The 57671-nt window shown below is 67.3% G+C and carries 49 protein-coding genes (2 of these 49 only partly in view); 28 read left to right on the forward strand and 21 right to left on the reverse strand.

The genetic code is table 11. The annotated features are described in order from the left end of the window. The 6 genes in view from EV283_RS17435 to pcaF are tightly spaced (at most 21 nt apart) and all read left to right on the forward strand, a layout consistent with a single transcriptional unit that may run on beyond the window. Window positions 1–278, forward strand: the 3' end of a protein-coding gene (locus EV283_RS17435; protein WP_278044241.1) for a 3-oxoacid CoA-transferase subunit B. Its footprint begins 418 nt before the window's first position; only the last 278 of its 696 coding nucleotides appear in the window; its start codon lies beyond the left edge, outside the window; it ends in the stop codon at window positions 276–278. Next, window positions 275–1003, forward strand: a complete 729-nt coding sequence (pcaH, locus tag EV283_RS17440; RefSeq protein WP_130327573.1) for a protocatechuate 3,4-dioxygenase subunit beta — start codon at window positions 275–277, stop codon at window positions 1001–1003. Before EV283_RS17435 ends, pcaH begins: the two co-directional genes overlap by 4 nt. Next, the gene (pcaG, locus tag EV283_RS17445; RefSeq protein ID WP_130327575.1) at window positions 993–1694 is read left to right on the forward strand and encodes a protocatechuate 3,4-dioxygenase subunit alpha; all 702 of its coding nucleotides are present in this window, start codon (window positions 993–995) and stop codon (window positions 1692–1694) included. The genes pcaH and pcaG overlap by 11 nt, the downstream gene beginning before the upstream one ends. Window positions 1695–1715: 21 nt before the next feature. Further along, window positions 1716–2873 carry a lyase family protein gene (locus EV283_RS17450; protein WP_242616053.1) on the forward strand — a complete coding sequence of 386 codons (1158 nt, stop codon included), beginning with the start codon at window positions 1716–1718 and terminating at the stop codon, window positions 2871–2873. A 4-nt stretch (window positions 2874–2877) separates the two neighbouring features. Beyond that, window positions 2878–4068 carry a 3-oxoadipate enol-lactonase gene (gene pcaD, locus EV283_RS17455; protein ID WP_130327577.1) on the forward strand — a complete coding sequence of 397 codons (1191 nt, stop codon included), beginning with the start codon at window positions 2878–2880 and terminating at the stop codon, window positions 4066–4068. 4 nt (window positions 4069–4072) lie between these two features. Continuing rightward, the gene (gene pcaF, locus EV283_RS17460; RefSeq protein ID WP_130327579.1) at window positions 4073–5278 is read left to right on the forward strand and encodes a 3-oxoadipyl-CoA thiolase; all 1206 of its coding nucleotides are present in this window, start codon (window positions 4073–4075) and stop codon (window positions 5276–5278) included. 17 nt (window positions 5279–5295) lie between these two features. On the opposite strand, the gene uxuA is transcribed toward pcaF, so the two are convergent. The 5 genes from uxuA to EV283_RS17485 all read right to left on the reverse strand — a co-directional run bounded on the left by uxuA (window position 5296) and on the right by EV283_RS17485 (window position 12324). After that, the gene (gene uxuA / locus EV283_RS17465; RefSeq protein WP_130327581.1) at window positions 5296–6474 is read right to left on the reverse strand and encodes a mannonate dehydratase; all 1179 of its coding nucleotides are present in this window, start codon (window positions 6472–6474) and stop codon (window positions 5296–5298) included. 110 nt (window positions 6475–6584) lie between these two features. Further along, a complete protein-coding gene (locus EV283_RS17470) occupies window positions 6585–7382 on the reverse strand; it encodes an FCD domain-containing protein (RefSeq protein WP_130327583.1) in 798 nt (265 codons plus the stop codon). 170 nt (window positions 7383–7552) lie between these two features. After that, window positions 7553–10813 (reverse strand): TonB-dependent receptor, encoded by a 3261-nt coding sequence (locus tag EV283_RS17475; protein WP_242616054.1) that lies wholly within the window; start codon window positions 10811–10813, stop codon window positions 7553–7555. A gap of 390 nt (window positions 10814–11203) precedes the next feature. After that, window positions 11204–11614, reverse strand: coding sequence for a response regulator (locus EV283_RS17480; RefSeq protein WP_130327587.1), 411 nt, complete (start codon window positions 11612–11614; stop codon window positions 11204–11206). Window positions 11615–11667: 53 nt separating this feature from the next. Beyond that, window positions 11668–12324, reverse strand: a complete 657-nt coding sequence (locus EV283_RS17485; protein WP_130327589.1) for a Crp/Fnr family transcriptional regulator — start codon at window positions 12322–12324, stop codon at window positions 11668–11670. A 355-nt stretch (window positions 12325–12679) separates the two neighbouring features. Between EV283_RS17485 and EV283_RS17490 the strand changes: the two genes are divergently transcribed. Then, a complete protein-coding gene (locus tag EV283_RS17490; protein WP_165391831.1) occupies window positions 12680–13450 on the forward strand; it encodes a Crp/Fnr family transcriptional regulator in 771 nt (256 codons plus the stop codon). A gap of 167 nt (window positions 13451–13617) precedes the next feature. Beyond that, a complete protein-coding gene (locus tag EV283_RS17495; RefSeq protein WP_130327593.1) occupies window positions 13618–16095 on the forward strand; it encodes a PAS domain S-box protein in 2478 nt (825 codons plus the stop codon). Between the two features lie 31 nt (window positions 16096–16126). Here the strand turns inward: EV283_RS17495 and EV283_RS17500 are convergent, their stop codons facing one another. The 4 genes from EV283_RS17500 to EV283_RS17515 are packed head-to-tail and all read right to left on the reverse strand — an operon-like array spanning window position 16127 to window position 20454. Further along, complete coding sequence (locus EV283_RS17500; protein WP_207223179.1) at window positions 16127–18349, reverse strand: molybdopterin cofactor-binding domain-containing protein; 2223 nt, start codon at window positions 18347–18349, stop codon at window positions 16127–16129. Then, window positions 18346–18837: a (2Fe-2S)-binding protein gene (locus EV283_RS17505; RefSeq protein ID WP_130327595.1), complete on the reverse strand. Its 492-nt coding sequence runs from the start codon at window positions 18835–18837 to the stop codon at window positions 18346–18348. The genes EV283_RS17500 and EV283_RS17505 overlap by 4 nt, the downstream gene beginning before the upstream one ends. Beyond that, entirely contained in the window at window positions 18834–20090 is a 1257-nt protein-coding gene (locus EV283_RS17510) for a cytochrome c (RefSeq protein WP_207223181.1), read from the reverse strand. The genes EV283_RS17505 and EV283_RS17510 overlap by 4 nt, the downstream gene beginning before the upstream one ends. 52 nt (window positions 20091–20142) lie before the next feature. Further along, window positions 20143–20454: a hypothetical protein gene (locus EV283_RS17515; protein ID WP_130327599.1), complete on the reverse strand. Its 312-nt coding sequence runs from the start codon at window positions 20452–20454 to the stop codon at window positions 20143–20145. A gap of 92 nt (window positions 20455–20546) precedes the next feature. Here EV283_RS17515 and EV283_RS17520 point away from each other — a divergent pair, with 92 nt between their 5' ends. Next, window positions 20547–21209 (forward strand): Fe2+-dependent dioxygenase, encoded by a 663-nt coding sequence (locus EV283_RS17520; RefSeq protein ID WP_130327601.1) that lies wholly within the window; start codon window positions 20547–20549, stop codon window positions 21207–21209. 87 nt (window positions 21210–21296) lie between these two features. Further along, window positions 21297–23102 (forward strand): DUF885 family protein, encoded by a 1806-nt coding sequence (locus EV283_RS17525; RefSeq protein WP_130327603.1) that lies wholly within the window; start codon window positions 21297–21299, stop codon window positions 23100–23102. A gap of 31 nt (window positions 23103–23133) precedes the next feature. On the opposite strand, the gene EV283_RS17530 is transcribed toward EV283_RS17525, so the two are convergent. From EV283_RS17530 to EV283_RS17545, 4 genes are read right to left on the reverse strand one after another with little or no spacing between them, the layout of a single operon-like run. Continuing rightward, window positions 23134–24243 carry an ABC transporter permease gene (locus EV283_RS17530; RefSeq protein WP_130327605.1) on the reverse strand — a complete coding sequence of 370 codons (1110 nt, stop codon included), beginning with the start codon at window positions 24241–24243 and terminating at the stop codon, window positions 23134–23136. Further along, the gene (locus EV283_RS17535) at window positions 24240–25376 is read right to left on the reverse strand and encodes an ABC transporter permease (RefSeq protein WP_130327607.1); all 1137 of its coding nucleotides are present in this window, start codon (window positions 25374–25376) and stop codon (window positions 24240–24242) included. The genes EV283_RS17530 and EV283_RS17535 overlap by 4 nt, the downstream gene beginning before the upstream one ends. Then, window positions 25373–26374 (reverse strand): efflux RND transporter periplasmic adaptor subunit, encoded by a 1002-nt coding sequence (locus EV283_RS17540; RefSeq protein ID WP_130327609.1) that lies wholly within the window; start codon window positions 26372–26374, stop codon window positions 25373–25375. Before EV283_RS17540 ends, EV283_RS17535 begins: the two co-directional genes overlap by 4 nt. Further along, complete coding sequence (locus tag EV283_RS17545; RefSeq protein ID WP_130327611.1) at window positions 26371–27873, reverse strand: TolC family protein; 1503 nt, start codon at window positions 27871–27873, stop codon at window positions 26371–26373. The genes EV283_RS17540 and EV283_RS17545 overlap by 4 nt, the downstream gene beginning before the upstream one ends. Window positions 27874–28339: 466 nt before the next feature. On the opposite strand from EV283_RS17545, the gene EV283_RS17550 reads away from it, so the two are divergent. Genes EV283_RS17550 through EV283_RS17565 form a run of 4 tightly spaced genes read left to right on the forward strand, consistent with a single transcriptional unit; the run spans window position 28340 to window position 31888 of the window. Continuing rightward, entirely contained in the window at window positions 28340–28921 is a 582-nt protein-coding gene (locus tag EV283_RS17550; RefSeq protein ID WP_130327613.1) for an SRPBCC family protein, read from the forward strand. After that, window positions 28921–30099, forward strand: coding sequence for a zinc-dependent alcohol dehydrogenase (locus EV283_RS17555; RefSeq protein ID WP_130327615.1), 1179 nt, complete (start codon window positions 28921–28923; stop codon window positions 30097–30099). The genes EV283_RS17550 and EV283_RS17555 overlap by 1 nt, the downstream gene beginning before the upstream one ends. A gap of 14 nt (window positions 30100–30113) precedes the next feature. Continuing rightward, a complete protein-coding gene (locus EV283_RS17560; protein ID WP_130327617.1) occupies window positions 30114–30899 on the forward strand; it encodes an SDR family NAD(P)-dependent oxidoreductase in 786 nt (261 codons plus the stop codon). After that, window positions 30896–31888, forward strand: coding sequence for an SDR family oxidoreductase (locus tag EV283_RS17565; protein ID WP_130327619.1), 993 nt, complete (start codon window positions 30896–30898; stop codon window positions 31886–31888). The genes EV283_RS17560 and EV283_RS17565 overlap by 4 nt, the downstream gene beginning before the upstream one ends. 62 nt (window positions 31889–31950) lie before the next feature. Here the strand turns inward: EV283_RS17565 and EV283_RS17570 are convergent, their stop codons facing one another. Next, window positions 31951–33045 carry a serine hydrolase gene (locus EV283_RS17570; RefSeq protein ID WP_242616055.1) on the reverse strand — a complete coding sequence of 365 codons (1095 nt, stop codon included), beginning with the start codon at window positions 33043–33045 and terminating at the stop codon, window positions 31951–31953. Window positions 33046–33284: 239 nt separating this feature from the next. On the opposite strand from EV283_RS17570, the gene EV283_RS17575 reads away from it, so the two are divergent. Further along, entirely contained in the window at window positions 33285–35036 is a 1752-nt protein-coding gene (locus EV283_RS17575; RefSeq protein ID WP_242616056.1) for a chloride channel protein, read from the forward strand. Window positions 35037–35061: 25 nt separating this feature from the next. Here EV283_RS17575 and EV283_RS17580 read toward each other — a convergent pair whose 3' ends face one another. From EV283_RS17580 to EV283_RS17590, 3 genes are all read right to left on the reverse strand, one after another. Next, entirely contained in the window at window positions 35062–35793 is a 732-nt protein-coding gene (locus EV283_RS17580) for a TorF family putative porin (RefSeq protein WP_242616057.1), read from the reverse strand. Between the two features lie 8 nt (window positions 35794–35801). Beyond that, window positions 35802–36251: a hypothetical protein gene (locus EV283_RS17585; protein ID WP_130327623.1), complete on the reverse strand. Its 450-nt coding sequence runs from the start codon at window positions 36249–36251 to the stop codon at window positions 35802–35804. 94 nt (window positions 36252–36345) lie between these two features. Then, window positions 36346–36519 (reverse strand): DUF465 domain-containing protein, encoded by a 174-nt coding sequence (locus EV283_RS17590; protein WP_130327625.1) that lies wholly within the window; start codon window positions 36517–36519, stop codon window positions 36346–36348. Window positions 36520–36925: 406 nt separating this feature from the next. Between EV283_RS17590 and EV283_RS17595 the strand changes: the two genes are divergently transcribed. Next, window positions 36926–37210, forward strand: coding sequence for a hypothetical protein (locus EV283_RS17595; RefSeq protein WP_130327627.1), 285 nt, complete (start codon window positions 36926–36928; stop codon window positions 37208–37210). Between the two features lie 185 nt (window positions 37211–37395). Further along, window positions 37396–38040 (forward strand): OmpW family outer membrane protein, encoded by a 645-nt coding sequence (locus tag EV283_RS17600; protein ID WP_242616061.1) that lies wholly within the window; start codon window positions 37396–37398, stop codon window positions 38038–38040. 100 nt (window positions 38041–38140) lie between these two features. Here the strand turns inward: EV283_RS17600 and EV283_RS17605 are convergent, their stop codons facing one another. Further along, window positions 38141–39790, reverse strand: a complete 1650-nt coding sequence (locus tag EV283_RS17605) for an ATP-binding cassette domain-containing protein (protein ID WP_130327629.1) — start codon at window positions 39788–39790, stop codon at window positions 38141–38143. Beyond that, window positions 39787–41448, reverse strand: coding sequence for a thiol reductant ABC exporter subunit CydD (cydD, locus tag EV283_RS17610; RefSeq protein WP_207223182.1), 1662 nt, complete (start codon window positions 41446–41448; stop codon window positions 39787–39789). The genes EV283_RS17605 and cydD overlap by 4 nt, the downstream gene beginning before the upstream one ends. 120 nt (window positions 41449–41568) lie before the next feature. On the opposite strand from cydD, the gene EV283_RS17615 reads away from it, so the two are divergent. Genes EV283_RS17615 through EV283_RS17630 form a run of 4 tightly spaced genes read left to right on the forward strand, consistent with a single transcriptional unit; the run spans window position 41569 to window position 45222 of the window. After that, window positions 41569–43155 carry a cytochrome ubiquinol oxidase subunit I gene (locus EV283_RS17615; protein WP_130327633.1) on the forward strand — a complete coding sequence of 529 codons (1587 nt, stop codon included), beginning with the start codon at window positions 41569–41571 and terminating at the stop codon, window positions 43153–43155. 8 nt (window positions 43156–43163) lie between these two features. Further along, the gene (cydB, locus tag EV283_RS17620) at window positions 43164–44309 is read left to right on the forward strand and encodes a cytochrome d ubiquinol oxidase subunit II (RefSeq protein ID WP_207223183.1); all 1146 of its coding nucleotides are present in this window, start codon (window positions 43164–43166) and stop codon (window positions 44307–44309) included. Between the two features lie 25 nt (window positions 44310–44334). Beyond that, a complete protein-coding gene (gene cydX / locus EV283_RS17625; protein ID WP_130327635.1) occupies window positions 44335–44457 on the forward strand; it encodes a cytochrome bd-I oxidase subunit CydX in 123 nt (40 codons plus the stop codon). A gap of 54 nt (window positions 44458–44511) precedes the next feature. Then, complete coding sequence (locus EV283_RS17630) at window positions 44512–45222, forward strand: Crp/Fnr family transcriptional regulator (protein ID WP_130327637.1); 711 nt, start codon at window positions 44512–44514, stop codon at window positions 45220–45222. Here the strand turns inward: EV283_RS17630 and EV283_RS17635 are convergent. Then, window positions 45219–45440 (reverse strand): hypothetical protein, encoded by a 222-nt coding sequence (locus tag EV283_RS17635; protein WP_130327639.1) that lies wholly within the window; start codon window positions 45438–45440, stop codon window positions 45219–45221. The two genes, EV283_RS17630 and EV283_RS17635, sit on opposite strands and share 4 nt — an antisense overlap. On the opposite strand from EV283_RS17635, the gene EV283_RS17640 reads away from it, so the two are divergent. Next, window positions 45439–45738: a hypothetical protein gene (locus EV283_RS17640; protein ID WP_130327641.1), complete on the forward strand. Its 300-nt coding sequence runs from the start codon at window positions 45439–45441 to the stop codon at window positions 45736–45738. The genes EV283_RS17635 and EV283_RS17640 overlap by 2 nt on opposite strands. Window positions 45739–45904: 166 nt before the next feature. On the opposite strand, the gene EV283_RS17645 is transcribed toward EV283_RS17640, so the two are convergent. Further along, window positions 45905–49360, reverse strand: a complete 3456-nt coding sequence (locus EV283_RS17645; RefSeq protein WP_207223185.1) for a DUF3857 domain-containing transglutaminase family protein — start codon at window positions 49358–49360, stop codon at window positions 45905–45907. Window positions 49361–49712: 352 nt separating this feature from the next. Here EV283_RS17645 and EV283_RS17650 point away from each other — a divergent pair, with 352 nt between their 5' ends. The 6 genes from EV283_RS17650 to EV283_RS17675 all read left to right on the forward strand — a co-directional run. Continuing rightward, window positions 49713–50291: an ANTAR domain-containing protein gene (locus tag EV283_RS17650; RefSeq protein ID WP_130327645.1), complete on the forward strand. Its 579-nt coding sequence runs from the start codon at window positions 49713–49715 to the stop codon at window positions 50289–50291. Then, window positions 50291–51505 (forward strand): CmpA/NrtA family ABC transporter substrate-binding protein, encoded by a 1215-nt coding sequence (locus EV283_RS17655; protein WP_130327647.1) that lies wholly within the window; start codon window positions 50291–50293, stop codon window positions 51503–51505. The genes EV283_RS17650 and EV283_RS17655 overlap by 1 nt, the downstream gene beginning before the upstream one ends. A gap of 350 nt (window positions 51506–51855) precedes the next feature. Next, complete coding sequence (locus tag EV283_RS17660) at window positions 51856–53238, forward strand: MFS transporter (protein WP_130327649.1); 1383 nt, start codon at window positions 51856–51858, stop codon at window positions 53236–53238. A 37-nt stretch (window positions 53239–53275) separates the two neighbouring features. Further along, a complete protein-coding gene (gene nirB / locus EV283_RS17665; protein ID WP_130327651.1) occupies window positions 53276–55780 on the forward strand; it encodes a nitrite reductase large subunit NirB in 2505 nt (834 codons plus the stop codon). Next, entirely contained in the window at window positions 55777–56115 is a 339-nt protein-coding gene (nirD, locus tag EV283_RS17670; protein WP_107959806.1) for a nitrite reductase small subunit NirD, read from the forward strand. Before nirB ends, nirD begins: the two co-directional genes overlap by 4 nt. A 158-nt stretch (window positions 56116–56273) precedes the next feature. Further along, window positions 56274–57671, forward strand: the 5' portion of a protein-coding gene (locus tag EV283_RS17675) for a nitrate reductase (protein WP_130327744.1). 1188 nt of this gene lie beyond the right edge of the window; the window shows 1398 of its 2586 coding nt (coding positions 1–1398); its start codon is at window positions 56274–56276; its stop codon lies beyond the right edge, outside the window.

A 57671-nucleotide genomic window follows, 5' to 3' on the forward strand; every position in this document is an offset into this window, starting at 1 on the left:
CGATGGATCTGGTCGCGGGCGTGCGCAAGGTCGTCGTCGTGATGGACCATGCGAACAAGGCGGGCGAACCCAAGATCCTGGAAGTGTGCACGCTGCCGCTGACCGGCAAGGGTGTCGTCGACCTGATCGTCACCGATCTGTGCGTGCTGGCGTGCGACAAGAAGGCGGGCGGCCTGACGCTGATCGAGCTGGCACCCGGCGTGACGCTGGACGAGGTTCGCGCCAAGACCGGCGTCGCGTTTGACGCGGGCGCACTCGTCGAGAGCGTGGCGGCATGAGCGCCGCCCGCCGCGACCCGGTCGCCTATGCGCGCGACGACGACGGCATGCCGCCCTCGCTGGTGCCGGAATATCGGTCGACCGTCGATCGCAGCCCACGCCAGCCACTGATCGCGATCCCGCCGACGCTGACCGAGACGACCGGTCCAGACCAATGGGACCGGCTGATGGTCGGCCCCCAGGGCCTCGACCTGACCGCGCAGCACAAGGGCGTGCCACAGGGGCAGCGGATCATCGTGTCGGGCCGCGTGCTCGACGATCGCGGGCGTGCAGTGCCCGACACCGTCCTCGAGATCTGGCAGGCCAATGCCGCCGGACGCTATGTCCATTCGGCCGATAGCTGGGATGCGCCGCTCGACCCGAACTTCACCGGCGCGGGCCGCGTCGTCACCGACGCCGAAGGTCGCTACAGCTACGTGACGATCCGGCCCGGCGCATATCCATGGGGCAATCACAAGAATGCGTGGCGACCGGGCCATATCCATCTCTCGCTGCTGGGCCCGGCATTCGCGACACGGCTGGTGACGCAGATGTATTTCCCCGACGATCCGCTAATCGAGATCGATCCGATCGCCAACGCCGTGCCGATGCCCGCGCGGCAGCGGATGGTCGGACGGTTCGACATCAAGACGACCAAGCCCGCCTGGGCGCTCGGCTATCTGTTCGACGTGGTGCTGAAGGGCCGCGACGAGACGCCGTTCGAGGACGATCATCATGACCACTGAGCTTCCCGTCGAGCACCGCGAGTCCGCGCCGCGGCTCGACAACCAGAATCCCTCGATCTTCGGCCAGACGCCGTGGCAAACGGTCGGCCCCTTCTTCCACTACGGCCTGCCGTGGAAGGGCGGCGCGGATCTGGTCGGCACATCCGACATGGGCGCGCGGCCGGACCTGTTCGCCGACGAGCATTATGTGCTCAATCGCGCGTTCTCGACCGGCATGCCCGACGGCGCGGTGATCGAACTCGCCGGGCAGGTGTTCGATGCGAAGGGCGTGCCGATCCTCGATGCAATGATCGAGATCTGGCAGGCCAATGCCGCCGGCCGCTATGCGAGCGTCGACGACGCGCGCGACGACGCACCGCTCGATCCCCACTTCGTGGGCTTCGGCCGGGCGTCGGTCGATGCCGATGGCGTCTACCGGTTCCGGACGATCCGGCCGGGTCGCGTACCAGGCCCCGGCAACACGCTCCAGGCGCCGCATCTGGCCGTATCGGTCTTCGGCCGCGGGATCCTCAAACGTCTCGCGACTCGGCTCTATTTCGATGGCGGCGACGGAAATGACGTCGACCCCGTGCTCTGTGCGGTCCCCAAGGCGCGACGGCACACGCTGATCGCGCGGCAACCGGCCGACGGTCGCTGGTGGTTCGACATCCATCTGCAAGGCGACCGGGAAACAGTGTTCTTTGCGCTATGATCGCTGAAGACCGCCCTCATCATGACCGATAGCCGCATGACCGATCTGCTGCGCACCCGGCCGGTGACGACGCCCGCAATGCTAGCGATCTTTTCCGATCGCACGACGATCGCGCATGCGCTGGCGTTCGAGTCCGCGTTGGCGATGGCGCAGGCCGGGACCGGCGTGATCCCGCCCGATATCGCGCAGGCGATCGCCGACGCCTGTGCGACGCTCGTCATCGATCCCGCCGCCCTCGCCGACGAAGCCGCGCTCGCGGGCACGCTGGCGATACCGCTGGTCGCGCGACTGCGGGCAGCGGTCGGTGGCGAGGCCGCGGCGGCGGTGCACAAGGGCGCGACGAGCCAGGACGTCGCCGACACCGTGCTGATGATGCAGGCCCGTGCGGCGGCGGACCTGGTACGCGCGGATCTTGCCCGCGCGACGGTCGCGCTGGCGGGTCTGGCCGCACGGCATGCCGAGACGCCCGCGATCGGCCGCACCTTGTTGCAGGACGCGCTGCCCGTCGCGTTCGGCTTGCGGATCGCGCACTGGATGGCGGGGATCGACGATGCAGCCAGGCGGTTGCGGCGCGATGTCGCGGAGCACGCGCTCCTCCAGCTCGGCGGTGCGGCCGGCTCGCGCGCCGGCCTGAACGGGACGGGCGAGGCCGTGGCGGCGGACATGGCGCGCATGCTCGGACTCGGCGCGGGGGCCCCGTGGCACGCGCGCCGGATCGGCGTCGCGGCGATCGGCACGAGCCTGGCGATCGCGATCGGCGCGCTCGGCAAGATGGCGCGCGACGTCGCGCTGCTGTCGCAAAACGCGGTCGGCGAAGCGCGCGAGCCCGCCGTCGCAGGGCGCGGCGGGTCGTCGGCAATCGCGCACAAGCGGAATCCGACGGGGTGCCAGGTCGCGCTGTCGGCCGCGACCAGGGCGCCCGGACTTGCCGCCTCTCTGCTCGGCGGTCTGCCGCAGGAACAGGAGCGCGGGCTCGGCGGCTGGCAGGCGGAAACGCCGGTCCTCACCGACCTGTTCCTGCTGGCCGCGGGATCCGCCGCGGCGATGGCGGATATCGCGGAGGGGCTCGAGATCGACGCGCCCGCCATCGCCCGCAACCTCGCCGCCGCAGGGATCGGCTCCGACATCGGCGACAGCGCCGCGATCGTGCGCGCGCTGATCACCCGCCAACAAGGATAAGGTCATGCCATTTGCAGTCCGTGAGGCGGTGCGCCTCTATTGGAAACTCGACGGCGCGCCGGATCTGCCGGTGCTCGTCCTGCTCAATTCGATCGGCACCGACATGGCGCTGTGGGACACGAGCGTCCCGCACCTCCTGCCCGCGTTCCGCCTGTTGCGGATCGATACGCGCGGCCATGGTGCATCGGATGCGCCGGCGGGCGATTATACGCTCGCGATGCTGGCGGACGATGTCGTCGCGGTGATGGACGCGGCGGCCGTGACGCAGGCCGCGATTGCGGGCGTGTCGCTCGGCGGCATGATCGCGATGGAGCTGGCGTTGCGGCATCCGGCGCGAGTCACCGCGCTCGCGCTGATCTGCACATCGGCGACGATGGATGCAGCCGCGTGGCAGGCGCGCATCGCCAAGGTCCGTACCGAGGGCACGGTCGCGATCGCCGACCTAGCCATGGGGCGGTTCCTGTCGCCGAATTTTGCCGAAACGCATGTCGGTGCGACGCAGAGCGTGCGCGACGCGCTGATCGCGATGGCGGATGACGGCTATGCCGGGTGTGGCGCGGCGATCCGCGACATGGCGGTGATCGAGCGGCTGCCCGGGATTGCGGTACCGACGCTGGTCGTGGCCGGCGACCGCGACACCTCGACGCCGTTCGCCGGGCATGGCGAGCATATCGCGGCAGCGATCCCGGGCGCGACAATCGTCCATCTCGATGCCGCACATCTGGCGCCGATCGAAACCCCGGCTGCGCTCGCCGCGACGGTGCGCGGCTTCCTCGCGCCGAACGAAGCCAAGCAGGATGCGGCGGATACCCTGTTCGAGGCAGGGCTTCTCAACCGGCGCCGCGTGCTGGGCGACGCGTGGGTTGATGCCTCGCTCGCCAAGCGCACCGCCTTTACCGCCGACTTCCAAGCGATGATCACGCGGATCGCCTGGAACGAGATCTGGGGGCGCCCGGGGCTCGACGACCGCAGCCGGCGCTTCATCGTGCTGGCGATCACCGTCGCGCTTGGCCGCTGGGAGGAATTTGCGCTGCATGTCCGGACCGGACTGATGCGCGACGGCTTCACGCGCGACGAGCTGAAGGAAGTGCTGATGCAGTCGGCGATCTATGCCGGCGTGCCCGCGGCCAACACCGCCTTTGCCGAGGCGGGCAAGATCATCGCCGAACTCGATTCCGCCATCGTACAGGATTGACATCATGGCCGACGCCTTTCTCTGCGACGCGATCCGCACGCCCATTGGCCGCCTGAACGGATCACTCGCGCATATCCGAGCGGACGATCTGGCCGCACTGCCGATCAAGGCGTTGATCGCACGCAATCCGGGCGTCGACTGGGCGGCGGTGGACGACACGATCCTGGGATGTGCGAACCAGTCGGGCGAGGACAATCGCAACGTCGCGCGGATGGCCGTCCTGTTGTCCGGACTGCCCGAGGCGGTTTCGGGATCGACGATCAACCGCCTCTGTGGATCCGGTCTCGACGCGATCGGATCGGCCGCACGCGCGATCCGCAGCGGCGATGCGGCGTTCATGATCGCAGGCGGCGTCGAGAGCATGACGCGCGCGCCCTATGTCATGGGCAAGGCGCAGGCGCCGTTCGATCGCGCCCAGAAACTGGAGGACACGACGCTCGGCTGGCGCTTCGTCAACCCGGCGATGCAGGCGGCATACGGCGTCGACACTATGCCGCAAACCGCCGAGACCGTCGCCGAGCAATGGCAGGTCAGTCGCGAGGATCAGGACCGGTTCGCGCTGGCCAGCCAGCAAAAGGCCGCCGCTGCGCAGGCGAGCGGTCGCTTCGCCGCGGAGATCGTCCCCGTCACGCTCGCGCAGAAGAAAGGCGACCCGATCCTGTTCGCCGCAGACGAGCATCTGCGCGGCACCAGCCTGGCGGCGCTGGCCAAGTTGAAGCCGGTGGTCCGCGCCGACGGCACCGTCACCGCGGGCAACGCATCGGGCCTCAACGACGGTGCCGCAGCGACGCTGATCGCGTCCGAGACGGCCGCCGTGCGCCACGGCCTGACACCGCGCGCGCGGATCGTCGCGATGGCGGCGGCGGGTGTCGCGCCGCGGGTCATGGGTGTCGGCCCGATCGAGGCGGCGCGCAAGCTGATGCGGATTGGCGGCATCACGCTCGACCAGCTCGACGTGATCGAACTCAACGAAGCGTTCGCCAGCCAGGCGATCGCGACGCTGCGCGACCTCGACATCGATCCGTTCGACGATCCGCGCGTCAATCGCAACGGCGGCGCGATCGCACTCGGCCATCCGCTCGGCATGTCCGGCGCACGGACCACGATGAGCGCGGTCGAGGAGCTCCACCGCACCGGCGGCCGCTATGCGATGGCGTTCATGTGCATCGGTGTCGGCCAGGGGATCGCGTTGCTGCTCGAACGCGTGTGACCGCTAGATAGCGTTGCCTATGACGCAGCCGCGCCGCGTGCGTAGCGGAGCCCCGTCTCCAACCCGCGCAATTCCGCCAGGCCGCGCAACCGGCCGATCAGCGAATAGCCCGGATTGGTGTGCCGGTTGAGATCGTCCGCCATCTGGTGACCGTGATCGGGACGCATCGGCAGCGACCGCCCGGTGCGTGCCTGCAGCGCGACGAGTTCGGCCATGATCGTGGGCATGTCGGCATCGCCCTCCAGATGCGCCGCCTCGTGGAACGCGCCGTCGGGTTCGCGCTGGACGGAGCGCAGATGGACGAACCCGATCCGGTCGCCGAGGCGGCGCACCATGCCGGGCAGGTCGTTGTCCGCGCGGACGCCGAACGATCCGCTGCAAAAGCACAGCCCGTTGGCGACGGAGGGCACCGCCGCGAACAGCGCGCTGACATCGGGCTCGGTGCTGACGACGCGCGGTAGCCCGAAGATCGGGAAGGGCGGATCGTCGGGATGCACCACCAGCCGGATGCCCTCCGCCTCCGCGACCGGGCACACTGCCTCGAGGAACGCGACGTGATTGGCCCGAAGCCGCGCCGCATCGACATCGGCATAGGTTTCGATCTGCGCGAGCAGTTGCGGTGAACTGAAGCTTTCCTCGCTGCCCGGCAGCCCGGCGATGATCGTCCGCTCGAGCGTCGCGCGCGCTGCGTCATCCATCCCCGCGAAGCGCTCCGCCGCCGCCGCGACGACGTCCGGCGCATAGTCCCGCTCGGCACCGGGGCGTCGCAGGATGTGGATGTCGTACTCCGCAAGCGCGCGAAGCTCGAACCGCAGCGCCCGCGCGCCGTCGGGCAACGCCCAGCTCAAGTCGGTCCGGGTCCAGTCGAGCAGCGGCATGAAATTATACGTCACCACCTCGACGCCCTGCCCCGCCAGGTTGCGCAGGCTGGCGACATAGGCCTCGATCAACCGATCCCAGTCCGCCGACCGGGTCTTCAGCGCCTCCGCGACGGGCAGGCTCTCGACCACTTTCCACTCGAGCCCGGCGTCCTCGACGATCCGGCGTCGTGCGGCGATCGCGTCTGCAGTCCAGACCTCGCCATTGGCGACCTCGTGCAGCGCGGTGACGATCCCGGTCGCGCCGGCCTGGCGGATGGCATGGAGTGGCACCGGATCGTTCGGGCCAAACCAGCGCATGGTCTGGGTCATCATCATGTGCCGGCTATCCCCGTATCAAGTCGTCGCGCGCCTGACGCACGATCCACCGTGTCGACCCAAGCTATAGAATTGGTCTGACATGTTGCAAGTCATGGCTGACGTTAGCGCTACGCGCCGGTGCCGCTGCCATAGCGTTGCCGCGTTTCGGCCAGCGCGAGCCGCGCCTGTTCCATCGCCATTTCCTCGGTCTGGAACAGCAGGTGATCCATGACCGACGTCAGGTGCGCACGCATCGCCGCGCGCGCACCGGCCGCATCGCGTGCGCGCAAGGCCTCGACGATCACCGCATGTTCGGCGACGACCGGGCGCACCTTCGCATTGCGCGCCTTGGCGTGGAGCAGCGCGCATTCGGGCGATGTCGACCGCAAATGCCACAGATCCTCGATCGTGCGCACGACACCGGCGTTCCGCGTCGCCTTCGCGATCGCTATGTGAAAATCGCGGTCGGCGACTTCGGTGACCTCGGCGAGCAAGTTTTCGGTCGTCATCGCCTCGACCAGCGCGTCGAGGTGCGCGACTTCCGCATCGGTGATCTGCGCCGCCGCCAACGCCGCCGCCTCGCCCTCGAACAGGATCCGCGCCTCGGTCAGTTCGAACGCGGTGATCGCGAAGCCGGGCTCCTCCCCCTGCCCCGGAAGCCTGGAGACATACGCCCCGGAGCCGACGCGAACCTCGATGAAACCCTGCACTTCCAGCGCGATAAGCGCCTCGCGGACGGCGGGCCGGCTCGCGCCATACTCTGTCGCGAGTTCACGTTCCGCGGGCAGGCGATCGCCGATCGCATAGGTCCCGCCGGTCAGTTCCTCGACCAGCCGCCGCGCGATCCGCTGATACAGGCGATCATTGGCCGGCGCGTCGTAAGGGCCGTTCGCGGATACAATGGTGCGTGAAGCAGCTTTCGCCATCGGACTTACCAATCTCAAATTGCTGCAGATGCTACTACAGGACGCGGCAGCCTGGAAAGGCCATCGTCGCATCGCGCTACGACCTCGGCCGGCCCTGACCGCCTCGTCAAGCGATCCCCGGCGCATCGTGCCTTTGGGGCGGCCGCACCACGACCGCCCCGCCGATCGTCCTAGAAGGTCCCGCGCAGACCGATCAGGAACTGGCGACCCGGCTTGTACTGCGTGAAGGTCGCGTTCTCGAACTGGAAGTACGACCGCAGCGTCGCGTTGGTGAAGTTCGCGACGTTGATCGTCAGCTGCGGCGCGTTCTTCAGGCCGAAGATCTTGTCGAGATCGAACGACGACGAGAAGTCGTAGGTGGTATAGTCGGTGCCGAACAGTGCCGCGGCGGGAATGCCGTTCTGCGCCGTTCCGCTGTTCTGCGATCCCTCGCGCGACGTCGTCGACACGCGGAGCATCACGCCATGCTTCTCGTAATAGCCGGTGATGTTGTAGGTGAACGGCGCCACGCCGAACGCCTGTGCCGGGCCGTCGCTGCGCTGATCGACGATCGTGGCGTTGGCGTTGAAGCCAAAACCGGTGATGCCGATGTGCTTGGTCAGGAAATCGAGCGGCTGGACCCACTGGAATTCGAGGCCGTTGATCGTCAGCTTATTGGGCACGTTGACCTGCGACGTGACCTGCACCTGCGCAGTGCCGGGGCCGCCGCGCGAGTTGAGCGCGATCTGCTGCGTCGGGTTCAGCGTATCGTAGGTGATGCCATATTGCGCAAGATCCGAGAATGGCACAGTGGAGATGGCGGTGTTGGTGAACCCTTCGATCGACTTGCGGAATGCGTTGAAGCTGACGACGCCCTCGCGGCCGGTATAATATTCGAAGCCCAGGTCGAGGTTGGTCGACATGTACGGCTTGAGCGCCGGATTGCCGATCGTTGCCTGATCCGCCGACGGCGCGCCGAAGTTAACGCCCGGCAGCTGCGCGGACGGATCGGGACGGGTCATCGTCCGCGATCCCGCGACGCGGACCACGGCATGCTCGCTGACGTCATAGGCGAACGTCGCTGCGGGCAGCCACTTGTCATATTCGTTGCGCGTCGACACGTTGCTGACCAGGTTCGGATAGCGGCTGCCATCGGGCAGCGCCGCGCCGGTCGACGTCGTGTTGCGCGGATCGGGCAACGACACGCGTCCCGTGATCGTCTGGATCGTGTTGACGTAGCGCACGCCGACATTGAACCGCAGCATGTTGCCGCCGAGTTCCTGCGCGCCGTTCAGCGTCGCGAACGCCGATTTGACGACTTCGCGGATCGCACCGCCGCTCGCGCCGGTGTTCGCCGCACCCGTCTCCGGCGCGTTGTCGTGATAGAAGTCATAGTTGCTGGCGGCCGCGAACTTCGGCCAGTCGACCGTCACGAACCCTGCCGGACCGGGGCTGAGATAGCCCGGCACCGCCGAATTGGGGATCAGCGAGCCACCATAGGTCACCGGCCCCGTCATGCCGGCCGTCGCCCCGGTGCCATAGCCCGGATAGGTCGGATAGCCGGCGGGTGCTGCGCCCGGTGCATTCAGGCCGGCGCACGGCGGCTGCGAATTGGGCGAACCGACAAAGACGCTGGGGTTGTTGCCGCAGACCGCATTCTGCCACGCCTGGCTGTTGTCAAAGCCGGTGATCCGGCGCGACACGTCGTCGAACGCGCCGCCGACCTTCAGGTTAAGCCCCGTGCCGCCCCAGGTCAGGTCACCGCGCGCGCCCTTGCTCTTGTTGAGCCGGCGCTCGTCCTGGATGTTGACGCGGCTGCCCGCGTTCCAGCCGAAATTCGCCGGATCGTTGAGGTCGAGCCCGCTCTGGATCGTCGGGATCCCGTTGCCGCTATTGGTATAGGTGACGGTGTTGCCGACGCCGAGCGGGGTCGTCAGGCCGACCGACGGGCTTTCGCGATGGAAGGTCGAGCGCGCGTAATTGCCCTGCAGGTTGAGCTTGAGCTTGTCCGAGATGTCCCACTCGCCGCCCGGATTGACGCTGAACAGCTTGGTCGTCTCGGTATAGGGACGGAATTCGTTGAAGAACTGCGCATTGGCGAAGGTGCCGCCGGTGACGACGCAGCCGACCGTGCAATCCGCCTTGTCGAACGTCAGGTTGGTCGGGATGATCGCGCCGTTGCGGACGATCCAGGCCACGTTCTCGCGGATCAGCTCGTTCTTCTTGTAGCCGTAGAGGCCGTCAATGTAGAAATGCAGCGTGTCGGTCGGCTGCCACTCGGCGCTGACGATCGCATTAAGACGATCGCGCGGCCCGCGGATGCTGGTCGAACGCCCGAGCCGCGGGAGCAGCGCGTTGTCGATCTGCTGGATTGTCGCACCCGGATTGTTCGCGAGCAGGAAATCCTGATTAATCACCGTGCCGGCGACCAACCCGGCGCCAGCGCCGGCCGGGACTAACCCGGGGATGGTCCAGTTACCGCCGCTGGTGCTATTGCAGCTCGTGTTGTTGGCACGGCACTGGGCGGCAAGTGTCTGTGCAGCGGTAGGGATGTTTTGGACGCCGTTGGTTGTACCGGCGATGCTGTTGGGCGTCGACAGGGCTGGATTGGTATAGCCGATCGTCTCGAACCCGCGCGTGTCGGTGAACAGGCGCTGCGCCGACACGCCGGCGAGGATGCCGACCTTGTCGTTGCGCCAGCTGCCGATCAGCGATCCACGTGCGCCGATCCGGTCTTCAGGCGACTGCTTGGTACCCTGCACGTTATAGGCGAGGAACGAGGTCGCGCGATCGAACGGACGCGCCGAGCGCAGATCGATATTGCCCGCCGCGCCGCCTTCCAGAAGGTCCGCGGTGTAGCTCTTATTGACGGTCAGTTTGGTGAACAGGTCGGTCGGGAAGAAGCTCAGATCGACCGAGCGGTCGGTGCCCTGCGCATCGGTCGCGCCCGACGAGGCCACCGCGATCGTCGCGCCGTTGAGCGTCACGTTGGTGAAGTTCGATCCAAGTCCGCGGATCGCGACGTTGGTGCCTTCGCCGGTCACGTCGCGCGTGATCGTGATGCCGGGGATGCGGTTGAAGGATTCTGCAATGTTCGTATCGGGGAACTTGCCGATATCTTCGGCGAAGATCGAATCGGTGAAGCCGGTCGACGCACGCTTTGCATTCGTCGACTTGGCGAGGCTGGAACGATAGCCAGTGACGACGATGTCGTTGCTGCTCGCGGCATCGATCGCACCGGGGCTCTGATCGGCATCGGGCAAGCTCGCGGCGGGCGGCGCATCGCTGGGTGTTGCGGCGGCGGGTGCGCCATTCTGCGCCACGGGGGGCGATGGATCCTGCGTCGGCGGGATGGTCTGCGCCGTTGCCATCGTCGCGCAGAGCGCTGCCAGTGTCGTCGCGCACAACAAGGACGCGCGTGTCAGGCCAGGTGCCGTCTTATAAGGTACCACGATCAGGATCCTCTCTGAAACCTCGCCGTCGTTGCGGCGAGAAAGCATGTTTTGGTGGGTGTCTGGAGACGCGTCAGGCGTCGCGAAGCACAAGGCGTCGCGGCATGGTGATCGAATAAAACTGAAGCGCCAAAACCATCCAACCCCCCGATCACGCCCGTCTGTAGCAGGCTATTGATAGCGCTATCTTACGGCGTGCGGTGACCGAGTCAAGGCCTTCCGGCATGGCCAATTTCAGGGGTTTGCCTCGGTGAGTGCGATACCATGAGCGGCCGTCAGGCTATTTCTGCATGACCAATTCGTTCGGCGTCGTATCGATGCACGGTGGGTGGCATCGACGGGGCGGGTTGCGGCACCTCCCCGGCAGTATCGAAAGTGCGGGATCGGACGTTACATTCCCAGGACGGAGATGATCGCCTTTTGCAGATCGCGTTTGCCGTAAGGTTTGCGCACGACGAGGCTGGCGTCGAGATCGGCGCTCAGCCCTGCATCCGTGCCATAGCCGCTTGCGAAGAAGAACGGGATCGACTCAGCGCGCAGCCGCCGGGCGATTCCCAGGCTCGTATCCTCACCTAGGTTGATGTCGAGGATCGCGATCTCGACCGTCTCGCGGTCGAGGATCTCGCTGGCGCTCTCGACTTGCGACGCGGTCCAGACGCGGCGTGCGCCGAGATCCTCGAGGAAGTTCTCGACGGTCAGCGCGACGATCATATTGTCCTCGACCAGCAATACGGCGAGGCCGTTCAGCGGCTGGGGAACAGGGTCCGCCTTGCGGACGCCATCAGATGCACGCGTGGGCATGCTGCGCTCGATGGCTAAGCCGACGTCGATCCGGATCGGCCGGCGCGATCACGTCAGGCATGATAGCCGCCGTGCAGGATCGAGGACGGGTCGTTTTCCGTCTCGAGATGCAGATAGTCGGTGACGAAGTCGCCGACTGCCGACAGCGCCTTCCAGTCCTCGATCGTTATCGAGCGCCTGTCGCGCGTGATCAGCCCATCGGCGCGCAACTTCTGCAGCGTGCGATTGACGTGGACGGGGGTGAGGCCGGTCGCATCGCCCAGCTGCTCCTGCGTCATCGCCAGCTCATAGCGGTTTCCGGTGATCAGCCCGGCAGCATGGAGGCGGACGGCGATCTCGCAGAGCAGGTGCGCGACGCGCGTCCGCGCATCGCGCCGGCCGATATTGGCGATCCATTCGCGCGAGATCGATCCATCCACAAGCGCTTCGCGCCACATCGCCCGACCGACCGCAGGGTGCGCAAAGGCCATGTCCCGTACAGCGTCCGCGGCGACAAAGGCGACAGTCCCCGCTGTCAGCATCTGAATACTGTGGTCGGCCTTGCCCAGGAACGCGTGCTGGAGATCGAGAATTTCGCCGGGGATGTTGACCGACAGGATTTGCCGACCTCCATTGCCGAGGACCTTGCTGCGAAACGCAAAGCCGGACAGCAGGATAGAACAGCTCTTCGTCAGATCCTGCTCGCGGATGATGTACGCCGAAGGCACCATCTGTTTTATATAGAACGGCAGTCGGAGAAAGGCCGAGCGATCACTTGCCGAAAAGGGCGATGCGCGCTCAAGTCTTTTTAACGCGGGCGCAAGAATATCGTCTGCCATCAGGGACATCGCGGTTACACCGTTGCGGTAACGCGCAACCCATGCAGTTCAATTATTGGCTGCATCAATGTTTTAAACGATGTTATGCGGGAATTCTCTGCGCTAGATCACAGTGTTCGTAATTTAATTACCGCGCGCCAGGCGTTGATCGCAACCCGGCGGATGGCATGTCACGCGTTGCCCATCGTCGCCGCCCGTGCGTTGAGCGAGAATGGTTGGCATTTCGCCTCGACCGGATCGGACGGCAATGCGCAATCCCTGGGCTATGAAGATGGAGCAGTTCACCGCGTTCACCGCCGCCGAACGCATGCGTCTCGATACAGTTCTGGCGTCGAAGCAGCAGGCATTCCTCGCGCAGGAAGACATCATCGCCGATGGCGCGCACTCGGATTACTGCCATGTCCTGCTCACCGGGCTCGCCTGCCGCTACAAGATCCTGCCCGACGGCGAGCGGCAGATCATGGCATTCCTCGTCCCAGGCGATCTTTGCGATGCAGAGATCTTTATCCTGAAGAAGATGGATCACGCGGTCGGGACGCTGACCGCTAGCACGACCGCGATGATCCATTCGAGCGAGATGAAGACGCTGCTGCGCGAGGCATCGCCGATCTCCGAAGCCTTATGGTGGGGCACGATGACGGACCTTGGGGTGTTGCGCGAACGGATCATCGATCAGGGCCGGCGCGACGCCACAGAGCGGCTTGCGCATCTGCTCTACGAGATGCTGGTGCGCTACCGGGTCAGCGGCGCGACCGAGACCAATACGATCGACTTTCCGATCACCCAGACAGACCTAGCCGATGCCACGGGGATGACCCCGTCGCACGTCAACCGCGTCCTGCAACGGTTCCGCGAGGATGGGTTGATCGAACTTCGCAGCCGGACGCTGACCATCACGAACCCGGCGCGGCTGAAGTCGCTCGCCCAGTTCAGCGCGGCCTATCTCCACCTGGACAGGACAGAGGCCGAGGACCCGGCGGTATTTGCGCGGGCGGGAAACCTGATCTCGGCCTCGTGAGGTGACCGATCGCCCGGTCTGGCCTATGTAAAAACGCGCGCGCCGGCGCACCCCGAGTAGCAGCGTACGCGTTCCCGACACTGGTGAGCGCAGACCTTGATCGGTTGATCTTGTCGCCGATCGATGGTTCAGCGCGCAGGTATGACGATGGAAGTAGCTGGACGACCATGATTTCTGACGTTTTCCGTGATGCTTCGTCGCTGCCGAGCGCGCTGCGTTTCCTCGCCGGTGGCGGCGAGGCGACCCGGCTCATCCTGGAGCGCGACTGGTCGGATCATCCGCTGGGACTACCCGAGCACTGGCCGGATATTCTCAAATCGAACCTCAGCACGATCCTCAACTCGCCGGAGTCGATGATCCTGGCCTGGGGCACCGACGACCTCACCTTCTTCTTCAACGAAACCTATTTCCCGCTGCTCGGCCCGCGGCTGCCCTGGTCGATGGGCGCGCCGTTCCGCGTGGTCTGGGCCGATGCCTGGTCGCAGGCCAAGCCGATCATCGATGAAGCCTTTGCCGGTCGCAGCCAGCGCTTCAACGACCTGCCATGGACGCTGGGTACGGACCGCGGCCGCGCCGACACCTGGTTCAGCTTCTCCTATTCGCGCGTACTCGACTCGCAGGGCGACGTCGCCGGCCTGTTCATCCTGACCAACGAGACGACCGAGCGGGTCCTTGCCGACGCCGCGCTGAGGGGCAGCGAGGAACGCCTGCGCGTCGTCGTCGAGGGCGCGTGCGACCATGTGATCTTCACCACCGATCCGGATGGCGTCATCACGACCTGGTCCGCCGGCGCGGAAGCGGTGCTGGGGTGGACCGTCGACGATGCGATCGGGCAGCCCGCCGCGATGATCTTCACCCCCGAAGATCGCGCCGACGGTGCGGACATCCGCCAGACCGCCGACGCGGCGCGCGGTGGCGGCGGCGCGGACGAACGCTGGCATCTGCGCAAGGACGGGAGCCGCGTGTTCCTGAACGGCTCGGTCCACCCGCTGCCGCTCGATGCCCAGAACCAGGAACGCGGCTTCATCAGGATCGCGCGCGACGAGACCGCACGCTGGCAGGCGCAGAAGGATCTCGAACGGCTGAACGCCACGCTCGAGCAGCAGGTGACCGAACGGACCGAGGACCGCAACAGGCTGTGGCAGCTGTCGTCCGACCTCATGCTGATCGCCGGGTTCGACGGCAGCATCCAGGCGGTGAACCCGGCCTGGACGCGGATCCTGGGATGGTCCGAGGACGAACTGATCAGGCTGCCGTTGTTCGCGCTGATCCATCCCGACGACCTCGATCACACGATCGCCGGGGCATCGGGCATCGCCGCCGGCCAGGCCTATGCGCGGTTCGAGAACCGCTACCGCCACAAGGATGGCAGCTACCGCGACATCGTCTGGAACGCGGGCCCCGGCGAGGGGCAGATCATCGCGGTCGGACGCGACGCGACCGAGGAGAAGGCGGCGGCCGCGGCGCTCGTCGCGACCGAGGCACAGCTTCGCCAGGCGCAGAAGATGGAGGCGGTTGGCCAGCTGACCGGCGGCCTCGCGCACGACTTCAACAACCTGCTGACCGGCGTGATGGGCAATCTGGAACTGCTCCAGATGCGGCTGGCGCGCGGCAAGCTCGACGACGCCGAGCGCTTCATCGTCGCCGCGCAGGGCGCCGGGCGTCGCGCGGCCGCATTGACGCAGCGGCTGCTCGCCTTTTCGCGACGCCAGACGCTCGATCCGCGCCCCACCGACGTCAACAAGTTGATCCTCGGCATGGAGGACCTGCTGCGTCGCACGGTTGGCCCCTCGACCGATATCGAGACGGTCGGCGCAGCCGGGCTATGGACCGCGATGATCGACGCGACCCAACTCGAGAGCGCGATCCTCAACCTGTGCATCAATGCGCGCGACGCGATGCCCAACGGGGGGCGCATCACGGTCGAGACCGCGAACAAGTGGCTCGACGAGCGCGCCGCGCGCGAACGTGACCTGCCGCCCGGGCAGTATCTCTCGATCTGCGTGTCGGACACCGGCACCGGCATGAGCGCGGCGACGATCGAGCGCGCGTTCGAACCCTTCTTCACGACCAAGCCGATCGGCCAGGGCACGGGGCTCGGGCTGTCGATGATCTACGGCTTTGCGCGCCAGTCGCATGGGCAGGTCCGGATCTATTCCGAGATCGACCAGGGCACGACGATCTGCATCTACCTCCCGCGCTACTTGGGCGATGCGCTGTTGCCCGAGGAGGAAGAGGCGATCGCCAACGCCGCCGCCGCAGCGGGCGAGACGATCCTGGTCGTCGACGACGAAGCCACTATCCGTCACCTGATCGACGAGGTGCTCGACGAGCAGGGCTATACGGTCATCGGTGCCGCGGACGGTGCCGCGGGGATCAAGGTCCTGCAATCGGGTTCGAAGATCGAGCTGCTGATCACCGATGTCGGCCTGCCCAACGGCATGAACGGCCGGCAAGTCGCGGATGCCGCGCGCGCCTTGCGCCCCGGCCTGAAAGTCCTCTTCATCACCGGCTATGCGGAGAATGCGGCGGTCGGGAATGGCCATCTCGAACCCGGCATGGAGCTGCTGACCAAGCCGTTCACGATCCAGGCCCTGACCTCGAAGGTCGCCGACATGATGCGCGCGGGATCGACGGACGGCTGATTCCGCAGCGGCTGGCGACGGACGCTAGCGATCAGGCCTGCGCGGCGGGCTTGGCCGCTAACGGCATGCTCCTGGATCTCACGCCCGTGGCTGCGGCGAGCGCATTCGCGAGCGCGGCGGCCATCGGGCCTTGCGCGCACTCACCCGTACCCAAAAACGGCGTGCCCGGTCGGTCGATAACCTCGACCGTCATGCTGCGCGGGACATCGGCGAACCGCAGGATGGGATAGGTGCTCCAGTCGTAGTCGGTACGGCGCGCGCCGTCATGCCCGGCGGCTTCGAGTGCGGTCCAGCTTAGCGACTGGACGATCCCGCCCTCCACCTGGTTGCGGATACCGTCAGGATTGACCGCCTCGCCGCTGTCGACCGCCGCGACGACGCGGTGGACGATCAGCCGGCCTTCGTCGGGGATCCGCTCGACGTCGAGCGCGACCGCGCAATAGGCGCCGTGGTTCTTGTAGCGCGCAAAGGCGAAACCCCGCCCACGGTTGGGCCGGGGCTCGTATCCCGCCCAGCCGAACCGCGTCGCCGCGCGCCGGATCACTGCCGCCGCACGCGGATCGTCGAGATGCGCGAGCCGGAACGCGACCGGATCGCGCCCCGCCGCCGCTGCCAGCTCGTCCATGAAGCTTTCCAGCGCGAAGATATTCAGATGCGCGCCAAGCCCGCGCAAGGCCGAGACGCGCACCGGCATGTCGGGCAGGAAATGGCTGACGATGGTCTGGTTCGCAAAACGATAGAGCGGGATCGCGTTGCGATCGCCACCGCCGTTCGGCTGGGGGATGGGCTTTGGCGGCGTCGGCGTGAAGGCCGGCACCATCTCGACGCCGGCGAGCAGGTCGCCCGCCGCCACCGGGCGCGTGCTGTGCGTGTTGCTCCACACCTGATGACGCCAGTCGACGATCCGCCCCGTCGAATCGAGCGTCGCATCGACCTGCGCCAGCATCGCCGGGCCCAGCGGTTCCCAGCCATGCTCCTGCTCGCGGCTCCATTGCAGCCGGACAGGCACGCCGGGCATCGCGCGCGCGATCAGCGCCGCGTCGCCGGCGACGTCGTCCGCGCCGTTATGCCCGTAACAGCCCGCACCCTCGCGGTGGACGCACCGGACTCGGTCGGCCGGCAACGCGAGCAGCTCGGCGATCGCCTGGCGCAGCGGCTCGATGCCCTGGCTGTGCGTCCACACCGTCAGCCGTCCCTCGGCGAACAGCGCGACCGCACAGGACGGCCCGATCGCTCCGTGCATCAGATAGGGCCGGTCGTACCGCGCCGACAGCTGCCGGACGCCGCGTGCGGCAGGATCGTCGCGACGCGTGTCGATCACCTGGCTCTCGCGGCGCATTGTCAGCAGCCCGGCAGGCATTGGCAGTAGCGCAGGCACCGCGGCGTCGCGCACCCAATGGTCTCGGTTGGCGATGCGCAGCGCCTGCTCGAGCGGCCATTCACGGGGGCCGACGATCGCTGCGAAACGCCCGACCTGAACGACCTGAGCGACGCCCGGTTGACGGCGCAGCGCAGCATGGTCGGGCGTCAGACGCGTGCCCGATGACGGGCCGCGCAGGACGCGCGCATGCACCATGCCCGGCAGCCGCATGTCGTGCACATAGCTTGGCAAACCGGTCAGCTTGGCGGGCAGATCGACACGCGGCACGGGCCGGCCGATCAGCCGCCGCGCTTCCACAGGTTTGCGCGGTACGTCGGCCCGCGCGCGCACTGCGAGCGACGTCGACGCGGCGAGTTCGGCATAGGTCGCGCGCCGCCCCTGCCCGTCCAGCACCGCGCCATCGCGCGTGAACAGGGCCGTCGCCGCCACGCCCCACCGCGCCGCCGCGGTCTCCGCCAGCAACAGGCGGACGTTGGCGGCGGCGTTGGCGATCGCCGTGCCGCTCTGTTCTAGCGTCTGGCTGCCGGCGGTCACGCCCTCGTTCGGGGTCAGGCCGGTATCCGCCGTGATGAGGTCGATCCGATCGATCGCGACGTCGAGTTCGTCGGCGGCCAGCTGCGCCATCGCGGTCTTCACGCCGGTGCCGAGCTCGACCTTGCCGGTGAATACCGTCACCCGGCCATCGGGGGCGAGGCGGATCCACGCGTCGAGATCCGGGAACTTGGCCAATGTACCGGGCAGGTCGGGCGCGACCGTCGGCGGGCCGCCGCTGCCCTCGCCACCACCGGTCTGCGCCAGCGCGGCGGCGGGGGCGAGCGAGAAGGCGACCAGCATCCCGCCCAGGACGTCGCGGCGTGACGCAAGCCCGCTCACGTCACGGATTCCGCAGGATCGACCACGCCGCCGCCGCGCATCACCGCCGCCCGCCGCACCGCGCGCAGGATCCGCATATGCGTGCCGCACCGGCAGAGCGAGGGCGCCATCGCCGTGCGCATCTCGTTTTCCGTCGGCGTGATCGTCTCGCGCAACAGGCCTTCCGCGCGCGCGATCATGCCGGGGATACAATAGCCGCATTGCGCCGCCTGTTCGTGGAGGAACGCGCGCTGGACGTCGCCCGGTTGTGCGGCGGTACCCAGCCCCTCGACCGTCGTCACCTTGCGCGGGCCGATTGCGCCGACGGGAAGCAGGCACGAGAATACCGGCCGGTCGTCGACCAGCACGGTGCACGCCCCGCACTGCCCCAGCCCGCATCCGAACTTGGCGGCATGCAGCCCGAGATCGTCGCGCAGGACGTAGAGCAGCGGCGTCGCCGGGTCGACGTCGACCCGCGCGGACGCCCCGTTGACGGTCACGTCGATCATTCGCCCTCCTTGCGCGCCTTGGCGACGTCTTTCTCCACGTCCGTCCATGCCGGTCCGGTGCCGTGGCGCATCTTGAGATAGCCCACGATCTCCGCGACCTGACGGTCGTCGAGCGCATCGGCAAACGCCGGCATATAGGGCCCGCGCGGCGCGACCGGCGGATGCAGCCCCTTCAGGATGATCTGGATCGTGTCGCGCGGATTGTCCTCGTGCAGCGGTGTGCCGAGCGGCAGCGCGGGACGCCCGGCGACCATCATCGCCGCCCCGGGCTCATGACAGACGGCGCACGCGCCGTCGTACAGGCGCGCGCCGTCGGGATGACGCCGCGACGCCAGCGCGAGACGATCGGGTAGCGACGGCTCGGTCCGCGTGGCGGGCGCGCCGCGCATCTGCCAAGCGTAATAGGTCGCCAGCGCGCGAACATCGGCCGGTGCCGCGCGCGCGAGATTATGGGTGACCGGACCCATCGGCCCGGCGGCGGCCGCATGCGCCGTACTGAGTCCGGTACGCAGATACGCCTCGAGCCGATCCGCGGTCCACGCGCGAACCGCGGGCGAGTGCGCGTTGATCGGGGGCGCATACCAGCCCCCCGACCACCCGCCGTCATAGGCCTGCGCGCCACGCTTCTCCTGCTGCAGCAGCCCGCGCGGGCTGTGACATGCCGTGCAATGCGCCAGCGTCTCGCCGATATACCGCCCCCGGTTCCACGCCGGCGACCGCGTGGGATCGGACGCGATCGGTTGCGGCCGAAAGAATAGCAGCTTCCAGCCTGCAAGCAGCGGTCGGAACCCGAGTGGCGGGATCATCCTATTGGCGGGGGGCACGGCGCGCACGGCGGGACGGGTCATGAGGAACGCGTAGAGCGCGTTCACGTCGCCGTTGGTGACGTTCGCGAAGTGAGTGTAGGGGAAGGCCGGATACAGATGGCGGCCGTCGCGACCCACGCCCTCGTGCATCGCGCGCTTGAATGCGGCGGGGGACCACGCTCCGATACCCGTCGCAGTGTCGGGCGTGATGTTGCTGCCGTAGATCGTCCCGAACGGAGTCTTGATCGGGTACCCGCCCGCATAGGGACGCCCGCCCTCAGCTTGGTGGCAACTCACGCAATTGCCTAGCCGCGCAAGATTGGCGCCGCGCGCGACGAGCGCCGTGTCGAAGAGACGCGGATCCGGCCGCGCCTCTTCCGCGATCGCGGGCCGGTAGGCGATGACCGCAAAGATCACGGCACCTACGCATAGTGCGATCGCGGCCATGATGGCCGTTCGCGTGATGCCGGACCGGCTCATCCCCGCTTACGTCTGCGGATCAACGTTCGCCCTCGCCGCCTTCGCCACGTTCGTTTTCGCCACCTTCATATTCGCCTTCGCCACGCTGGCTGGCATGCTGTTGCGCGGCACGGGCGCGACGCGGATTGCGGACGACGTGGCGCGACTTGGCCGAGCGGACCACTTGCCTTCCCTCGCCTTCGCCCTCACCCTCGCCGCGCTCGCTTTCGCCGCCTTCGCCAACCTGATCGACCGATGTCGCCAACGGCTTGGCAGCGGCTTCGGTCAGCATCGCCTGGCCCGACTGCGCGACCACGAAGGCACCGACGCCCATCCACAATTTCGTACGCATACTCTGTTTCCTCACTCGCCTGGCGTTTGCCGCCTGGAGTCAAATTGTTAGGTCGCGCGTTCCGACGTCATGCCGATGCCACGGGATTCCTAATGCTGATCATGATTGCCAACGTTCTCGACGCCGACAATCTCCAGTCGCTGCGAGATAATCTCGCGGCGACCCGCTATGTCGACGGACGCCAGACGGCGGGCCGCGAAGCCAGCCCGGTCAAGCGCAACGAGCAGGTCGACCGCGCCGACCCGCGGCTGGTGGAGATGCAGGACCTCGTCGTCGACCGGCTGCTCGCCAACCCGCTGTTCCGGATGGCGACGCGGCCGCACGTGGTTCGCCCACCGCTGTTCAGCCGCTACGAGCCCGGCATGGCCTATGGCAGCCATGTCGACGACGCGATCATGGGGGGCATGCGGACCGACGTGTCGGTTACCGTGTTCCTGTCCGATCCCGCCTCCTACGAAGGCGGCGAACTGGTCATCGAGTCCGCGGCAGGCGAACAGGACGTGAAGCTGGCCGCAGGCGATGCGGTCGTCTATCCGACGACGGCGCTGCACCGCGTCGCGCCGGTGACATCCGGTGAACGGCTGGCCGCGGTCACCTGGGTCCGCAGCCTGATCCGCGATGCAGAGTCCCGCGAACTGCTCTTCGATCTGGAAACCGCCCGCCACGCGCTGTTCGAACGCTTCGGCAAGACGCCGGAGCTTGATCTGCTGGCGAAGACCCAGTCCAATCTCCTGCGGCGCTGGGCCGAGGATTGATGAACCGAAGCGTACAGCGCCTGCAATTCGGTTGCGACCGCGTCGGGCTCCGGTAGACAGTCGGGCATAGATCACCGGGAGTGTTCCATGCATCGCCGTCAATTTCTCGCCTCTACCAGTCTCTTGTCCGCAGCCGTCGCCCTGCCGGGGGCGGTTAGCGCCGCAGCGCGGTCGCGCGACGCCGATTTTCGCGCGATGCTCGATCGGTTCTTCTACGAACGGTTGCAGGATAGCCCCGAGCAGGCGACATCGCTCGGTCTCGATACGGGCGCGCGAGCAGGGCTGAAGTCGCGGCTGGACGACACGTCCCGCGCCGGCGAAGCGAAGCAGTTCGCCCGGGCCAGGCAGGAGCTGGCGGCACTGAAGAGCGTGCGGCGCGACGCACTGAGCCCAACGGCGCAGCTGGATTACGATGTCGTGCAGTATAGCCTGGAACGGGTGATCGCAGGCCAGCGCTATGCGTTTGGTGCCAGCGCAGGTCGGTACGCGCCCTATGTCCTGTCGCAGCTGACGGGTGCCTATCGCAACGTGCCAGACTTTCTGGCCAACCAGCACAGCATCCGGAATGCCGCCGACGCCGACGCCTATGTCGCGCGGGTGCAGGCGTTCGCGGGTGCGATCGACGCGGAAACCGACCGCCAGCGCGAGGACGCTGCGCGGGGCGTGTTTGCCCCGGACTACATCCTGGATACCACGCTCAAGCAACTCGCGGCGGTCCGCGACAAGGCGCCCGCTACAAGTGGCCCGGTGACCGATCTGTCGGCCAAGCTCAAGGCCGCCGGTCTGCCGCCCGAGCGCGCGGCGGTCGTGGCCAGGCTGATGGCCGATCAGGTGTTCCCCGCGCTGGACCGGCAGCGCGCGCTTGTCACCGAGCTGCGCGGGCGCGCCGGGCACGATGCGGGCGTCTGGCGTCTGAAGGATGGCGACGCCTATTATGCAGCGGCAGCCAGCGCCGCGACCACCGTGGAGATGACCGGCGACGAGATCCACCGGCTCGGGCTAGCGCAGGTGGCGGAGATCGGCGCACGCGTCGACCGCCTCCTCCAGTCGCAGGGGCTGACGCAAGGCAGCGTCGGCGAGCGGCTGGTGGCCATGAACAAGCGCCCCGATCAGCTCTATCCCAACACCGATGCCGGTCGCGAGCAACTGCTCGAGCAGCTCCGCGGTCAGATCGCCGCCATGACGAAGCGGCTGCCCGAGCAGTTCGCTGTCCTGCCACGGGCCCCGGTCGAGGTCCGCCGCGTCCCCGAGGCTATCCAGGCCGGGTCGCCCGGCGGCTATTACCAGTCCGCCTCGCTCGATGGGACGCGGCCCGCTATCTACTTCATCAATCTGCGCGATACGTTCGACCGGCCAAAATTCGGTCTGGCGACGCTCAGCTACCATGAGGCGGTGCCGGGCCATCATCTCCAGGTCATGTCCGCGCTCGAGAGCGAGGACATTCCGCTGATCCGTCGTCGCGGGTTCTACTCGGGCTATTCCGAGGGGTGGGCGCTGTACGCCGAACAGCTCGCCGACGAGATGGGCGTCTATGAAGGCGATCCGCTCGGACAGATCGGCTATCTGCAGTCGCTGCTGTTCCGCGCGACGCGCCTAGTGGTCGACTCCGGCATGCATGCCAAGCGGTGGAGCCGCGAGAAAGCGACCGACTATCTCATCGGCACCACGGGCATCGCGCGCGGGCGCAGCCAGGGCGAGATCGACCGCTATACGGTCTGGCCAGGCCAGGCGTGCAGCTACAAGATCGGCCATACCGTCTGGGTGCGGCTGCGCGACGAGGCCAAGCGCAAGGCCGGTGCGAACTGGGATCCCAAGGCGTTCCACCGGTTGCTGACGATGGGCGCGATGCCACTCACGGTCCTGGAGAAGGTCGCCCGCGAGCGGTTGGGATAGTCGGGGGCAATCTTGGCGGGCGCCGGGTTGATCAAGGTCCGACGGGTGCCGATCGCATGCGCGCTCGTCGGGTCAGCCTATAGCCCGCCACCGATCCGAATACCGCCAGCTGCGCGACGAGGACCGCGAGCGCGCCGCGGACCTCGCCGAGCGACGCCCCCATCTGGTTGAGCGGGATGAAGATGTGCATCGCGGGCGTCGCGGGGATCGTCCAGGCGATCGCCTGCACCCAGCCGGGCATCGCGACGAGCGGCCATGCGAACCCCGACAGGAAGACGAACGGGATCGAGGTGGGAATGAGCAGCTTGAGCGCGTCGTCGCCGCTCCGCACCATGCTGCCGACCATCAGCGCGGCGGCTGCGACGGTGGCGGCGAACAGCGGGACGGTCAGCAGCAACGCCGGTATGTTGCCGCCGTGCGGAATGTCCTGCAGCCAGTAGACGAGGCCGAAATAGAACAGCGCGCTCAGCGTGCCGATCGTGGCGCAGGCGGCCCAGACGCCCAGCACCGCGCGCCGCTGGCGCTGCCACCGGCCGGTACGCCGCCGCTCGGCCACGAAGCGCGCGGCCGCGAACAGCAAGGTCTGTTGCAGGATGATATTGGCGACCGCGGGGAAGATATAATCGCGATAGCCTTCCGTCGTGTTGAACAACGGCCGCGTGACGACCGGCGTCAGGCCCGGTGTCGCCACGCCCGGCGCGCGCGCCTCAAGCGTGGCGCCGATCGCCGTCGCGATCGTCTTGCCGACCGCCTCGGCACGCAGCAGATATGCGCCGTTGAGCCAGACCGCGATCCCCGCGCCGGGCCGCCCCTTGGCCACCGACGCGCCGATATCGTGCGGTATTAGCAGGATACCCTCGACCTGCCGGCTGCGGACGAGCGCGCGCGCCGCCAGCATGTCGGGGGCATATGCGGCGATCTCGACCTCGTGCGCCGCCTCCAGGTTGCGGATGATCGCGCGCGACAGCGGACTGCGATCGGCATCGACGACCGCGATCGGCAACCGCTCGACGACCTGATGCGCATAGGGCGCCGGATAGTAGAAGGCGTAGAACAGCACGGAGACCACCGCGACTGCGACCAGATCGCGCGCCCGCAGGATTTCGAGCAGCGCGCCCTCGAAGGCGTGGCGGAAGGTCATGCCGCCTTCCGCGCCTGGCGCCGCAGCAGGACCGCCGCGCCGCTGCCCGCGACGAGCGCGGCGAGGAGGAGGATTGCAGCCTGTTTCGCCCAGACCGCGACATCGACGCCGATCGCCTGATCCATTTCGAGCGCGACATAATGCGTGAGCGGCAGGATCGCGCTCCAGATTCGGGCGAAAGCGACGCCGCCGGTGATCGGCAGCGACGCCCCCGAATAAGCGAGCGCGGAGCCGGCATAGATCACGCTGGCGGACAGGCTGGTGGCGACCTCGCCGGTCAGCAGGATCAGCAGCGCCGCGATCGCCGCGCTCGCCACGAACAGCAGCAGCCCGCCGATCGCGACGAGCCCGATCGCGCCGGTGAACGCAAAGCCCTGACCAACCGTGAGCCACACCAGCCATAGGCACAGCCACGCAGTACCGATCGCGACATGCGGCACCAGACGCCCGGCGACGGCGAGCACCGGCGAACCGACCCGCACCGCCCAGCTCCCGAGCGAACCGTCGACCAGCTCGCGCCCCAGCGATGCGGCCGCGGTCACCGCGATCAGCAAATGCAGGACCGCCGGACCGATCAACAGGCCGAGATACCATTCGAGGCTCGCCGACGCGTTACCGAGCAACGTCACCTCCACCCCCGGCAACGGCACGCGGAGCAGCGCCACCCCCGCCAGCCCGGATTGCGACGGCGCCTGTCGGGCGAGTTCCGCGGTGATCGTCGCCTGGAGCAGTGCCGAGGTGAGCGCGCCGGTCGACAGGAACGCGGTCTGGTAGAAGATCTCGACCGTGGGCGGGGTCGCCGCACGCCGGGCGCTGCCAAGACCGCGTGGCAGGACGACGACCGCGACCGCGCGTTCGCGACGGATCGCCGCAAATCCTTCCGACAGCGTCGATACGCTATCGATCACGCTCAGCGTATCGACCGAACCGACGGCGCGCACGATCGCGCGTGACGCGGGGCTGCGATCCTGGTCGACGATCACCACGCCGAGCCCGCGTGGCGACCCCTGCGCCATCATCCCGCCCATCACGACCAGGCAGACGAGCGGGACCAACGTCAGCAGCGCGAGATCGAACCGGTCGCGCCACAGATGCGCGAGTTCCTCGAACAGCGCGGCGCGGAACGCGGTCATCGCGGCCAGTCGAACAGCACGCTCATCCCCGGCCGCAGATCGGCCACGCGCTCGACCGGTCGCAGCTGCACGCCAAAGGCGCGCACGTCGTAGCCGCTCGACTGCCGCGTCGCGCGGACAGTGGCGAATTCGGCCTCCGGCGCGATCCGGACGACGCGGAACCGGATGTCGCGCGCCAGCGCGGGAACGTGGCCGACCAGGATCCCGTTGGGGTGGATCCCTGCATAGTGGCTCTCGCTCACGGTGATCTCGACGCGCGGATGATCAATGTCGATCACCTGATAGGCGGGCAGCACCGGGCTGACGATCTCGCCGGGCTGGAGCAATTTGCGCGACACCTCGCCGGCGATCGGCGACACCAGCCTGGTCTCGTTCATCAGCGACTGTGCGGTCGACAGCCCCGCCTGCGCGATCCGGACCTGCGCCGCGGCGGCCTGCTTGTCCTCGCTCCGCGTGCCCGCCAGCGCCTTTTCATATTGCAGCCGTGCGGCCTCCGCCGATCGCCGACTGCTGTCGCGTGCGGCATGTGCCTCGTCGCGCCGCTGCGCCGCGATGACGCCCTCGGCATAGAGCGTGTCGGCGCGGCGGCTCGACGTCGCGCCGAGCGTCGCCGCGGCCTGCGCCGACTGCCAGATCGCGCGGAGCGACCCGACATCCTCGCTGCGGGCCCCCGCGCGCGCGACCGCGTCCAGCGCGCGCGCAGTGTCGAGCGCACCCTGCGCCTGACGTTCGGCATTGCCGAGCTCGGGGCTCGACAGCGTCGCCAGCACCTGCCCCGCCTTCACGCGCGCGCCCTCGTCGACCAGCAGCCGGTCGACCCGCGCCAGCGCCTTGGTCGCGACGTTGACGCTGTCCGCCTCGACCATGCCCTGGATCTGTTCGGGCGCCGGGCGGCTGGCCAGCCATAATCCGACCCCGACGATCGCGACCACGACGACGAGGCCGACATAGAGCAGGATGCGCGCGCGGCGTGTGGGGGGTGCGGTGGGATCGCTCATTGTCCGGTTCCGTAGACGAGGCGCTGGTCGGCGCGCGCGAGGTGGCTGCCGAAGGAGTCGAGCCGGCTGGCCGAGGCGAGCAGCCCGGCGAGCGCGAGATCATATTCATAGGCGACCGCGATCCGCTGCGCCTCCGCGGTATCGAGCGCGGCCTGCGCGGCGATCACCGGCGTCGCGGTCCCCTCGCCTTCGCGAAACGCGACCGACTGGACGCGCACATTCTCGCGCGCCGCGACGATGCTGCTGTCGAGCAGGACGAACGACCGCCGCGCGCCTTCGACGAGATTATAGGCGCGGATCGTTGCGCTGGTGGCGATACGGCGCGCCTCCGCGGCGGTATCGGCCGCCGCCGCCGCCTGCGCGCGCGCAGCATCTTCGGTGCGCCTGCGATCGATGTTGGACAGGATCGTGTAGCGGACGCCCACGCCGGCGATCCAGTCGGGCTCGATCGGCAGCGCGTTCGAGCGGTTGAGATTATATTCGCCGAACGCATAGGCCTGCGGCAGACGTCGCGAGCGGGCGAGCGCGACGCCGGCATCGGCGATCTGGCGCCCGGCATCCGCGGTCCGTGCCTCGGGCGCGCTGCCCTCGCTGCCGAGGAACATCTCAACCGGTGCGAGCGGGCGAGTCTGCACGAACAAGGCGGTCGTCGGCACCACGGTGTCGAGATCGAGCAGCCGCGCCAGTTCGTCGCGTGCGGTCGCGCTCGACAGGTCCGCGCGCTGATAGGTCCGCTCGGCAGTGTCGCGCGCGACCTGCACCTCCAGCGTGCGCGCATGCGGAATGACGCCCACCGCCTCCAGCTTGCGTGAATCCGACGCGATCTTGTCCAGCGCGTCGCGGCTCCGGCGGGCCGCCTCGAGCAGTCCGGCGGCGGCCTGCTGTCCGAAATAGGCGCGGATCAGGTTGAGCCGCGCGAGATCGACGACCTGCGCTCGGCGCCCTTCCGCCATCGCGACGCCGCCTTGCGCAGCGCGCTGGACCGCGGAGATCGCGCCGCCGGTATAGATTGGCAGCGCCGCCTGCACGGTCGGCCGAAACACTTCGTCGCGGAAGCGGTAGCTGAGCTGATCAGGGATCGCATCGAACAGTCCCGGCAGCGCCTGCGAGAGACGGCCGCTGATCTCGCTCGCGATCTGCTGGAACGCGGGCGGCACGCTCCCGGGAAACGCGGCGAGGAAGTCCTGCGTGTTGCCCAGCGCCGCGCTCTTCTCCCCGGTCACATCGACCGACAGAGTCTTCTGGTAGACCAGATATTGCGCGGAAGCGGTGACGATCGGCCGGTGCAGCGTCCGCACCGCATCCGCGCCCGCCTTGGCCGCATCGACGCCGTGATCGGCTGCACTGATCGCGCGCGAGCTACGGTCGAACCGCAATTGCGCCGCATCGAAGCTCAGTGCGGTCGGTCCGGTCTGCGCGGTCTGGGCATTGGCGGCTGACGCAAGAGATGCTGTCAGCGCGATCGCGATCGACCAGTGCCTCGTTATCCCCAACCGCATTGCCCTCGAATTCCTTGCCCGTATCGCTGGAACGCGGAGCAGTGCCGGTGGCCGCCCGCCGTTCCATGAATTCTGTTATGCCGAACGGCGTCCTTGGGCAACGTGCCGCCTGCAGGCTGAGTGTCGGGAAGCGGGCTGGCCGTGCGCTGCACATTTCGATCGGACAGCAATCCGATTGCTCGCCCTGAGGCAAGACGCTCACAACCTCGATCAATACAATTTTGTTATCTGCGGACGAGCGGAACGAACAACAATTCCCGCTGTTCTACTCCCGGTGGAGAAACAGGGTAAATACCGAATGGCGACGACGCCCTTCCCGGCGGGGAAGTCGGTCGAACAGGCCACTGCGAACATAGCGAAGTCCTCAAGGTCCCGCCACTCACCAGAGTAACAGCTGCAAACATAGGCTCGTGACGCCGTCAGATCTTGATCTGATCGTCGCTCAGCAAACAGAGGATCAACCGACATGACGGATAAGAAAACCGATCATACCGATGACGCCCCACCGACGACGTGGAAGAAAGGCGATGCTCTGGCGGAGTCCGCAATCCCCGGCGAGCAGGGAAACTCTCTGGTTGCGCGCGCGGTGACGATCAATCGCCCGGTCGGTGAAGTCTTCGCCTATTTCCGCGACTTTGCGAACCTGCCGACGTTCATGGAAAATGTCGAACGGATCGACATTCTCGACGCGAAAAGGTCGCACTGGGTCGTGAAGGCGCCCGCCGGCAAGACGGTCGAGTGGGACGCCGTGGTGACCGAGGAAGCGCAGGACAGCGTCATTGCCTGGACGTCCGAGCCCGGCGCCGATGTCGCGAACAGCGGCCGGGTCGAGTTCCGCGACGCCGGCGCGCGCGGCACCGTCGTCACCGCGACGATTGCTTATGATCCGCCCGCCGGAATCGTCGGCAAGCTGATCGCCAAGCTGTTCCAGCGCGAACCCGCGATCCAGGCGCGCCGCGACCTGCGACGCTTCAAGCAACTAATGGAAACCGGCGAGATCGCGACCGCCGCGATGACCCGTAAGCAGCATAAAGAGGAGATGGCCTGATGCGCGCTCTGGCATGGCACGGCAAGCATGACGTCCGCGTCGATACCGTCGACGATCCCGAGATCATCAACCCCCGCGACTGCATCATCAAGGTCACCGCGACCGCGATCTGCGGCTCCGACCTGCATCTCTACGACAATTATATCCCGACGATGCAGGCCGGTGACATCCTCGGCCACGAGTTCATGGGCGAGGTCGTCGAGATCGGTGCGAAGTCGACGCTGAAGAAGGGCCAGAAGGTCGTCGTGCCGTTCACGATCGCGTGCGGCAGCTGCTATCACTGCGGCAAGCATCAATATTCGGCGTGTGACAACGGCTTGCCCGCCGACAATCAGGACATCGCGCAGGAACTGTACGGCCAGCCGATGGCGGGGCTGTTCGGCTACAGCCACATGACCGGCGGCTATGCGGGCGGTCAGGCGGAATATGTCCGTGTGCCGTTCAGCGATGTCGGGCCGATCGTGATCCCGGACGGCGTCGACGACGAGAAAGTGCTGTTCCTCTCCGACATCCTGCCGACCGGCTGGATGGCGGCGGAGAATGCACAGATCGAGCCCGGCGACACCGTCGCGGTCTGGGGCTGCGGCCCGGTCGGGCTGTTCGCGGTCCAGTCGGCATTCCTGATGGGCGCCGAGCGCGTCATCGCGATCGACCATTTCCCGCACCGCCTCGAACTCGCCAAGCGGTTTGGTGCTGAGACGATCAATTACGAGGAAAGCGCGGTCTACGAGGCGCTGATGGTGATGACCGGCGGGATCGGTCCCGACGCGGTGATCGACAGCGTCGGGCTGGAGGCACATGGGTTCTTCGTCGACAACGTTCTCGACCAGATCAAGGCGTCGACCTTCCTTGGCACCGATCGCGCGCATTCGATCCGCCAGGCGATCATCGCCTGCCGCAAGGGCGGGCGCGTCTCGATGCCGGCGGTCTATGGCGGGTTCATCGACAAGTTCCCGCTCGGCGCGCTCATGGAAAAGGGCCTCACGCTCAAGACCGGCCAGACGCACGTCCAGCATTACATGCCCGCACTGCTCAACGCGATCATGGAAGGCAAGATCGACACGACCTTCCTGATCTCGCACCGCATGGACCTGGAGGACGCCCCCAAGGGCTATGACATGTTCAAGAACAACCAGAACGAAGTGACCAAAGTCGTGCTGAAACCCGGCTTTAATTAAGAGGATACGAGACCATGGCTGATAAATTCGCAATCATCACCGGTGCCTCGACGGGTATCGGCTTCGAACTCGCCACGCTGGCCGCAAAAGATGGCTACGACATCCTCGTCGTCGCCAACGAAGCGCTGATCCAGGCCGCCGCCGCTGACTTCAAGCAGTTTGGCACCGACGTCACCGCGGTCGAGGCGGACCTTTCGACGATCGAGGGCGTCGACGCGCTGCTCGCCGCCACCAACGGCCGCAAGGTCGACGTGCTCTGCGCGAACGCTGGCCAAGGTCTTGGCCACGGCTTCCTCGATCAGGCGGTCGCCGACTGGCGCAACGTGGTGGATACCAACATCACCGGCACGCTCTACCTCGTCCAGAAAGTGCTGCCCGCGATGGTCGCGCGCAACGACGGCAAGGTGCTCGTGACCGGATCGGTCGCAGGCTATATCCCTGGCGCGTTCCAGGCGGTTTACAATGGCACGAAGGCGTTCATCGACAGCTTCACCGAGGCGCTGCGCAACGAGATCAAGGAGGCGGACGGCGTCACGCTGACGACGCTGATGCCCGGCCCGGTCGACACCGAATTCTTCGACCGCGCCGACATGAACGACACCTCGGTCGGCACCGATCCGAACAAGCGCGACGCGGCCGATGTCGCCAAGGACGGTTGGGATGCGCTGATGAGCGGCAAGGCGTCGGTGTTCTCGGGGCTGATGACCAAGGTCCAGGGGGTGCTAGCCAACGTCATTCCCGGATCGGTGCTTGCCGAACAGCATCGCAAGATGGCCGAGCCGGGCAGCGCCAAGTCGTGAGCGGGTCCGACCATGTAAGCCGGCGCGGTCTCGTTGGCGGCGCGGCGGTCGGCCTCGCGGCTGCTGCCGTCCCAGCGTTCGGCCAGGGCGCAGCGGCTGTGTCCGATACACCGCTGACCGATCCGACCACGCAATATCCCAAGCCCCCATTCGCGCCCCAGTCGCAGCCGTTCCCGGGTCTTGCGAGCAAGATGACCCCGCGCCCCGATCACGGTGAGACCAGCTACAAGGGCTCGGGCCGGCTCAAGGGGCGCAAGGCGCTGATCACCGGCGGTGATTCCGGCATGGGCCGCGCGGCGGCGATCGCGTTCGCGCGGGAAGGCGCCGATGTCGCGATCGCGTATCTCCCCGCGGAGGAACCCGACGCGCGCGAAGTCGTCGCGCTGATCCGGCAGGCTGGGCGCAAGGCGGTTGCGATCCCGGGCGATCTGCGCGACCGCGCCTATTGCCTGAAGCTCGTAGATACCGCGGTGAAACAGCTCGGCGGCCTCGACATCCTCGTCAACAACGCCAGCCGACAGCAGCAGAAACAGTCTTTGCTCGATATCACCGACGAGGATTTCGACGCGACGATGAAGACCAACCTGTACGGCATGTTCTACGTCACCAAGGCCGCGCTGCCGCATCTGAAACCCGGCTCCGCGATCATTCAGACGACGTCGGAGCAGGCCTATGATCCGTCGAAGGATCTGGTCGATTATGCGATGACCAAGGCGGCGATGATGAACTTCACGAAGTCGCTGGCCAAGCAGCTCGGGCCGAAGGGTATCCGGGTCAACGGCGTCGCGCCGGGGCCGATCTGGACGCCGCTCCAGGTCTCGGGCGGCGCGACGATGGAGAAGCTGCAGCAGTTCGGCGGCAATACTCCGCTCGGCCGCCCCGGGCAGCCGGCCGAACTGGGCTCGATCTACGTCCAGCTCGCCGCGTCGGACGCGAGTTATGCCAATGGCCAGATCTATGGCGCCGCGGGCGGTAGCGGCCAGCCATGACGTTCATGCGTGCGAGCCGCTCGGCTCGCACGCATATCCTCGACCACGCCACGATTGCGACGTTACCGATCCGCCGCCGCGACGACCGCGCGGGTCAGGTCGCCCATCAGGCGCATTCGTGCAGGAATAGGCTGGCGTGTGCTGGCGATCATCACGGCAACCGCATAGCGGTGTCCGTCGGGCGCAACGAGCAATCCGACATCGTTATAGCCGGTCGACAGGGTACCGAGCTCCTGCCCCGTCCCCGTCTTGTGCGCGAGCGTCCAGCCGGGACGAAGCCCGGATTTGAGGCGGAGCGGGCCGGTCTTGCTTGAGCGCATCAGCGTCAGTAGCGACGTGGTCGAGCGCGGGCTCAGCAGCTTGCCCTGCGCAAGCAGCGAAAGCCCGAGCGTGACGCCATTGCTCGATGCGCCATCGATCGGCGCGGCGAGATAGCGACGCAAGGCTTTGTCGCGTGCCTCGTAGGTCATCGCGGCGCGCGCCTGCAGAAACCCCCAGCCGCCGGCCCATTCGGGTCGCCATTCGAGGCCCGCGGTGCGCGCTTGCAGGTGGCGCTCGCCGGGGCCGAATGTGACACCGGCGACGCCTTTCGTCGCGAGCATCCGATTGATCGCGGCCGGTCCGCCGACCCGCCAGAGCAGCACGTCGTTGCACGTGTTATCGCTGCGAGTCATCGCGCCGCTCAGCAACGCGCCGATCGTCGTCCTGTAGCCGTCCTTGCCCACGAGCGCCCGGATCGGCTGGTGGAACACGGTGAGATCGGACTGCGTGACCGTTACCGGATCAGCGAGCGACATCTGGCCGCGATCGACCGCATCCATGACCGCGATCGCGACCCACAGCTTGCTGACGCTTTGCTGCGGACGCGGTGTGTCGCCTTCCCACGCAACGACCCAGCCCTCGTCGATATCGCGGACGCTGATGCCGACCGCGCCGTCGAACCCCGCGCCCAGCGCCTGCACGGCGTTGAGCAGGTCGGCCGACGGCTGCGGTCGCCTCGCGGGAAGCCTTGGGGGCGTGTGCGCGGGCGTAGTGGTCTGCACTGTGATCGGCAGCGCTGCGGGCGACAGCGTCTCGCGTCCGGCGGGGACGCAGGCCGCGAGACTGGATAGACCGGCGACGATGCCGATGCGACGAAACAGAAATTCAAATGGCAACGACGCTTCCCTTTTCAGGTCTTGTAAGCGCCTGACCCCGGAGTGAAACCGGCGCGCGGGGACTTCGCCGTGCGACACACTCCGCTCGGCGCAGCGCCGCCGGGGAGCCGCCACAGGCAAGATTGGCATAGCCTGGATGTGGCGTTGCGTTTAACCGAAGCCATGCGCCCTCCCCGCTCCCCTGCCCTTGCACCGTTGGCGACCACGCGCCATCGCACGGTGGTGCGGACGAAGGTCGCGTGACGCTGAACATCGCCGCCATCCGATCGGCGACATCCTGGTTGCGCCGCCGCCTGCGCGCGAGCGAGGCGGTACTGATCCTGTTGGCGGTGGCGATCGGTGGTGGTGCCGGCCTGCTGAGCGTCGTGCAGGGTGCCATTGCGCGGACGATTCAGCATCTGCTCTTCGGCCTGCCAATCGGACAGCGGCTCAGCGCGACCCCCGCGATCCCCGTGCTGGTCCTCGTCGCGCTGCCGGTTGGGGGGCTCGCGCTTGTGCTGTTCTCCTGGGCGACGAAGGCGCGGACCCGGCACATGGTCGATGCGGTCGAAGCCAACGCGCTGCACGGCGGCCGGATGTCGTGGAGCGACAGCCTCGTCATTTCAGGGCAGACGATCATCTCGAACGGCTTTGGCGCCTCGGTCGGACTCGAGGCAGCCTATGCGCAGCTCGGCGGAGTCATCGCATCGATCGCGGGCGGGTGGTTCAGGCTGCGGCGCGCGGACCTGCGAATCCTGGTCGGCGCGGGCACGGGCGCCGCGATCGCAGGCGCGTTCGGCGCGCCGCTCGCCGGTGCCTTCTACGCGTTTGAGATCGTCATCGGCGCCTATACCCCCGCCGCGATCGCCCCCGTCGCCGCGGCGTCGCTGTCGGGCGTGCTCGTCGCGCAGGCGTTCGGCGCGGAGCCCTATCTGGTCGACGCCATGGTGAGCGAGCAGGTCCAGACTCATCACTACCTGATCTATGCCGGGCTCGGCGCGGTCGCAGCCGGGGTCGGGATTCTCCTGATGCGCGCGGTCGCGGACGTTGAGGCACTGACCCGCCGCCTGCCGATCCGGACGACATGGCGTCCGGTCGTCGGCGGCGCGCTGCTCGTCCCGCTGGCATGGTTGACGCCGCAGGTCCTGTCGGCCGGGCACGGCGCGCTCCATCTCGACCTCGCCTTCGCCGTACCGCTGATCTTTCTTGCGGCAATCTTCATCATCAAGTGCGCCGCCTCGGTCGTCTCGCTCGGCTTCGGCTTTCGCGGCGGGCTGTTCTTCGCCTCGCTGTTCCTCGGCAGCCTGCTCGGACAGCTCTATGCGGGCGGACTGGCGTGGATCGCGGGACAATCGCTGGTCGATCCCCAGAACGCCGCGCTGGTCGGCATGGCGGCGTTGGCGGTCGCGGTCGTCGGCGGTCCCATGACGATGGCGATGCTGGTGCTCGAGGCGACGCATGATTTCTCGCTCGCGGGGGCGACGATCGCTGCGGCGCTGGTCTCCTCAACGATCGTCCGCGAAACGTTCGGCTATTCCTTCTCGACCTGGCGGCTTCACTTGCGTGGCGAGACGATCAAGAGTGCGCGGGATATTGGCTGGGTCCGCATGCTGACCGCAGGGCAGATGATGCGCCGGGTCGAGCGCGCGACGCCCGCGGACGTCAGCGTGACCGAATTTCGACGGCTGTTTCCACTGGGATCGACGAGCCGGATCGTGCTGGTCGACCACCAGCAGCATTATGCCGGCATCGTGCAGACCGCGAGCGCGTTTGCCGAGGCGGTGGTCGCCAGCGAACCGATCGGGACGCTCGCGATCCATCGGCAGGAGACGCTCGCGCCCGACGCCGACATCAAGACCGTCATGGCCGCATTCGATACGGCCGGTGCCGACGAGATGGCGGTCGTGACGGGGGACGGAACCGTGCTCGGGATTTTGTCGGAATCCTATGTCCGACGCCGCTACGCCGATGAACTAGACAAGGCCCAACGCGAATTGTTCGGCGAGGCCTAGAGCCCCTCTACAGAATGCACACCAGTCAGAACGACAGCTGCACACGCCCTATAAGCCGGTCCGCCGCATTGCCCCGATCCGCATATCGGCTGGCCTCGCCGGAGCGCGAGACATCGGTGCCGATATAGTCGATGCCGATCGTCAATCGGTCGCGATGATGTTCGAGCCCCAGCCGCCAGTTGGTATAATCGCCGCCCGGTCGGAGGCGCTCGGCACGACCGGGGTTGCGGACACTGCCGGACGAATGCCCGACCTCGGCGAGGACGGTGAACCGCGTCCCCGGAATACCGGCATTGGCGTTGGCATAGGCATAGACGTTGCTGCCGCCGATCGCGCGCTGCGACGGCGCGCCGATGGCACCCAGCGTCACGTAGAGCGGGCCATAGCCGTAGCTCGCCGACAGGCCGCCCTCGACATAATCCATCCGCCCGCGCGCACCGGCAAACGCATGTCCGATGGCATCCGCGCGTAGCCGGATCGCACCGAGATCCCATCCCATGCCGATGCCGAGGTCGACGACCGCATCGGCGCCACCATGCCGCGCGCTGCCGCGCGTCGTCACCGCGCGGGCCGAGGCGTCCAGCCGCCCCAGCGACGCACGAACGTCACCCGCCAAGGCGGCGCGTCCCCCGCTCCAGCTGAGCCCGCGCCGTTCCTCGTCCGTCAAGCCCTCGACAGTGGCGGACCGGCCGGTCTGCGCCAATGCGGGCGCGACCAGCCCGCAGGTCGCCACGCCGAGCACGCCTGCGCGTTTCAAACCCCGGATCATCCGGCGCGCTGCGGGCCGTGGATCCGGTCCAGTTCGGCGCGCAGCATCGCCTCGTCCTGCCCGGCGACGACCACCAGATGATCCCGGATGGCGACGGTCTTGCCCGCGACTTCCTGTGCGATGGCGCGGTGGCTCGTCGCGCACCAGCCGGGTCGCGTGCCCGAGACCACGGGTTCGCTGTCGATCGTACGGACCAGCGTCGTACCCGATGAGGCGACGGCATGGCGCGCGACCGTCATCGTCGCCGCCCAGTCGCAGCGGAGCGACGACGCCCTTCCCCCGGGCGCAACCGCGCCGACCTGTTTGTGCGTGATCGCGACATCGCCACGATACTGGACCGCGACCGGACCGCTATGATGATCCACCTGGTTCTGGTGATCCACCGTCAGCCCGAGTGCGGTGCCCGTGGCGGCAAGCGCCAATCCGGCGAGTAGATAATAGGCCATGTTCGCTCTCCTTTTTTTGCCGTTCCGGTCCATCGTGACCGATAACGCTCATCTGTGTACACGTTGGTCGCTGCCGACCTGTCGACCCGTCGCGTCAGCAGACGTGCTGGCGCAGGGCGCGTGCGGGCAGCTGATCCTTCACGCTCAGACATAACCGTTTGAGCCGCAGGAGGCGCAGCGTATCGGGCATGCGCACTTTCATCTCTGCCCGGATCTGGTCGTCCAGCCGCTTGTGCAACTGTGTCAGTTTGTACGAGAAAATGGTCATAGCCGCGCTCCGATCGACGATTGGAAGATCGGATCAGCCGCGATGACAAGAGGCAATCAGGCCAGGCCTTACCACCGGGCTCACCCGATACGGTCCGACATCACGCTCGTCCAAAAACGAACGCCAGAGGGGCCCGGCCCGCAGTATCAACCTAATGCGTCATCAGTGGAGATCAAGTCCGGCGGCGCAAATCCGTTCGATGTTGACAACACACAGCGGTTCCCCAATGCTATTCGCATGTACGCTACCGCGACACATAAGCGCTTTCTCGACCACGCCGGCCAACTCGCCGCACGGGGTTAGCCCGAGCTCGCGGCGAATTGCCGTTCGAGTTCGAGCATTATTCGATCTGACCTTTGGGATGTGCTCTGCACACCCTTGCTCTCGAGTAAGCGGAAACCCTGTCGTGGCAGACCCTATATCCAAACTCGACGCGCATGCTCCAGCCGATACCGGACAGCAGGCCAAGCCCCCTCCGGCTACATCAGTCTCGGGATCCCGACCGGGCCAAGCGTTTCCCGAGAAATTCGATCAGCCGATCGTCCAGCACTATTCGAAGGCCGATGCCCATGACGGGCAGGACGTGACGCCGAATTGGCTCAACCGGCTGATGGAGCGCAATCTTTTCTTCCTGATCCTGTTGGTCGGCGTCCCAGTACTTGTGTACTGCATCCTGGCATCGGGCACGTAACGGCGTTCTAGCCCAGCGGCTGAAAGCCACGCGCCGTCTTTGACCGCGGTCAACCCGGTCCTTGTCCGCGGTCAACGCCACTGCCGCCCCCTGCGCCTAGCCCGATGGCCTTGGATTGCAGGAGCCGGACCATGACATCGTCGAACACTAGCCTAGCCATCGTTGCGGCGCTTGCCGGTATGGCCATGGCCACCCCCGCGCTGGCTCAGACCGACGCGGCCCCGCTTCAGGGGATCGCTGCCGGCGACGTGCTGCTGCGCGTCCGGACCATCCTGGTCGCGCCGAACGAGACATCCAGCAGCGTCCTGCCCGCGTTCCCCGGCGAGCGTGTCCGCGTGAACAATAGCGTCATGCCCGAGGTCGACATCACCTATATGGCGACCAATAATATCGGCTTCGAGCTGATCGCGGCGACCACCAAGCATCATGCGGACGGCCGCACCGGAACGACCGGATCGATCGGCAAGCTCGCCTCGACCTGGGTGCTGCCGCCGACGCTGACCGCGCAATATCATCTGAACCCGACGGGCAAGGTCCGCCCCTATGTCGGCGCGGGCGTGAACTACACGATCTTCTGGAGCGAGACGGCGTCCGACGGGCTGGTCAAGGCCGTCGGCGCGACCGACGTCCACATGAAGGACAGCCTCGGCTGGGCGGCGCAGGCCGGCGTCGACATCGACATTACGCCAAAGGTCTTCCTCAACCTCGACGTCAAATATATCGACATCGACACGACCGCACGGCTGCGGACGACCGCGGCGGGCACGCAACGCGTCGCGATCAGCCTTGATCCGCTGGTGCTGGGCGTCGGGCTCGGCATCCGGCTGTAACTACGGCGACGGGAAGCGGCCCTCCTCGCGCCGGACGACCCGGCGGTGGAGGATCCGGGCTCTGATTTCCCGCCGGACCGCCGGCAAACCCCGGCGGTCTTCACCTTCGGCGAAACCGCCGCGGTTGCGGCTCGATAGCAGTCGGTAACGCGACGATTGCACCCGGCGCCGCCACGACCGGGCAGTGCAGGTCGCACAGCGCCACCATCGCCGGACGATGGCTGACCATGACCAGCCCCTGACCCGTCCTTTCGAGCCGCGCGGCCAGACAGTCGGCAACTCGCCGCTCGGTGGCGGCATCGAGCCCCTCGGTCGGTTCGTCGAGCAACAGCCATGGTGCCGGGACGAGATAGGCACGCGCCAGTGCCAGCCGTCGCCGCTCGCCGCCCGACAGCCGCACGCCATGCTCGCCGACCCAGCTATCGAGGCCGTGCGGCATGGCCGCGATCACGTCGGCAAGCGCGACATCGGCAAGCACCGCCCACATCGCGGCATCGTCGGCGAACGGATCGCCAAGCGCAAGCGTATCGCGCACCGTGCCGGCCAGCAGCGCGGCATCCTGTGGGGCCCAGCCGAACGTCGCGCGACGGAGAGCGAGCGGGATGGCGGCAATGTCGGTCCCGTCGATGAACGCCGTCCCCGCCGACACCGCGCGCAAACCGAGCAGGCCTTCGACGAGCGTCGTCTTGCCCGTTCCCGACGCGCCAATCAGCGCAACGCGCGCGCCAGCGGGCAAATGCGTACCGAGCAGAGCGAGCGACGGCGCGGCACCACAATTGGCCACCTGCTCCTCCGCCACCGCGACGGGTAGCAACTCGTTGAGCCGCGCGGTCGCCTCGCGCACCGCGCTGCGCTGCGCGAGGCTGCGCAGCACCGGTCCTGCACCGTCGATCGTCATCACCGCCGCCAATGCGCACAGCGCCGCGATCGGTGCGACCGACGGGCCTGCAAGCAGCAACGCCGACACGCCCGCCATGCCGAGGGCCACCGCCTGGATGAAGTCAAACCAGCCCGAGACGCCGGCCTGAGCGCGCTGCACCTCGGCGAGACGCAGGCTGCAAGCATCGACCGTCGCCATCGCCGCCGCCTCGATGCCGTAGCAACGCAGTTCCGCGGCCGCATCGGCCACGCCGGCGAACGCATCCTTTAGCGCGCCGCTCGCGCGTTGCACCTCGCGTCCCGGCGCTTCGAGACGCCGGGCAAGAACGGTGGCGAGCGCCAAAACGCCTGCCAGGCACAAGCCGAGCGCCAATGCGGGACGCCAGCCCCCAAGCGCGCACAAGAGCAGACCGCTCGACAACGCCGTGATCATACCCGGCACGGCGGACAGCCGGACGAACTGTGCCTCGACGACCGACACGTCCTGAACGATGCGCGCGGTCGCCTCGCCCTGCGTCAGCGCCAGAGCATGGTCCGCCGGGCCCGATGCGAGACCGAGGAACAAAGCGGGGCGGATGCGGGCGAGCGCGCCGAACGCCGCGTCGTGGCTGGCGAGCCGCTCGCCATACCGCCCGGCGGTCCGAAGGATCGCGAGCAGGCGGATCCCCGCGCTGGGGAGCATGTAGTTGAACCCCTGCGCGGCGATCGTGCCCGCGAGCCCCGCAACCGCGGCGGCGGTGATGAACCATCCCGACAGCCCGAGCAGCACGACCGAGGCCAGCGCGACGACCGCGGCATAGCCGCTCGCGCGCCACAGACGTCGACGCTGACGACGCCGCTCGCCAGCGATCAGCGTATCGAACGCCGTCATGCGATTTCTCCCAGATCGACGACGACATCGGCGATCGCGGCGAGCCTTGCGCTATGCGTCGCGATGATCGTGGTACGCCCGGCGCAGGCGTGCGCAATCACCTCGATCAGGCGCGCCTCGGCGTCCGCATCGAGATGCGCGGTCGGCTCGTCGAGCAGCATGACGGGCGCCGGCTTCAACAGCGCGCGCGCAAGCGCGATCCGCCGCCGCTCGCCACCCGATATCCCGCCGCCCCGCGCATCGATCGCCGCGCCCAGTCCGCCGCGTGCCAGCACCATCGGCGACAGTCCGGCGACCCGCGCGACCTCGCCGATCCGCTCGGGCGACGCCGTCGGATCCGCGAGCGCAATGTTCGAGCCGATCGTCCCCGGCAGGATCAGCGGCGACTGGCCCGCCCACGCGGCGATCGGCGCGATGCTGGCGATCTCGGCGAGGTCGTGGTCGCCGATCGAAACACGCCCCCCGGACAAGGGGGCGAGGCCGAGCAGCAGATAGAGCAGGCTGCTCTTGCCGCTTCCCGAGGGGCCGATCAGCGCGACGATCGTCCCCGCGCGGACCTCGAACGAGACGTCCAACACGGCGGCGCGGTCCTGCCCGTCATAGCGGACCGATACGGAGTCGAAGCGGATCGACGGCAGCGTCCTGGGCCAAGTCGGCACGACCGTCGCGGGCGCCACGCTCGCCTGCTCGACTGAGGCCAACCGCTCGGCCGCGGTCTCCGCCGCCTGCCGATCGTGATAGGCCGCCGCGAGACGGCGCATCGGCGCGTAGAATTCGGGCGCAAGCGCGAGCACGAAGAACGCGCGGCCGAGCGTCAGCGTCTCGGGAACCGGGAACGGCAGCAGACCCAGCAGGTTGAACCCGGCATAGACCGCGACCAGCGCGACCGACAGCGCCGCGAAGAACTCGAGCGCGCCCGACGACAGGAAGGCGACACGCAGCACGCCCAGCGTCCGCCGCGCGAGATCCTCGGACGCCTCGCCAAGCGCACGCGCCTCGCGCGCTTCCGCGCGAAACGCGAGCACGATCGGCAGCGCGCCGATCCGGTCCGCAAACACCCCCGAAAGCCGGGCGAGTGCGACGAACTGGCGTCGCGATGCGTCCGCGGCGGCGCCGCCCGCGAGGATCATCGCCGCGACGAACGGGAAGACCGTCGCCATCAGGATCGCCGCCGCGATCGGGCTGGCGACTGCGGTCGCGGCGAGCACGATCAGCGGCGCGATCGACGCCGCGATCCGCGCGGGCAGGAAGCGCGCGACATAGCCGTCGATCGCATCGACCTCGTCGACCGCGGCGCTCATCAGCGTGCCCGTCGTGGCGTCCGATCCGGGCGATCGGTGGAGCGCCGCGGTGACGATCCGCCGCCGCAACCGGGTCTTCGCCCGATACGCACCACGCGCGCCGACACGTGCCGCCAGCATCGCGCAAACCCCGCGCCCGATCCCCGACGCGCCCGCCAGCACCGCCCAGGGCAGCATCGCCGAAACGCCCACCGGCACTGCGACGACCCCGCCGGCCAGTCCTGCCGCGAACCCGATCGCCGCCACCGTGTCGAGCACGAGCAGGCTCGTCGACGTCCGGACGCCCCCGCCGTCGGCGACCACCTCCTTGAGATAGGTTCTGGTGACGCGCGCGCGGTCTTTGGTGATACTGGTCATGTCCGCCGCCATCGGCGGGGCGCCAGTGCGCGTCTTTGACCGCGGTCAATGTTCGGGCCGCGGCCGGCGCCTAGATCGCGCTCCGGACATGACCTCCTTGGCCATGTGGGGAGCATCACTATGGACCTCGGGGTCATCGATCTGTCGCGGCTGCAATTCGCGCTGACCGCGTTGTACCATTTCCTGTTCGTGCCGCTGACGCTCGGGCTGTCGATGATGCTGGTCATCATGGAGGCCGTGTACGTCATGACGAACCGGCCGATCTGGCGCGTGATCACGCGGTTCTGGGGCCGCATCTTCGCGATCAACTTCGTACTGGGCGTCGCCACCGGGCTGACGATGGAATTCCAGTTCGGCACCAACTGGTCGTATTTTTCGCATTATGTCGGTGACATCTTCGGCGCGCCGCTCGCGATCGAGGGGCTGATGGCGTTCTTCCTCGAGGCGACGTTCGTCGGGCTGATATTCTTCGGCTGGGATCGCCTGTCGAAGCTCGGCCACCTGATCGTCACGTTCATGGTCGCGCTCGGCACCAATTTGTCGGCGCTGTGGATCCTGGTCGCCAACGGCTGGATGCAGAACCCGACCGGCGCGGTGTTCAACACCGACACGATGCGGATGGAAGTCAGCGATTTCGGCGCGGTGCTGTTCAACCCGATCGCGCAGGCCAAGTTCGTCCACACCGTCAGCGCGGGCTATGTCTGCGCCGCAGTCGTCGTGCTCGGAATCTCCGCCTTCTGGCTGCTCAAGGGACGCTACGTCGCGGTCGCGCGCCGTTCGATGACCGTCGCTGCGGCGTTCGGCCTTGCCGGATCGCTGTCGGTCGTCGTCCTCGGCGACGAGAGCGGTTACGCACTCACCGACAACCAGAAGATGAAGCTCGCCGCGATCGAGGCTGCCTGGCACACCGCCCCCGCTCCCGCCGGGCTGACATTGTTTGGTATACCCGACGTCGCCACGCGCGAGACGCGCTACGAGGTGCAGATCCCCTGGGTCCTCGGCCTAATCGCCACGCGCAGCCTCGACAAGGAGGTGACGGGGATGTCCGAACTGGTGCTCAAGGCGCAGGAGCGGATCACCTCGGGCGTCATCGCCTATGACGCGGTCGAGCATCTCAAGATCGACCGCACCGACGTCGGCCAGCGCGCGCGGTTCGAGGCGCACAAGCGCGACCTCGGCTATGCGCTGCTACTGAAACGCCACGTCGCCGACCCGCGCACGGCGAGCCCGCAGCTGATCGCCGCGACCGCGTGGGACGTGGTTCCCAACGTCCCACTGATGTTCTGGAGCTTCCGGATCATGGCGTTCATCGGCTTCTTCATGATCGCGTTGTTCGGCACCGCGTTCGTGCTGACCTCACTGCGGCTGCACACGCAGACTCGCTGGTTCTTGAAGCTGGCGGTCGTCGCGATCCCGTTGCCCTGGATCGCGATCGAGCTTGGCTGGATGCTCGCGGAGATCGGCCGTCAGCCCTGGGCGATCGAGGGCGTGCTGCCGACGTTCCTGGCCGCATCGTCGCTGACCCGCGGGGTGTTGTGGGCGACGATCATCGGCTTCACCGCTCTCTACGGCACGCTCGCGGTGATCGAGGTGCGACTGATCCTCGCGACGATCCGCAAGGGACCGCTCGAGCATGACGAGGATCCGCAGCTTGCGCCCGACCCAGCGGCGGCCGCCCCCGCCCCCGCCCCCGCCCTCACCGCCTGATTGGAGACATGACGATGTTCGATTATGAAACGCTGCGTCTGAGCTGGTGGGGGTTGCTTGGCGTGCTGCTGATCGGGTTCGCGCTGACCGACGGCTTCGACCTTGGCGTCGCAGCGCTGCTCCCGTTCGTCGGACGCACCGACGCCGAGCGGCGGATGGTGATCAACGCGATCGGCCCGACCTGGGAGGGCAACCAGGTGTGGTTCATCCTCGCGGGCGGCGCGATTTTCGCGGCATGGCCGTTCGTCTACGCGATCAGCTTCTCGGGCTTCTATTTGGCGATGTTCCTCGTGCTGGCGGCGCTGATCCTGCGTCCGGTCGGATTCAAATATCGGTCCAAGCGACCCGATGCCGCATGGCGGTCGCGCTGGGACTGGGCCTTGTTCGTCGGCGGGTTCGTGCCTGCGCTCGTGTTCGGCGTGGCTGTAGGCAACGTGCTGTCGGGTGCGCCCTTCCGCCTCGACAGCGACCTGCGCGCCTTCTTCGACGGCAGCTTCCTCGGACTGTTCACGCCGTTCACGCTGTTGTGCGGGCTGCTGTCGGTGGCCATGCTCGTCCTGCACGGCAGCGCATGGCTGGCGATCAAGGTTGAGCACGGCGCGGTGCATGATCGCGCGCGTACGTTCGGGACGGTCGCCGGACTCGCCTCGCTCGTGCTGTTCGCGATCGGCTGGGCGTTCGTCGCCTATGGCGATATCGGCTACCACATCGTCGGCGCGATCGATCCGGCAGGCCCGTCCAATCCGTTGCGCACCACGAGCGAAGTGGCGCGAGGCGGCTGGCTCGTCAATTACGGCCTCCATCCCTGGATGATGATCGCCCCCCTGCTCGGCTTCGGTGGCGCAGCGCTCTCCGTGTTCGGCATCCGCCGCGGATCGGAAATCGCCGCCTTCGCCGGGTCGTCCGCCTCGGCGATCGGCATCATCGCGACCGTCGGGCTGTCGATGTTCCCGTTCATCCTGCCATCGAGCATCGACTCGCACTCCAGCCTCACCGTCTGGAACGCATCGTCGAGCGCCAGGACGCTCGGCATCATGCTGGTCGTCACCGTCGTGTTCCTGCCGATCGTGCTCGCCTACACCGCCTGGGCGTACAAAGTGATGTTCGGCCGCGTGACGACGCAGCAGGTCGCGACCAACCCCGACTTCTACTGACCCCGAACATCAAGGACATCTGATCATGTGGTATTTCACCTGGATCCTCGGCCTCGGACTCGCGCTCGGCTTCGGCATCCTCAACGGCATCTGGCACGAATTCCACCTACCGATCGAAGACGATGCGGACGTCCCCACAAACTCGTAACGGCAGCCAAAGAATTCGGGCGGGTATTGTGGTCGCCTGCACTATAGCCGGCGGATGGCTCACATCGATATCTGTACGGATTGCGCGATCCGCGACCAGGCCCTGTGCAGCAGTCTCAGCGACAATGAGCTGACCACGCTGAATACACTGGGCCGCCGTCGCACGATCACGCGCGGCCAGACTCTGATCTGGGCGGGCGATGAGAGTATCATCTGCGCCAATTTGTTGTCGGGGGTCCTCAAGCTGGTGGCGGCGACGCCCGATGGTCGCGAGCAGATCGTCGGGCTGCTATATCCGGCGGATTTCGTGGGCCAGCCCTATGCCGGCCAGGCCGACTTCACGATCACCGCGCTGACCGATGCCGAGCTGTGCATCTTCCCGCGCGACGCGTTTGAACGCGTGCTGGAGGATCACGCGCGGATGGAGCGGCTGTTGCTGCAACGGACGCTGGCGGCGCTCGGTGTCGCACGCACGCGGATCGCGTCACTCGCGCGTCAATCCGCGCAGGAGAAGATCGCGGGCTTCCTCCTCGACATGGCGTCGCGCGCCACCGCGAGCGGGTGCCGCGCGACGTCGGACGCACCGATGACGTTCGACCTGCCGCTGACGCGCGGACAGATCGCCGACGTGCTGGGACTGACGATCGAGACGGTCAGCCGCCAGATGACCCGACTGAAGATCGCCGGCATCATCGCCCTGCCGGGCGGCCGCGCAGTCACGATTTCCGACGAACGCGCGCTGCAGGATCGCGCCGAAGCCGCCTAACCCGCCTGCCGCGCGCAAAGCCCGTCGACGAGCATCGCGCGTGCGCTGCGGCTGAGCCGTCCGGTGCCAAGCGTCAGGATCGCCAGCTCGGTAAAGTCCATCGTCAGCCGGCTGCTGTCGAAAACGCCGCGCAACATATAGCCGAACGCTTCCGCACAGGGCTGCCATAGCTCGGACGTCGATAGCTCGGACAGCACCGCGAGGACGTTCGTCCGCATGGATCGCATCGCTCAGGCGCCGCGCCCGTACCCGCCAGAGCAGCGCTTTGGTCAGCGGATCGCTCAGGTCGCGCGCGAACAGTGTGTCGATTACCGCAGCCTCTTCCCGGTCATGGCTGGCGACCACCGCGCGCAGGCTCCGCCGCAACGCCGCTGCGTCGGAGGGTCGATCGGGGAGTGCGTCGGCGCAGGCTTCGAGGCTGTCGCACACCTCACGAAGGCGGGCGTGATCAGCGACGATCGCGGCGAGATCGGTGTCCTGGATGACAGGCCGCCGCCGCACGAACGGTACGACTAATCCGCCGAATTCGTCATGCTCGATCATCGCGGCTCTCCATGCCGCCACTGTGCACGGCACCCGGTCCCCGACATTGACGGCGATCAAACCGCACCGGTCACAGCCGCGCCGCCTCCGACTACATCTGCTGTTGCTAACATGCGCTCACCACTGAACAGCAATCCCGTCAGAATTCGTTCCAACCTTGCGTTGTCCCGGCATAGCGAACCGGGCGACCATACTTCGCGAATGCCTGTTGGACATCGCGCCGTGCGATCGCGGCGGCCAGCGCGTCACGCAACCGCTTTTGAAACGCAGTCTGCGACGTTTTCGTGTCGAACGTGATCAACAGGGCCAGCGCGCCGTGGCGCGCTTCGTTGTCGCCCAGCCGAAGCTTGATAAGGTCGGCGATCGCCCCGACGTCGTTCCGACATGCGGCAGCCTGGGTGGCGGCGCTCCAGTTGTTCTGCGGCGTCTTCGCAATGTTCGCCTCGACCGCCTCGGCCTCCGCCACGCGACCCAGTGCACGCAACGCACAGCTCCTGGTCGTCCAGACCCACATCCGGCCATAGTCGCTCAAGCCGGTCGCATGGCGCGTGTCGAGGTCGGTCACGCTGGCCAGCCCCGCATCGAACCGTCCCGCCTGAACGACGATCTCCGCGCGATTTATGGCGAACGACACCAGTTCGGGATAGCGGTCGAGACCCAGTGCCAGCACACCGTCCAATGCCGCGATCGCCACGTCACCGCGACCGAGCGCTGACAGATTGCTCGCATATTCGTTGACCAGCCAGAATGCGTCGGTTCCCACGATCTCGATCTGCGCCGTGTCGCTCGCCAACGCCTTGCCGGCGTCCAGCGCCTCCTGGAAGTGGCCAAGTGCACGCAGCGTCTGCATCCGATAGGTCATCGCAGCATAGTCTTTTGGCGCCGCGGTGGAGACCGCAGCAGCGCGCGCTGCCTCGCGTTCGAGGCTCTTGCGAAACCGATCGCCGCCAATTCGGTCTATGTCCGGCCAGAGCGCCTGGTGACGGTTGTCGATCGCCATCGTCAGCAATGCCTCGGTGGGCGGATCTTTCGCCAGCCCGCGGCGCGCTTCGACGATATTCCCCCTCACACTGTGCGCCGCAATCGCGCAGCCCAGCATGCTGTTGCCAAAATCCGTCCTCGGATCCTGCTGCCACCCGCCCTTGTCGAGCGTCATGCACAACGATTCACGTGCCGCCTCTCGTTTCTCCGGTGCGAGTGCGATTATCTTTTGCAGCGCCAGCTGGATCAATCGCTTGTCCAGCGTGCCGATCTCCTTCGGCTGGACCGCGATCGTCCGCTCTAGCGCTTTGACGAAGGACTCAGCCGTTCCCAAGTCGAGTTCATAGCCGAGCCACAGGCGATAGACCGGCGGATTGCCGTCATATTGCGCCGTGGCGGATTGCAGTGCGGCGAACGCCGCCTGGGGGCGGCGCAGGTCGCTGAGGATGGCCCCCTTCAAACCGTCGATCAGACCGGCTGCGGCGGAGGGATGCGGCACCTTGCCGGACGCCGTCGACAGCAGTGCCAGCGCTTCGAGATTGGTGGACTGTTCGTTCTTCTGCGTGAGCGCGACCGCCTTTTCCATGTCGGCCTTGATCGGTGCCCAGGTCGCGGCGTCGACACCCTTTGGCGCGAACGCGGTGTGGGGGGATTTCTCCAGGTAGAACTCGATCCCCGCATTGTCCTTGATCTGATCCGACAACGCATAGACCTCGGCGGCGCCGCTCGCCGGGACGGCATCGCGCGTGCCGGTATCGAGCCGGTAGATCACGCGCAGGCCGTCGGGTAGCGCGGTGGTCTTCCGGGAGAACGTCATGGCCCCGGCCCGTGCGTCCAGATCGTCGAGCGACGTGAGCACGCGATCCTTGACGCGAAGCTCGATCGTCTGATCGTTCGCCAGATCGGTCGGTAGCGCAAGCGGCTGCATGCGCGGGTTGGACTGTCGCGCGGGGAGAACATTCTGCACGATATAGGCGCGCGTGGTCAGCTTGGCGGGGATGCCGGCCTTGCCGAACGCGTCGCGTGGCATCGTGTAATTCTCGTTCAACGTCAGGATGTTGCGGTCGCGATCGTCGATCAGCTCCAGCGTCTTGCTCTCGACGAGCCCCGGGAACCGATCATGGTAGAATTCCAGGTTCGCATCCGAGATGGCTTTGACGGATCCGTTGGCCCAGCGTGCGCGCATCGAATCGGCGCGTGCGTCGGTAAACCGCGTCTCGACGTGGAGCCGCAACGGGATGTCCGCCGTCTCGTCCACCGCAAACTGCTCGAGCACAGTCACGCGCCCCGCGCGGTCGCCATAGCCGTCGATATGCTCCAGCGCGGTCTGCTCCGCGCGGATCGGCAGCGCATAGCCGAGATCGGAAGGCACGATGCCGCGCCCCGTCCCACCGCGATGCGTACCGGTAGGATCGAGCCACAGGACCTTGCCGTCGATCACGATGCGGACGATGACATGATCGAACACGAGCGGGGACGGCAAACGATCGGGAAGCCGCTCACCGCCGGTCGTCGACACGAGCGTCGGAACCGCATCGATGCCAAGGCGACGCAGCGCCACCGCGAGCAGCAGGCTTTTGTCCTTGCAATCGCCATAGCCCCGCGCGAGCACGATCGCCGGACGGCGCGGCACGTAGGATCCCTCGCCCAGTTCTTCCCCGACGTACCGGATATTGTCCTGCACGAACCGGACCGCGGCGGTCAGTCGATCGGCTGGCGCGGGAGAGGCCTTGGCGATGGCGTCGAGCCGGGCGGCAAAGGCACCGGGCAGGCTCTCGTCGCCCTGATACAGCGCCGTCGCCCAGCGGGCGAGTTCGGCCCAGTCCGTCATTGTCGATATATCGACCCGCCCCCATTGGAACGTGCCCGGGGGTACGTCCTCCTCGCCGCGCACCGCCGGCGGATCCGTGACGATCCACTCCCATTCCGTACCTGCTGCGATCCTACGCGGGGGAAAGGTCACATCGCTGTTCAGCGCCTTGAACCGGGGCGTCGTCCCGGCGGGCCATACGAAACGCAGCGCGCGCGTCGCCAGCGGGTCGGAAAAGCGTTGCGACAGATGATAGAATGCGTGGCCGGGCCAAAGCGCCGTACGCGTGTGGATCGTCGTCGCGTAATCGACCACGTCACCGACCCGGACGTCCCGCAGGTTCGCGATCGCCCTCAGCGTCCCCGTGACGATACCGTCCTTGAGGCTGTCTTCGCGCTCGACGATCCGAAACTTCGTGTCCTGCGTCAGGTCGATGATCTTCCCGTCGCGGATCAGGTGGATGAACGTGATCCCAGCGGTTTCGAACGCGGGGTCGAACGACAGCGCTATCTGGCCGGCGGATTCGAGCCCGCTGCGGTCGGTCACCTTCGTCGCGGTCCGAAACCAGTCGTCATGACCATCGGCGCGCGTCCGGTGCTGTTCGTCGAGCAACAGGAATGCGATGCCGCTCTGCGCGTTTGCCACCCGGGCTGTGGTCGCCTCCGGGATCGTCCGCTCGCGTATCCATACAGGTTCGGCTTCGATCGCGACGATGGGCGCGGACGCGGTCTTCGCCGCGTGACCGTCATCCGCCGCTTGCGCGGCACCGGCGGCGACGCCCGACGTCAGCAAAAGGAATGACAATACGCGATACGACCGTGTGAATGTTTTCACGCCTGTAACTGCCCCCGCTATGCCCCGGACATCAGCTATGACACGCCACGATCTGTTGCAAGCTGCCTCGGATCGGCATCGGTGAATACTATCCAGCTTTAGTGAAACCCATGTTCGAAAATCGGGGAATAGGCCCAATTATTTTACGAAAGCTTGCGAGCGGTGCGGGAAGAATAGAACCACGCGAGCAGGCATCACCCGATTGCGCGGGACGCGACGATATCAAAAGCGATCAACGATGGAGCTCGGTGTACGCGCGCAGTCGGACCCGTTCTGTCGACGCGCTCTCGCCATCGCGAACGGTGCGGCATAAGACCGCGTCATGCGCATCGCGATCATCGATACCAGCACCACGCGCGCCGCCATCATCTCCGATGGTCTGCGCGAGGCGGGGCTCGACGACATCGTCGTGATCGACGGTACGCCGGGAATGGTCGCCGCACTCGAGAAGGCCGCGCCCGAAGTGGTGCTGATCAACCTCGAAAACCCGAGCCGCGACGTGCTCGAGGAGTTTTTCGCGGTATCGCGCGCGCTCGCCCGCCCGATCGCGATGTTCGTCGACCAGAGCGATGCCGAGTCCACCGCCGCCGCGGTCGACGCCGGGGTCTCGGCCTATATCGTCGACGGGCTTGCCAAGCAGCGGATCAAGCCCGTCATCGATCTCGCGATCCGGCGCTTCCAGGCGTTCGCGCGGTTGCAGGCCGAACTGCACGAGGCCCGCAGCGCGCTCGCCGACCGCACCACGATCGACCGCGCCAAGGCAATCCTGATGAAACGCCGCGGCATCGACGAGCCGACCGCGTACGGCCTGCTCCGCGCGCAGGCGATGCGATCCAACCGCCGGATCGCCGAGATCGCCGATGCGATCATCACGAGCGACACGCTCATGGGAGATTTGTGATGGCGCTCGACCGGGTCCGCATCGGCTTCCTGCCGCTGGTCGATGCCGCGCTGCCGATCCTCGCGCGCGAACGCGGGTTCGCCGAGGCCGAAGGGCTCGAGATCGAGCTGGTCCGCGACATGACCTGGGCGACGGTGCGCGACCGTCTGCTCTACGGCCATACCGACGCCGCGCACATGGTCGCGCCGCTGGCGATCGCCACCGCGCTGGGACGCGGGCGGCCCGCTGTGCCGATGGCGGTGCCGTTCGTGCTGGGGCTCAACGGCAACGCGATCACGCTGTCGCTGCCGCTCGCCGCGCAGGTGATGGAGGGCGACGCGCTCGGCGATCCGGCGGTGCTGGGCGCGCGGCTGAAGGCGGTCGCGACCGCGCGCGCATCGGCGGGGCGCCGTCTCCGGTTCGGCGTGGTACATCGCTATTCGAGCCATAACTACATGCTGCGCTACTGGCTGGCGGCGGTCGGCATCCGCCCAGATACCGACGTCGAGATCGTCACCACCAGCCCGCCCTTTGCGGCGGATGCGCTGGCGGCGGGCGAGGTCGACGGGATCTGCGTCGGCGAGCCGTGGAACGGCGTCGCGGTCGATCGCGGCGTCGGCCGTATCGCCTTGGTCACTGCGCAGGTCTGGCGGCGCGGCGTCGAAAAGGTGCTGGCGATGCGCGCGGCGACGTTGGTCGAGCGCGGCGACGTCGTCCACCGGCTGATCCGCGCGCTCCACGCCGCCGCCGCGCAGTTCGTCGATCCCGCCACGCGCGAGGACAATGCGGCGATCCTGGCGCGCGCGGCGTATCTCGATGCGCCGGTCGATGCGGTGGCGCGCGCGATCGGCGATCAGGTCCGGCTGGTGCAGGACGCGGTGCCGATCCACGTGCCCGACTTCATGTTCCAGTACCGCGAGGCGGCGAACTTCCCGTGGCGCAGCCAGGCGGCGTGGCTGTATTCGCAGATGGCACGCTGGGACGGCACGCCGTTTTCGGCCCAAGAGGCGGATGTCGCGCAAGGCGTGTTCCGTCCGGACGTGTATCGCACCGCGCTGGCGGGGTCGGACGCGCCGCTGCCCAATGCGAGCTCGAAGCTGGAGGGCGCGATCGGCGCGGAGGGTATCGGCGCGGGATCGACGCAGGGTCGGCTGATCCTCGGGCGCGACGCGTTCTTCGACAGGCGCGCGTTCGATCCGGACGATATCGAAGGGTATCTGGCCGGGTTGCCGTAAAAGGCAAACGCTGGCCCCCTCACCTGTTCTCCCGCGAAGGCGGGAGCCCAGTCCGGGTCCCCGCCTTCGCGGGGACACACTGGGGGGATGACGACGATAGCCGGGTCGCCAAACCCAAATCTGCTGCATCTGCGAAATGACGCTTGCGCGATAAAGCCACTTGGGTCATCTTCGCATCGTCCGGCAAGGGAGTCGGACACGAAATCATCGCGAGACCGGTTCCAACGAAGGGGCCCGACCGCGTAGGACGATCCACCGATCGTCCATAGGCAACGAAGCCGCTCCGATGCGTCCGCAAGGTCGCCGTCGGGGCGGCTTTTTCTTTGTCCATCGCAGATGGGGGACCAACCATGTTGTTCGCATCGCCGGGTATCGACACCGCCGCGCCCAAGGCCACCCGGATCGACCTGTTCAGCGCCGCAACCCCGCAGATGCGCGCGTTCCATGTCACGTGGCTCGCATTCTTCGTGTGCTTCTTCGCGTGGTTCGCAGCCGCACCGCTGATGCCGCTGATCAAGGCCGAGTTCGGCCTCAGCAAGGATCAGATCGCCAACATCAATATCGCCGCGGTCGCCGTCACGATCCTGGTGCGGCTGGTGGTCGGGCCGCTCTGCGACCGGTTCGGCCCGCGCCGCACCTATAGCTGGCTGCTCCTGCTCGGCGCGATCCCGGTGTTCGGGCTCGCGTTCGCGCAGACCTATGAAGCGTTCCTGGTCTTCCGCCTCGCGATCGGCGCGATCGGCGCGTCGTTCGTCATCACCCAATATCATACGAGCGTGATGTTCGCGCCCAACGTCGTCGGCACCGCCAACGCGACCGTCGGCGGCTGGGGCAATGCGGGCGGCGGCGCGGCGCAGAGCCTGATGCCGCTGGTCGTCGCAGCATTGGTCGGGCTCGGTGTCGAGCACGCCTTCGGCTGGCGCGCGGCGATGTTCGTACCCGGCGTGGCGATGGTCGCGATGGCGTTCGTCTATGCGCGCTACACGCAGGACACACCGCAGGGCGACATCGTCGACCTCCGCGCGGCGGGGATCGAACTCGACGGCGGCAAGGCGACGGGCATGGCGATCCTTCGCCGCGCCGCCGCGAATTACCGGACCTGGATGCTCGCCGCGACGTACGGCGCGTGTTTTGGGGTGGAGATCTTCATTCATAATATTGCCGCAAGTTATTATGTCGAACGGTTCGGGCTTTCGCTGACGAGCGCCGGGCTGGCGGCGGGGATTTTCGGCGGGCTGGCACTGTTCGCGCGCGCGCTCGGCGGGATCGCCAGCGACCGGATTGCGCTCAAAAAAGGGCTCGACGGCCGCGCGCTGCTGCTGTTCGCGCTGATGCTCGGCGAGGGCGTCGGGCTGGTGCTGTTCGGCCATGCAGGCAGCGTGATGCTCGCGATCCTGGCGATGACGATGTTCGGGTTGTTCACGCATATGGCGTGCGGCGCGACCTATGCGCTGGTGCCGTTCGTCGATCGCAAGGCGCTCGGCGGCGTCGCCGGGATCATCGGCGCCGGCGGCAACATCGGCGCGGTCGCGGCGGGGTTCCTCAACAAGGCATCGGCGAGCCCTCAGCAATGCCTGATCATCCTCGGCTACATCGTCGCGGGCACCGCGGTCTGCGCGCTCGCCGTCCGCTTCTCCGCCACGCACAAGTCGGACGAGCGCGCGCTGCTCGACGCGGCGCTCGACGCGCGACGGCGCAGCGACCGCACGTCGAACCACGCCATCCCCGCCTGACGCCCCCTCCCCGGCTCCAACCCGACTGGACGATCTGATGGACCACCAAACCCCCTCCCCCCACGATACCCGCGAACACCTCATCGTGATTGGCAACGGCATGGCCGGCTGTCGCGCGGTCGAGGAGTTGATCGCGCGCGACCCGACCCGCTACCGCGTGACGATCTTCGGCGCCGAGCCGCACGTGAACTATAACCGCATCATGCTGTCGCCGGTGCTGGCGGGCGAGAAGACGTTCGAGCAGATCGTCATCAACGATCATGCCTGGTACGCGACCAACACGATCGACCTGGTGACGGGCGATCCGGTGCAGGCGATCGACCGCGCGGCGAAGACCGTCACCGCACGGTCGGGGCTGAGCGTGTCGTACGATAAGTTGCTGATCGCGACCGGCTCCGATCCGTTCATCATCCCCGTCCCCGGCAAGGACCTGCCCGGCGTGATCTCGTTCCGCGACATGGCCGATGTCGACCACATGCTCGAGGCGGCCGGCAAGGGTGGCGCGGCGATCGTCATCGGCGGCGGGCTGCTCGGGCTGGAGGCGGCGCACGGCCTCACGCTGCGCGGCATGAAGGTGACGGTGATCCACCTGATGCCGACGCTGATGGAACGCCAGCTCGACGAGGCGGCAGGGTGGCTGCTGAAATCGGCACTGGAGGCGCGCGGCCAGACCATCCTGACCGAAGCCAACACGGCCGAGATCGTCGGCGACACGCATGTCGAGGGCGTGCGGCTCAAGGACGGCACGCTGATCCCCGCGAGCCTTGTCGTCATGGCGGTCGGCATCCGCCCTTCCGTCGCCCTCGCGCGCGACGCCGGGCTGGAGATCGGCCGCGGGATCAAGGTCGACGACCACATGGTCACCAGCGACCCGTCGATCCTCGCGGTCGGCGAATGCGTCGAGCATGACGGCAATGTCTACGGCCTCGTCGCGCCGCTGTGGGACATGTGTCGCGCGCTCGCCGACGGGCTGACCGACAGCCACACCGGCTATCGCGGATCGGTGACCTCGACCAAGCTGAAGGTCGCCGGGCTCGACGTGTTCTCGGCGGGCGACTTCTCGGGCGGTGCCGGCGCGGAGGACATCGTCCTGCGTGATGCGTCACGCGGCATCTACAAGCGCGTCGTGGTGAAGGACGACCGGATCGTCGGCACCGTGCTGTACGGCGATACCAGCGACGGCGGCTGGTATTTCGACCTGCTCAAGCGGCGCGAGGATATCTCCGCCGTGCGCGACATGCTGATCTTCGGTCAGGCCTACGCAGCGGGAGGGGCGCAGGCGGACCCTAAGGCGGCCGTTGCGGCGCTCTCCGACGATGCGGAGATCTGCGGCTGCAACGGCGTCAGCAAGGGACAGGTCGTCGCGTGCATCGGCGCGGGCAACGCGACGCTCGACGCGGTCCGCGCGACCTGCAAGGCTTCCGCATCGTGCGGGTCGTGCACGGGTCTCGTCGAGACGCTGCTCGCGGTCACATTGGGCGATGAGTATTCGGGCGAGCGTGCGGTGAAGACGGTGTGCAAATGCACCAGCTTCGGCCACGACGACGTCCGCCGCGAGATCGTCGCGCAGGGCATGCGATCGATCCCCGAAGTGATGCAGAAGATGAGCTGGTCGACGCCCGACGGGTGCTCGTCGTGCCGGCCCGCGCTCAATTACTATCTGCTCTGCGCGCTGCCCGGCGACTATAAGGACGACCAGCAGAGTCGGTTCGTCAACGAACGGGTGCACGCCAACATCCAGAAGGACGGCACCTATTCGGTGGTGCCGCGGATGTGGGGCGGGCTCACCAACCCGCGCGAGTTGCGCGCGATCGCCGACGTCGTCGAGAAATACGACGCGCCGATGGTCAAGGTGACGGGCGGCCAGCGGCTCGACATCTTCGGGATCAAGAAGGAGGATCTGCCCGCGGTCTGGGCGGATCTCAACGCCGCCGGGATGGTCAGCGGGCACGCGTACGGCAAGAGCTTGCGGACCGTGAAGACGTGCGTCGGGTCGGACTGGTGCCGGTTCGGGACTCAGGATTCGACCGGGCTCGGCGTCAAGGTCGAGCAGATGACCTGGGGATCGTGGATGCCGCACAAGTTCAAGATCGCGGTGTCGGGCTGTCCGCGGAACTGCGCCGAGGCGACGATCAAGGATTTCGGCGTGGTCTGCGTCGACAGCGGCTATGAGCTGTCGGTCGGCGGCAATGGCGGGATGAAGGTCCGCGCGACCGATTTCCTGTGCAAGGTCGCGACCGAGGAAGAGGCGATGCATTACTGCGCGGCCTTCATCCAGTTGTTCCGCGAGGAGGCGCGCTATCTCGAGCGCACCGCGCCGTGGATCGAGCGGATCGGCGTCGCCTATATCCGCGAGCGGATCGCCGACGATGCCGAGGGTCGCGATGCGCTGGCGGCACGGTTCCTGTTCTCGCAACGGTTCACGCAGGACGATCCCTGGGCGGCGCGCGCGGCAGGCGAACATCGCGAACAGCATGCGCCGATGGCGCGCTTCACGCCGCTGGATGCAACGCCCATCGCTCTCGGGAAGGAAATGGCATGATCGGCGAATGGCTCGATATCGGCTGGGTCGACGAGATCCCGGTCCGCGGCAGCCGCACGGTGCAGGTCACCGGTGGCGACGACATCGCGGTGTTCCGCACCGGCGACGGCCGTGTCTACGCGCTCGCCGATCGCTGCCCGCACAAGGGCGGGCGGCTGTCGCAGGGGATCGTGCACGGCGGCGCGGTGGCGTGCCCGTTGCACAATTGGCGGATCGCGTTGGATACAGGCGAGGCGCTGGGCGAGGACAAGGGGTGTACGCCGGTGATTCCGGTGAAGGTGTCGGGGGGGCGCGTGCTCCTGTGCCGCGCCTCGACGATGAAGGCCGCGGCGTGATCCTCCCCGGCACGGGGAGGGGGACCGCCGCAGGCGGTGGAGGGGGGCCTCCACGAAGCGAGACGCCTGCGGGAGGGCCCCCTTCACGGAGCGAAACGCCTGCGGAAGCCCCCCTCCACCATCCTTCGGATGGTCCCCCTCCCCGTACCGGGGAGGATATCCGCACGACCTGCGCCTATTGCGGAGTCGGCTGTGGCATCCTCGCGACGCCCACCGGTGAGCGCAGCGTCACGATCAAGGGCGACCCCGACCACCCCGCGAACACCGGCAAGCTCTGCTCCAAGGGCACCCACCTCGGCGAGACGATCGGGCTCGAAGGCCGCCTCCTCACGCCGATGATCGGCCAGCGCCGTGCGTCATGGGACAAGGCGCTCGACCTCGTCGCCAGACGCTTCCGCGACACGATCGCGCAGCACGGGCCGAACAGCGTCGCCTTCTACGTCTCGGGCCAGTTGCTGACCGAGGATTATTATGCCGCCAACAAGCTGATGAAGGGTTTTATCGGCTCGGCCAACATCGACACCAATTCGCGCCTCTGCATGGCGAGCGCGGTCGCCGGGCACATGCGCGCGTTCGGCGAGGATATCGTGCCCGCGAGCTACGACGATCTCGACGTCGCCGACCTGATCGTGCTGGTCGGGTCGAATACCGCCTGGTGCCACCCGATCGTCTATCAACGCATCCGCGCGCGATGCGAGGCCGGCGCGAAGCTCGTCGTGATCGACCCGCGCCGGACCGAGACCGCGGACGAGGCCGATCTGCATCTCGCGATCCGGCCCGGCACCGACGTCGCGCTGATGAACGGCCTGCTCGCCTGGTGCCGCGACGCGGGCGTGATCGATCACGACTATCTCGCGCGTCACGTCGCGACACCCGACGCGTTCTGGGACCAGGTCGGCGAGGGCAGCGACCTGTGGTCGGTGGCGCGCACCTGCGACGTTTCGCCGCAGGATCTCAGGCGTTTCTTCGAACTGTTCGCCGCGACGCCGAAAACCGTAACGATGTTCAGCCAGGGCGTGAACCAGTCGCTGTCGGGCACCGATCAGGTCAACGCGATCACCAATCTTCACCTCGCGACCGGCCGCATCGGCAAGCCGGGTGCGGCCCCCTTCTCGATCACCGGCCAGCCCAACGCGATGGGCGGTCGCGAGGTCGGCGGGCTCGCCTCGTCGCTTGCCGCACATATGGATTTCGCGCCCGAGAACGTCGCGCGTGTCGGCCGGTTCTGGGCCGCGCCCAACATGGCGACCAAGCCGGGACTAAAGGCGGTCGACCTGTTCCGCGAGCTCGGCAACGGCCGGATCAAGGCGCTCTGGGTGATGGCGACCAACCCGGCGGTCTCGATGCCCGATGCCGGCCGCGTCCGCGAGGCGCTGGCCGCGTGCCCGTTCGTCGTCGTCTCCGACGTGGTCGAGGTGACCGACACGTCGGTCCACGCGCATGTCCGCCTGCCCGCCGCCGCCTGGGCCGAGAAGGACGGCACCGTCACCAATTCGGACCGCACGATCAGCCGACAGCGCGCGTTCCTGGCTGTTCCCGGCGAGGCGAAACCCGAT

It is taken from the genome of Sphingomonas sp. BK036, assembly GCF_004216825.1.
Taxonomy (GTDB): Bacteria; Pseudomonadota; Alphaproteobacteria; order Sphingomonadales; family Sphingomonadaceae; genus Sphingomonas.

What these genes read in the sequence shown, in the direction of transcription:
- pcaH (WP_130327573.1), top strand. Translation starts at nt 275, where the DNA reads ATGAGCGCCGCCCGCCGCGACCCGGTCGCCTATGCGCGCGACGACGAC.
- pcaG (WP_130327575.1), top strand. Translation starts at nt 993, where the DNA reads ATGACCACTGAGCTTCCCGTCGAGCACCGCGAGTCCGCGCCGCGGCTC.
- EV283_RS17450 (WP_242616053.1), top strand. Translation starts at nt 1,716, where the DNA reads ATGACCGATAGCCGCATGACCGATCTGCTGCGCACCCGGCCGGTGACG.
- pcaD (WP_130327577.1), top strand. Translation starts at nt 2,878, where the DNA reads ATGCCATTTGCAGTCCGTGAGGCGGTGCGCCTCTATTGGAAACTCGAC.
- pcaF (WP_130327579.1), top strand. Translation starts at nt 4,073, where the DNA reads ATGGCCGACGCCTTTCTCTGCGACGCGATCCGCACGCCCATTGGCCGC.
- uxuA (WP_130327581.1), bottom strand. Translation starts at nt 6,474, where the DNA reads ATGATGATGACCCAGACCATGCGCTGGTTTGGCCCGAACGATCCGGTG.
- EV283_RS17470 (WP_130327583.1), bottom strand. Translation starts at nt 7,382, where the DNA reads ATGGCGAAAGCTGCTTCACGCACCATTGTATCCGCGAACGGCCCTTAC.
- EV283_RS17480 (WP_130327587.1), bottom strand. Translation starts at nt 11,614, where the DNA reads ATGCCCACGCGTGCATCTGATGGCGTCCGCAAGGCGGACCCTGTTCCC.
- EV283_RS17485 (WP_130327589.1), bottom strand. Translation starts at nt 12,324, where the DNA reads ATGGTGCCTTCGGCGTACATCATCCGCGAGCAGGATCTGACGAAGAGC.
- EV283_RS17490 (WP_165391831.1), top strand. Translation starts at nt 12,680, where the DNA reads ATGCGCAATCCCTGGGCTATGAAGATGGAGCAGTTCACCGCGTTCACC.
- EV283_RS17495 (WP_130327593.1), top strand. Translation starts at nt 13,618, where the DNA reads ATGATTTCTGACGTTTTCCGTGATGCTTCGTCGCTGCCGAGCGCGCTG.
- EV283_RS17505 (WP_130327595.1), bottom strand. Translation starts at nt 18,837, where the DNA reads ATGATCGACGTGACCGTCAACGGGGCGTCCGCGCGGGTCGACGTCGAC.
- EV283_RS17510 (WP_207223181.1), bottom strand. Translation starts at nt 20,090, where the DNA reads ATGGCCGCGATCGCACTATGCGTAGGTGCCGTGATCTTTGCGGTCATC.
- EV283_RS17515 (WP_130327599.1), bottom strand. Translation starts at nt 20,454, where the DNA reads ATGCGTACGAAATTGTGGATGGGCGTCGGTGCCTTCGTGGTCGCGCAG.
- EV283_RS17520 (WP_130327601.1), top strand. Translation starts at nt 20,547, where the DNA reads ATGCTGATCATGATTGCCAACGTTCTCGACGCCGACAATCTCCAGTCG.
- EV283_RS17525 (WP_130327603.1), top strand. Translation starts at nt 21,297, where the DNA reads ATGCATCGCCGTCAATTTCTCGCCTCTACCAGTCTCTTGTCCGCAGCC.
- EV283_RS17530 (WP_130327605.1), bottom strand. Translation starts at nt 24,243, where the DNA reads ATGACCTTCCGCCACGCCTTCGAGGGCGCGCTGCTCGAAATCCTGCGG.
- EV283_RS17535 (WP_130327607.1), bottom strand. Translation starts at nt 25,376, where the DNA reads ATGACCGCGTTCCGCGCCGCGCTGTTCGAGGAACTCGCGCATCTGTGG.
- EV283_RS17540 (WP_130327609.1), bottom strand. Translation starts at nt 26,374, where the DNA reads ATGAGCGATCCCACCGCACCCCCCACACGCCGCGCGCGCATCCTGCTC.
- EV283_RS17545 (WP_130327611.1), bottom strand. Translation starts at nt 27,873, where the DNA reads ATGCGGTTGGGGATAACGAGGCACTGGTCGATCGCGATCGCGCTGACA.
- EV283_RS17550 (WP_130327613.1), top strand. Translation starts at nt 28,340, where the DNA reads ATGACGGATAAGAAAACCGATCATACCGATGACGCCCCACCGACGACG.
- EV283_RS17555 (WP_130327615.1), top strand. Translation starts at nt 28,921, where the DNA reads ATGCGCGCTCTGGCATGGCACGGCAAGCATGACGTCCGCGTCGATACC.
- EV283_RS17560 (WP_130327617.1), top strand. Translation starts at nt 30,114, where the DNA reads ATGGCTGATAAATTCGCAATCATCACCGGTGCCTCGACGGGTATCGGC.
- EV283_RS17585 (WP_130327623.1), bottom strand. Translation starts at nt 36,251, where the DNA reads ATGGCCTATTATCTACTCGCCGGATTGGCGCTTGCCGCCACGGGCACC.
- EV283_RS17590 (WP_130327625.1), bottom strand. Translation starts at nt 36,519, where the DNA reads ATGACCATTTTCTCGTACAAACTGACACAGTTGCACAAGCGGCTGGAC.
- EV283_RS17600 (WP_242616061.1), top strand. Translation starts at nt 37,396, where the DNA reads ATGGCCACCCCCGCGCTGGCTCAGACCGACGCGGCCCCGCTTCAGGGG.
- EV283_RS17605 (WP_130327629.1), bottom strand. Translation starts at nt 39,790, where the DNA reads ATGACGGCGTTCGATACGCTGATCGCTGGCGAGCGGCGTCGTCAGCGT.
- cydD (WP_207223182.1), bottom strand. Translation starts at nt 41,448, where the DNA reads ATGACCAGTATCACCAAAGACCGCGCGCGCGTCACCAGAACCTATCTC.
- EV283_RS17615 (WP_130327633.1), top strand. Translation starts at nt 41,569, where the DNA reads ATGGACCTCGGGGTCATCGATCTGTCGCGGCTGCAATTCGCGCTGACC.
- cydB (WP_207223183.1), top strand. Translation starts at nt 43,164, where the DNA reads ATGACGATGTTCGATTATGAAACGCTGCGTCTGAGCTGGTGGGGGTTG.
- cydX (WP_130327635.1), top strand. Translation starts at nt 44,335, where the DNA reads ATGTGGTATTTCACCTGGATCCTCGGCCTCGGACTCGCGCTCGGCTTC.
- EV283_RS17630 (WP_130327637.1), top strand. Translation starts at nt 44,512, where the DNA reads ATGGCTCACATCGATATCTGTACGGATTGCGCGATCCGCGACCAGGCC.
- EV283_RS17640 (WP_130327641.1), top strand. Translation starts at nt 45,439, where the DNA reads ATGGATCGCATCGCTCAGGCGCCGCGCCCGTACCCGCCAGAGCAGCGC.
- EV283_RS17635 (WP_130327639.1), bottom strand. Translation starts at nt 45,440, where the DNA reads ATGCGGACGAACGTCCTCGCGGTGCTGTCCGAGCTATCGACGTCCGAG.
- EV283_RS17650 (WP_130327645.1), top strand. Translation starts at nt 49,713, where the DNA reads ATGCGCATCGCGATCATCGATACCAGCACCACGCGCGCCGCCATCATC.
- EV283_RS17655 (WP_130327647.1), top strand. Translation starts at nt 50,291, where the DNA reads ATGGCGCTCGACCGGGTCCGCATCGGCTTCCTGCCGCTGGTCGATGCC.
- EV283_RS17660 (WP_130327649.1), top strand. Translation starts at nt 51,856, where the DNA reads ATGTTGTTCGCATCGCCGGGTATCGACACCGCCGCGCCCAAGGCCACC.
- nirB (WP_130327651.1), top strand. Translation starts at nt 53,276, where the DNA reads ATGGACCACCAAACCCCCTCCCCCCACGATACCCGCGAACACCTCATC.
- nirD (WP_107959806.1), top strand. Translation starts at nt 55,777, where the DNA reads ATGATCGGCGAATGGCTCGATATCGGCTGGGTCGACGAGATCCCGGTC.